Annotated in this window: 43 protein-coding genes and 1 other RNA gene (1 of these 44 running past the window's edge); 27 read left to right on the top strand and 17 right to left on the bottom strand. The window is 74.0% G+C overall.

The window, feature by feature from the left end; all coding sequences use genetic code 11:
* From ACZ4FH_RS20100 to ACZ4FH_RS20090, 3 genes are all read left to right on the top strand, one after another.
* On the top strand, positions 1–17 hold the 3' end of the coding sequence (locus ACZ4FH_RS20100) for an MFS transporter (protein WP_467306280.1). 1,405 nt of this gene lie to the left of the window's left edge; the window shows 17 of its 1,422 coding nt (coding positions 1,406–1,422); its start codon lies off the left edge, out of view; its stop codon occupies positions 15–17.
* Positions 18–147: 130 nt separating this feature from the next.
* Entirely contained in the window at positions 148–3,207 is a 3,060-nt protein-coding gene (locus ACZ4FH_RS20095) for an ATP-binding protein (RefSeq protein ID WP_467306278.1), read from the top strand.
* A gap of 406 nt (positions 3,208–3,613) precedes the next feature.
* Complete coding sequence (locus tag ACZ4FH_RS20090) at positions 3,614–7,459, top strand: carboxypeptidase regulatory-like domain-containing protein (protein ID WP_467306277.1); 3,846 nt, start codon at positions 3,614–3,616, stop codon at positions 7,457–7,459.
* Between the two features lie 69 nt (positions 7,460–7,528).
* Here ACZ4FH_RS20090 and ACZ4FH_RS20085 read toward each other — a convergent pair whose 3' ends face one another.
* Positions 7,529–8,161, bottom strand: a complete 633-nt coding sequence (locus ACZ4FH_RS20085; protein ID WP_467306554.1) for a response regulator — start codon at positions 8,159–8,161, stop codon at positions 7,529–7,531.
* Between the two features lie 204 nt (positions 8,162–8,365).
* Here ACZ4FH_RS20085 and ACZ4FH_RS20080 point away from each other — a divergent pair, with 204 nt between their 5' ends.
* Complete coding sequence (locus tag ACZ4FH_RS20080; RefSeq protein ID WP_467306276.1) at positions 8,366–9,067, top strand: hypothetical protein; 702 nt, start codon at positions 8,366–8,368, stop codon at positions 9,065–9,067.
* On the opposite strand, the gene ACZ4FH_RS20075 is transcribed toward ACZ4FH_RS20080, so the two are convergent.
* From ACZ4FH_RS20075 to ACZ4FH_RS20065, 3 genes are read right to left on the bottom strand one after another with little or no spacing between them, the layout of a single operon-like run.
* Positions 9,060–10,253: a sensor histidine kinase gene (locus tag ACZ4FH_RS20075; protein WP_467306553.1), complete on the bottom strand. Its 1,194-nt coding sequence runs from the start codon at positions 10,251–10,253 to the stop codon at positions 9,060–9,062. The genes ACZ4FH_RS20080 and ACZ4FH_RS20075 overlap by 8 nt on opposite strands.
* Positions 10,254–10,264: 11 nt before the next feature.
* The gene (locus ACZ4FH_RS20070) at positions 10,265–10,987 is read right to left on the bottom strand and encodes an ABC transporter permease (RefSeq protein ID WP_383632596.1); all 723 of its coding nucleotides are present in this window, start codon (positions 10,985–10,987) and stop codon (positions 10,265–10,267) included.
* The gene (locus ACZ4FH_RS20065; RefSeq protein WP_467306273.1) at positions 10,987–11,931 is read right to left on the bottom strand and encodes an ABC transporter ATP-binding protein; all 945 of its coding nucleotides are present in this window, start codon (positions 11,929–11,931) and stop codon (positions 10,987–10,989) included. The genes ACZ4FH_RS20070 and ACZ4FH_RS20065 overlap by 1 nt, the downstream gene beginning before the upstream one ends.
* A gap of 313 nt (positions 11,932–12,244) precedes the next feature.
* Here ACZ4FH_RS20065 and ACZ4FH_RS20060 point away from each other — a divergent pair, with 313 nt between their 5' ends.
* The 3 genes from ACZ4FH_RS20060 to ACZ4FH_RS20050 all read left to right on the top strand — a co-directional run bounded on the left by ACZ4FH_RS20060 (position 12,245) and on the right by ACZ4FH_RS20050 (position 15,308).
* Positions 12,245–13,117, top strand: a complete 873-nt coding sequence (locus ACZ4FH_RS20060; protein WP_467306272.1) for a MaoC/PaaZ C-terminal domain-containing protein — start codon at positions 12,245–12,247, stop codon at positions 13,115–13,117.
* Between the two features lie 138 nt (positions 13,118–13,255).
* Entirely contained in the window at positions 13,256–14,332 is a 1,077-nt protein-coding gene (locus ACZ4FH_RS20055) for a Zn-dependent alcohol dehydrogenase (protein ID WP_467306271.1), read from the top strand.
* A gap of 34 nt (positions 14,333–14,366) precedes the next feature.
* On the top strand, positions 14,367–15,308 hold the full coding sequence (locus ACZ4FH_RS20050; protein WP_467306270.1) for a 3-oxoacyl-ACP reductase: 942 nt from the start codon (positions 14,367–14,369) through the stop codon (positions 15,306–15,308).
* Positions 15,309–15,724: 416 nt separating this feature from the next.
* On the opposite strand, the gene ACZ4FH_RS20045 is transcribed toward ACZ4FH_RS20050, so the two are convergent.
* Positions 15,725–17,098, bottom strand: coding sequence for a hypothetical protein (locus ACZ4FH_RS20045; RefSeq protein ID WP_467306269.1), 1,374 nt, complete (start codon positions 17,096–17,098; stop codon positions 15,725–15,727).
* 197 nt (positions 17,099–17,295) lie between these two features.
* Here ACZ4FH_RS20045 and ACZ4FH_RS20040 point away from each other — a divergent pair, with 197 nt between their 5' ends.
* The 4 genes from ACZ4FH_RS20040 (at position 17,296) to ACZ4FH_RS20025 (ending at position 21,410) form a co-directional block, all read left to right on the top strand.
* On the top strand, positions 17,296–18,333 hold the full coding sequence (locus ACZ4FH_RS20040) for an ABC transporter substrate-binding protein (RefSeq protein WP_383632578.1): 1,038 nt from the start codon (positions 17,296–17,298) through the stop codon (positions 18,331–18,333).
* A 109-nt stretch (positions 18,334–18,442) separates the two neighbouring features.
* Entirely contained in the window at positions 18,443–19,279 is an 837-nt protein-coding gene (locus tag ACZ4FH_RS20035; RefSeq protein WP_383632575.1) for a Nif3-like dinuclear metal center hexameric protein, read from the top strand.
* On the top strand, positions 19,276–20,019 hold the full coding sequence (locus ACZ4FH_RS20030; RefSeq protein ID WP_383633504.1) for a zinc ribbon domain-containing protein: 744 nt from the start codon (positions 19,276–19,278) through the stop codon (positions 20,017–20,019). The genes ACZ4FH_RS20035 and ACZ4FH_RS20030 overlap by 4 nt, the downstream gene beginning before the upstream one ends.
* Positions 20,019–21,410 (top strand): bifunctional RNase H/acid phosphatase, encoded by a 1,392-nt coding sequence (locus ACZ4FH_RS20025; protein ID WP_467306267.1) that lies wholly within the window; start codon positions 20,019–20,021, stop codon positions 21,408–21,410. The genes ACZ4FH_RS20030 and ACZ4FH_RS20025 overlap by 1 nt, the downstream gene beginning before the upstream one ends.
* 363 nt (positions 21,411–21,773) lie before the next feature.
* Here the strand turns inward: ACZ4FH_RS20025 and eda are convergent, their stop codons facing one another.
* Together eda and yaaA are read right to left on the bottom strand one after the other, a co-directional pair.
* Entirely contained in the window at positions 21,774–22,394 is a 621-nt protein-coding gene (gene eda / locus ACZ4FH_RS20020; RefSeq protein ID WP_467306266.1) for a bifunctional 4-hydroxy-2-oxoglutarate aldolase/2-dehydro-3-deoxy-phosphogluconate aldolase, read from the bottom strand.
* Between the two features lie 89 nt (positions 22,395–22,483).
* Positions 22,484–23,284 carry a peroxide stress protein YaaA gene (gene yaaA / locus ACZ4FH_RS20015; RefSeq protein WP_467306265.1) on the bottom strand — a complete coding sequence of 267 codons (801 nt, stop codon included), beginning with the start codon at positions 23,282–23,284 and terminating at the stop codon, positions 22,484–22,486.
* Between the two features lie 172 nt (positions 23,285–23,456).
* On the opposite strand from yaaA, the gene ACZ4FH_RS20010 reads away from it, so the two are divergent.
* Positions 23,457–24,878: an RNB domain-containing ribonuclease gene (locus ACZ4FH_RS20010; RefSeq protein ID WP_467306552.1), complete on the top strand. Its 1,422-nt coding sequence runs from the start codon at positions 23,457–23,459 to the stop codon at positions 24,876–24,878.
* 128 nt (positions 24,879–25,006) lie between these two features.
* On the opposite strand, the gene ACZ4FH_RS20005 is transcribed toward ACZ4FH_RS20010, so the two are convergent.
* Positions 25,007–25,843 carry a hypothetical protein gene (locus ACZ4FH_RS20005; RefSeq protein WP_467306264.1) on the bottom strand — a complete coding sequence of 279 codons (837 nt, stop codon included), beginning with the start codon at positions 25,841–25,843 and terminating at the stop codon, positions 25,007–25,009.
* Positions 25,840–26,598 carry a MerR family transcriptional regulator gene (locus ACZ4FH_RS20000; protein WP_467306262.1) on the bottom strand — a complete coding sequence of 253 codons (759 nt, stop codon included), beginning with the start codon at positions 26,596–26,598 and terminating at the stop codon, positions 25,840–25,842. Before ACZ4FH_RS20000 ends, ACZ4FH_RS20005 begins: the two co-directional genes overlap by 4 nt.
* Before the next feature lie 143 nt (positions 26,599–26,741).
* On the opposite strand from ACZ4FH_RS20000, the gene ACZ4FH_RS19995 reads away from it, so the two are divergent.
* The 3 genes from ACZ4FH_RS19995 to rnpB all read left to right on the top strand — a co-directional run bounded on the left by ACZ4FH_RS19995 (position 26,742) and on the right by rnpB (position 28,370).
* A complete protein-coding gene (locus ACZ4FH_RS19995; RefSeq protein WP_467306260.1) occupies positions 26,742–27,254 on the top strand; it encodes a TetR/AcrR family transcriptional regulator in 513 nt (170 codons plus the stop codon).
* 111 nt (positions 27,255–27,365) lie between these two features.
* Complete coding sequence (locus ACZ4FH_RS19990; RefSeq protein ID WP_467306259.1) at positions 27,366–27,944, top strand: Uma2 family endonuclease; 579 nt, start codon at positions 27,366–27,368, stop codon at positions 27,942–27,944.
* A 24-nt stretch (positions 27,945–27,968) separates the two neighbouring features.
* Positions 27,969–28,370: RNase P RNA component class A (gene rnpB, locus ACZ4FH_RS19985), an RNA gene on the top strand.
* Positions 28,371–28,777: 407 nt separating this feature from the next.
* Here the strand turns inward: rnpB and ACZ4FH_RS19980 are convergent.
* Together ACZ4FH_RS19980 and ACZ4FH_RS19975 are read right to left on the bottom strand one after the other, a co-directional pair.
* Positions 28,778–28,957, bottom strand: coding sequence for a hypothetical protein (locus ACZ4FH_RS19980; protein ID WP_467306257.1), 180 nt, complete (start codon positions 28,955–28,957; stop codon positions 28,778–28,780).
* Positions 28,958–29,425: 468 nt separating this feature from the next.
* Positions 29,426–30,217 (bottom strand): lytic polysaccharide monooxygenase, encoded by a 792-nt coding sequence (locus ACZ4FH_RS19975; protein ID WP_467306255.1) that lies wholly within the window; start codon positions 30,215–30,217, stop codon positions 29,426–29,428.
* Positions 30,218–30,743: 526 nt separating this feature from the next.
* Here ACZ4FH_RS19975 and ACZ4FH_RS19970 point away from each other — a divergent pair.
* From ACZ4FH_RS19970 to ACZ4FH_RS19945, 6 genes are all read left to right on the top strand, one after another.
* Positions 30,744–32,429, top strand: a complete 1,686-nt coding sequence (locus ACZ4FH_RS19970; RefSeq protein ID WP_467306253.1) for a glycosyl hydrolase family 18 protein — start codon at positions 30,744–30,746, stop codon at positions 32,427–32,429.
* Between the two features lie 265 nt (positions 32,430–32,694).
* Entirely contained in the window at positions 32,695–33,300 is a 606-nt protein-coding gene (gene grpE, locus ACZ4FH_RS19965; protein ID WP_467306251.1) for a nucleotide exchange factor GrpE, read from the top strand.
* A 60-nt stretch (positions 33,301–33,360) separates the two neighbouring features.
* Entirely contained in the window at positions 33,361–34,935 is a 1,575-nt protein-coding gene (locus ACZ4FH_RS19960; RefSeq protein WP_467306249.1) for an Hsp70 family protein, read from the top strand.
* Between the two features lie 22 nt (positions 34,936–34,957).
* Positions 34,958–37,621, top strand: coding sequence for a hypothetical protein (locus ACZ4FH_RS19955; protein ID WP_467306248.1), 2,664 nt, complete (start codon positions 34,958–34,960; stop codon positions 37,619–37,621).
* A 209-nt stretch (positions 37,622–37,830) separates the two neighbouring features.
* Positions 37,831–38,682, top strand: a complete 852-nt coding sequence (locus ACZ4FH_RS19950) for a TRAFAC clade GTPase domain-containing protein (protein WP_467306247.1) — start codon at positions 37,831–37,833, stop codon at positions 38,680–38,682.
* Positions 38,683–38,692: 10 nt separating this feature from the next.
* Positions 38,693–41,206, top strand: a complete 2,514-nt coding sequence (locus ACZ4FH_RS19945; RefSeq protein WP_467306245.1) for a COG1470 family protein — start codon at positions 38,693–38,695, stop codon at positions 41,204–41,206.
* A gap of 43 nt (positions 41,207–41,249) precedes the next feature.
* On the opposite strand, the gene ACZ4FH_RS19940 is transcribed toward ACZ4FH_RS19945, so the two are convergent.
* Both ACZ4FH_RS19940 and ACZ4FH_RS19935 read right to left on the bottom strand, forming a co-directional pair.
* Positions 41,250–42,044, bottom strand: a complete 795-nt coding sequence (locus ACZ4FH_RS19940) for a hypothetical protein (RefSeq protein ID WP_467306244.1) — start codon at positions 42,042–42,044, stop codon at positions 41,250–41,252.
* A gap of 5 nt (positions 42,045–42,049) precedes the next feature.
* A complete protein-coding gene (locus ACZ4FH_RS19935) occupies positions 42,050–42,442 on the bottom strand; it encodes a hypothetical protein (RefSeq protein WP_467306243.1) in 393 nt (130 codons plus the stop codon).
* 92 nt (positions 42,443–42,534) lie between these two features.
* On the opposite strand from ACZ4FH_RS19935, the gene ACZ4FH_RS19930 reads away from it, so the two are divergent.
* Complete coding sequence (locus ACZ4FH_RS19930) at positions 42,535–46,980, top strand: CHAT domain-containing protein (protein ID WP_467306241.1); 4,446 nt, start codon at positions 42,535–42,537, stop codon at positions 46,978–46,980.
* A gap of 40 nt (positions 46,981–47,020) precedes the next feature.
* Here the strand turns inward: ACZ4FH_RS19930 and ACZ4FH_RS19925 are convergent, their stop codons facing one another.
* Entirely contained in the window at positions 47,021–47,683 is a 663-nt protein-coding gene (locus ACZ4FH_RS19925; RefSeq protein ID WP_467306239.1) for a ScbR family autoregulator-binding transcription factor, read from the bottom strand.
* A gap of 124 nt (positions 47,684–47,807) precedes the next feature.
* On the opposite strand from ACZ4FH_RS19925, the gene ACZ4FH_RS19920 reads away from it, so the two are divergent.
* Both ACZ4FH_RS19920 and ACZ4FH_RS19915 read left to right on the top strand, forming a co-directional pair.
* The gene (locus tag ACZ4FH_RS19920; protein ID WP_467306237.1) at positions 47,808–48,875 is read left to right on the top strand and encodes a ScbA/BarX family gamma-butyrolactone biosynthesis protein; all 1,068 of its coding nucleotides are present in this window, start codon (positions 47,808–47,810) and stop codon (positions 48,873–48,875) included.
* A complete protein-coding gene (locus ACZ4FH_RS19915; protein ID WP_467306236.1) occupies positions 48,872–49,804 on the top strand; it encodes an NAD-dependent epimerase/dehydratase family protein in 933 nt (310 codons plus the stop codon). The genes ACZ4FH_RS19920 and ACZ4FH_RS19915 overlap by 4 nt, the downstream gene beginning before the upstream one ends.
* A 33-nt stretch (positions 49,805–49,837) precedes the next feature.
* On the opposite strand, the gene ACZ4FH_RS19910 is transcribed toward ACZ4FH_RS19915, so the two are convergent.
* Positions 49,838–50,611 (bottom strand): SDR family oxidoreductase, encoded by a 774-nt coding sequence (locus ACZ4FH_RS19910; RefSeq protein ID WP_467306234.1) that lies wholly within the window; start codon positions 50,609–50,611, stop codon positions 49,838–49,840.
* Between the two features lie 286 nt (positions 50,612–50,897).
* Here ACZ4FH_RS19910 and ACZ4FH_RS19905 point away from each other — a divergent pair, with 286 nt between their 5' ends.
* The gene (locus ACZ4FH_RS19905) at positions 50,898–52,526 is read left to right on the top strand and encodes an alkaline phosphatase D family protein (RefSeq protein ID WP_467306232.1); all 1,629 of its coding nucleotides are present in this window, start codon (positions 50,898–50,900) and stop codon (positions 52,524–52,526) included.
* Positions 52,527–52,578: 52 nt separating this feature from the next.
* Here the strand turns inward: ACZ4FH_RS19905 and ACZ4FH_RS19900 are convergent, their stop codons facing one another.
* The gene (locus ACZ4FH_RS19900; RefSeq protein ID WP_467306230.1) at positions 52,579–53,580 is read right to left on the bottom strand and encodes a Gfo/Idh/MocA family protein; all 1,002 of its coding nucleotides are present in this window, start codon (positions 53,578–53,580) and stop codon (positions 52,579–52,581) included.
* A gap of 79 nt (positions 53,581–53,659) precedes the next feature.
* Here ACZ4FH_RS19900 and ACZ4FH_RS19895 point away from each other — a divergent pair, with 79 nt between their 5' ends.
* Positions 53,660–54,955, top strand: a complete 1,296-nt coding sequence (locus ACZ4FH_RS19895; protein ID WP_467306228.1) for a multidrug effflux MFS transporter — start codon at positions 53,660–53,662, stop codon at positions 54,953–54,955.
* Between the two features lie 68 nt (positions 54,956–55,023).
* Here ACZ4FH_RS19895 and ACZ4FH_RS19890 read toward each other — a convergent pair whose 3' ends face one another.
* The gene (locus tag ACZ4FH_RS19890) at positions 55,024–56,319 is read right to left on the bottom strand and encodes a hypothetical protein (RefSeq protein WP_467306550.1); all 1,296 of its coding nucleotides are present in this window, start codon (positions 56,317–56,319) and stop codon (positions 55,024–55,026) included.
* A 219-nt stretch (positions 56,320–56,538) separates the two neighbouring features.
* Here ACZ4FH_RS19890 and ACZ4FH_RS19885 point away from each other — a divergent pair, with 219 nt between their 5' ends.
* Positions 56,539–57,555 (top strand): small ribosomal subunit Rsm22 family protein, encoded by a 1,017-nt coding sequence (locus tag ACZ4FH_RS19885; protein ID WP_467306226.1) that lies wholly within the window; start codon positions 56,539–56,541, stop codon positions 57,553–57,555.
* Positions 57,556–57,671 lie beyond the last annotated feature (116 nt).

The raw sequence follows: 57,671 nt of genomic DNA, 5'->3' as shown, positions 1-57,671 counted from the left end.
CGGCGGCGAAGTCCTGACGGCACAGCCGTGCCACCTCCCCGGCCTCGCGGAAGGATCACTTCCGAAGATCGGGTGACCCCCTGGTGAAGTGGGCCCCCGGCAGGCGAGGATGGCCGCGCGGGGACGGCGAGGGGAGTGGCACGGCGGATGCACGGCGAGCGGAACACGGCGGCACACCAGGTCGTTCACGCCCCTCAGGGACCCCCTCCGGGCACCGCGGCCCCCCGCCCCGAGGCCGTTCCCGATCACCGGCCGCGGCCCCGGCCGCCCCGCTTCACCGGCCGCGACGCCGAACTCCGCGATCTCGTCGACGCCCTGGCCCCCGGCGGCCCCGCGGCGCTCGTCGTGGTCGAGGGCGAGGCCGGGATCGGCAAGAGCCGACTGGTGCGGGAGGCGCTGCGGCTGTGCGGCGAGCGCCGGGCAGCGGAGACGGGCGACGGCGGCCCTGGCGGCCCTGACGGCCTCGGCGACTCCGACGGCACGCTGACCGCCGTCTGTCCGCCGTTCCGGGACGCGCTCACCTTCGGGCCGGTCATCGACGCGGTCCGGGACGCCCGGCCCGAAGGGCCCGCCGGGCTCGGTCTCTCGCCGCTCGCCGGTGTCCTGCGCCCGCTGCTCCCGGAATGGGCCGACGACCTCCAGCCGGTGCCCGAACCCCTGCCGGACCCGGGCGCCGCACGCCACCGGCTGCTGCGCGCCCTGGCCGAACTCCTGGACCGGCTGGCGATACGCGTACTGGTCGTCGAGGACGTCCACTGGGCCGACGACGCGACGCTCGACTTCCTCCTCTTCCTCACCACCCGCCCCACCCGCACCGTCAGCCTGGTCCTCACCTACCGCCCCGAGGACCTGCCGCCCGGATCCCTGCTGCCCCGGCTGACCTCCCGCCCGGCGGCCGGTGGACGCCACGTACGCCTCGCGCTGCGCCCGCTCGGCGTCGCGGACACCGCCGGACTCGTCTCGTCGATGCTCGACGACGACCATGTCTCCGACGCCTTCTCCACCTTCCTGCACGCCCGCACCGACGGAATCCCTCTCGCCCTGGAGGAGTCCGTCCATCTGCTGCGCGACCGCGCGGACCTGGTGCGCCGGGAGGACGAGTGGGTCCGCCACGCCCTCGCGGACATCGCCGTCCCGCCGACCATCCGCGACGCCGTCGCCGAACGCGTCGCCCGGCTCGACCCGGACGCCCGCACCGTCCTGGAGGCCGCCGCCGTCCTCGGCGAACCCGCCCCCGAGGACGTGCTGTTCGCGGTGGCCGGACTGACCGCGGACCGGGCCCGCCCCGCCGCCGACGCCGCCGTCCGGGGCGGACTGCTCACCGAGGGCGCGTACGGGCGGCTCGCCTTCCGGCACGCCCTGTCCGCCCAGGCCGTCCACGACGGACTCACCGCCCGCGACCGCGCCCGGCTGCACGCCCGCGCCGGCCGCGCCCTGGAGGAGGGCGCCCGCCCCTCGCCGGCCCGCCTCGCCCACCACTTCCGGGGCGCCGGAGACCTCGCCCCCTGGCTCCGCCACGGCGAACGGGCCGCCGACCTGGCCCTCGCCGCCGGCGACCAGCGCACCGCCGTCGCCTTCGTCCACGATCTGCTGACCATCCCCGGCCTGCCCGCCCGCGACATCGTCCGGCTGGTCCGCAAGGTCCCGCTGCACACCTACGGCGGATTCCGCAACCGGGACGAGATGCTGCGCACCCTGCGCGACTGCCTCACCGACGACGGCCTCTCCCCGAGGGAGCGCGCCGACGTCCATATGCAGCTCGGCCGGATCATCCACGCCGCCGGGGAACTGCGCCCCTCCCAGGACCAGTTCGAACAGGCCATCCGCGGCCTCGCCGACGACCCCCTGGAAGCCGCGCGGGCCATGATCCTGCTCGGCGTGCCCACCGACTCCCCACTGCCCGTCGCCGCCCATCTGCGCTGGCTCGACCGCGCCGCGGAGCTGATGGAGCGCGAAGTCCCCCGGGAACGACGGCTGTTCTACCGGGTCAGCTGGTCCAACGCCCTGCTGCAACTCGGCGAGGAGACCGGCTGGCAGCCCGTCGACGGCTTCCTCCGCGACGAGAGCGAGGTGGCGCCCGGCGACATCCTCCACCTCAACCGCGGCCTGCTCAACTCCGGTGCCGGCGCCATGTACTGGGGCCGCCACGCCAAGGCCCGCCGGCTCCTCGACCGCGCCCTCGACCAGGCCGACCGCCACGGCATCCAGGGCCAGCACATGATGATCGCGGCCAACGTCGTCCATCTGGACTGGTTCTGCGGCCACTGGGAGAACTACCCCGAGCGGGTCCGGGCCCTCGCCGAGTCCGAGGACGATCCGCGCTTCCTCGCCGAGAAGCAGCTCCTGCTCGGCCTGCACGACCTCGCGGCGGGCGACCGCCGGACCGCGGAGGAACGGCTCGCCGCCGCGCTCGACGAGGGCCTGCGCGGCGGCGACCTGCTGCTCCAGGCCGAACCCGCCGGGGCCCTCGGCCGCCTCCGTCTCGCCGACGGCGACGCCGGCCGGGCCCTGGCCGCCACCGAGCAGGTCACCGGCACCCTGACCGCCAAGGGCCTGTGGGTGCTCGGCGCCGAACTCCTGCCCGCCCGCGTCGAGGCGCTCCTCGCGGCCGGCCGGACCGAGGAGGCCGGGCGGCTCACCGACGCGTTCGCCCGGGGCACGGCCGGCCGCGCCATCCCCGCCGCGGCCGCCGCCGCGCTCGTCTGCCGGGCCCTCGTCACCGGGGCCGACGGCCCCGCGGACCGGGCCGCCGACGCCTGGGCGGCCGCCGCCGATGCCTGGCGCGCCCTGCCCCGCCCGTACGAGGCCCTGCTCGCCGCCGAACGCGAGGCCGTCCACCGGATCGCGGCCGGTCCGCCCGACGCGGGCCTCGCACGCCTCCACGAGGTGCGGCGCGGGCTGGACGCGCTCGGCGCGCGCGGCGACGCCGACCGGGTCGCGGCGGCCCTGCGCGAGCACGGCGAGGCCGCCCGCGTCGTCTGGCGCGGCGGCCGGCGCGGCTACGGCGACCGCCTCTCGCCCCGCGAGACCGAGGTCGTCCGGCTGCTCCTCGACGGGCTGACCAACCGGGAGATCGCCGCCGCGCTCTCCCGTTCGCCCAAGACCGTCGCCGCCCAGCTCAAGTCGGCGATGCGCAAGCACGGTGTGACGACCCGCACCGCCCTCGCGGTGAGCGTGGCGACGACGGAGCGGGCCCCGGCCGAGTAGCGGCACGCCCGGCGCCGGGCCGCGACGCGCTGCGGGCGGGTGGTTTCCCGCGCCGCGCCCGCAGCGCTCGATCCCTCGGACAGGCGCGCTTCTGGGGTCTCAATTCGTCCCCGCCCCACGTTCTTTGAGGCATCCGCCCAATCGCAACCGGGCCCGCCCCCGCCCGAGACTGCGGGAGTCACCCGCCCGTCCCGCGACCGCGCGACCGTACGAGAGCACCCCCTTCCCATGAGCAGCCAGGCTCCCGAGCCGACCCACGAGCCCCCGGCCGACCCCCCGATCCCCCCGTCCGGCGAACCCGTCCCGGACGGGGCACCGCGTCCCACCGCGCCCCCGCGGCCGGACGCGGACGGCTACGAACCCCTCTGAAGACCGGCCCATCCGGCCCTTCCCCGAAAGGCTCCCCGTGAGTCCGAGACCCGATCACCGCCCGCCCCGCGGACGGCGCATACGCGCGGCCCTCACCTACGCCGCCGCGGCCGCTTTCGCCGTCGGCCTGCTGTCGGCGTCGCCCGCGGCCCTCGCGGCGACGGACGGCCCGTCCACCGGCGCGACGGCGCCCGCCGACCCCACCGTCCGGCCGTACACCCCCACCGACTGCAACAGCCCGGCGCAGAAGACCGGGTACGCCCGCTGCCTCTCGCTGGTGAACACCCGCACGGACCAGAACATCCGGGCCAGGTCCGCGGCCTCCGGCCCGCCGGCCACCTCGCTGGGCCCGAAGGAGATCCAGGCCGCCTACAAGCTGCCCGACGGCGGTGAGGGCCGGACCGTCGCCATCGTCGACGCCTTCGGCAACTCCCGCGCCGAGGAGGACCTGGCGGTCTTCCGCGCCCACCACGGACTGCCCGCCTGCACCACGGCCAACGGCTGCTTCCGCAAGGTCGACCAGCGCGGCGGCACCGACTACCCGGCCGACGACGCGGGCTGGGCCACCGAGACCTCGCTCGACCTGGACGCCGTGTCGGCGGCCTGCCCCAACTGCAGGATCCTGCTGGTGCAGGGCGACGACAACTCCCTCGAAAGCCTCGGCACGGCCGTCGAGACGGCCGTCCGGCTCGGCGCCAAGTTCATATCGAACTCCTACGGCGTCGACGGCGAGGGAGCCGACCAGACGCTCTACGACCACTACTACGACCACCCGGGCGTCGTCATCACCGTCTCCTCGGGCGACACCGGCCATGTGCAGAGCTGGCCGTCCACCAACCCGAACGTGGTCTCCGTCGGCGGCACCCGGCTGAGCGCCGCGCCCGGCACCGAGCGCGGCTGGACCGAGACGGCCTGGGCCAGCGCCGGCTCCGGCTGCTCGCGCTACGAGGCCACCCCCGCCTACCAGGAGGGCGTCGAGACCGGCTGCGACACCCGGTCCACGTCCGACATCTCCGCCGACGCGGACCCGGCCTCCGGACTCGGCGTCTACGACACCGTCGGCAACGACGGCTGGCTCCAGGTCGGCGGCACCAGCCTCTCCGCCCCGCTCGTCGCGGCCATGTACGCGCTGGCCGGCGACCCCGCACCGCAGACCTACCCGGTGACCTACCCGTACGCCTACACCGGCGACAGCGGTCTCAACGACGTCACCCAGGGCGCCAACGACACCTGCGGCGACATCACCTGCACCGCCGGTCCCGGCTACGACGGCCCGACCGGACTCGGCACCCCCAACGGCGTGTCCGCCCTGACCTTCGGCGACGGCGGCACCCTCACCGGCCGGATCACCGGCGGGGCCGACGGCGCCCCGCTGGCCGGAGCCGTGGTCCGCGCCGCCGACGAGACGAGCGGCCGCAGCTTCCGTACGACGACCGGCGCCGACGGCCGCTACACCCTGGCCGCCCGCACCGGCACCTACCGGATCACCGCCTCCCTGTTCGGCTACGCCGACGCCACCGGGACGGCCACCGAGGTCGGCAAGGGCACCAGCACCACCGTCGATCTGAGCCTCACCAAGACCGCCACCACCAAGGTCAGCGGCACCGTCAAGGACGGCGCCGAGCAGGGCTGGCCGCTCGCGAGCCGGATCACCGTCGACGGCTACCCCGGCGGCGCCGTGTACACCGACCCGGAGACCGGCGCCTACTCCGTCGACCTCCCGCGCGGCGCCACGTACCAGCTGCACGCCACCCCGCTCAGCCCCGGCTACCACACCACCGATCTCACCGTCGAGGTCGGCGGCTCCGACGTGACCCGGAACGTCACCTCGGTGCCGGACCGGACGGCCTGCGTCGCCCCCGGCTACGGCAACGCCGCCGCGGCCGACTTCGACGGCTGGACCGGCCCGAAGAACGGCTGGACCGTCAGCGGCGCCGCCCCGGGCTGGCAGTTCGACGCCCCGATGGGCCTCGACAACATGACCGGCGGCAGCGGCAACTTCGCCACCGCCAACAACCTCGCCCACGACCTCGCGGCCGAGGACACCGTCCTCACCTCACCGGTCGTCGACCTGCGCGGTCACGAGGCACAGCTCGACTTCGACTCGATGTTCGCCGGTGCCGAGGGCGCCGCGTCCGGAACCGTCGACCTCTCCACCGACGGCGGCACCACCTGGAACACCGTGTGGACCGCCGTCAACGACCCGCTGGAGATGCACGCGGGCCACGAGACCGTGAAGCTCCCGCAGGCCGAGGGCAGGTCCAAGGTCCGCATCCGCTTCCACTTCACCAGCACCGCCGGCCAACTCGGCGTCTGGCAGACCGACGGCGTCCGGCTCGGCGGATGCAGCGCGCTCACCGGCGCCCTGCTCACCGGCACCGTCACCGACGGCAACACCCGGAAGCCCGTCAACGGCGCCACCATCACCGACCCGGCCGCCCCGTACACCGCCGGACACAGCGCGGCGACCGAGGGCAACACCGCCGACAAGGGCGGCCGTTACTGGCTCTTCGCCCCCGGCACCGGCAAGCACACCCTCACGGTCTCGGCCCCGCGCTACGCCACCGGCACCCACACGGTGAAGGCCGCCCCGGGCCGGATCACCCGGGCCGACCTCCGCCTGGAGGCCGGGCACGTGGTCGCGAAGCCCTCGCTCTCCTTCGACGCCGCCCTCGGCCGCAAGCGGACGAAGACCGTCACCCTCACCAACACCGGCAGGGCGCCGGTCACGGTGGACCTCGGCGAGCAGAGCACCACGGCCAAGCCGGCGAAGTCCGCGGACGGCGCCGCCTGGTCCCGCCTGCCGGACTACCCCGAGCCCATCATGATGAACGCCGTCAGCACCTACGCCGGCAAGGTCTACTCGGTGGGCGGCTTCAACCACGCCATCGGCGCGACGCTGACGACGCACGGCTACGTCTACGAGCCGGCCGCCGGCGCGTGGCGGCGCATCGCCGACCTGCCCGAGCCGGTCGCCGCGGCCTCCTCCGCCTTCGTGAACGGCACGCTGTACGTGGCCGGCGGCCAGAGCGACGACGCCGCCTCCCGTACCACCGTGTACGCCTACCACCCCGCGACGGACACCTGGACCCGCGCGGCCGCCCTTCCGCAGGCCGTCAAGGTGGCGGGCACGGCTGTCCTCGACGGGAAGCTGTACGTCGTCTCCGGATGCGTGGACGACTGCACCAAGCCCACCAGGGCCGTCTACCGGTACACGCCGTCGGCCGACCGCTGGACCAGGGTCGCCGACCACCCGACGGCGCTCACCAGCACGGTGTGCGCGGGCGTGGCCGGTGAGGTGATCTGCGCCGGAGGCCAGGACCGCACCCGCGACCAGAGCCTGACGCCGGCGGCGTACGCCTACCGCCCGTCGACCGACTCCTGGCGTCGCATCGCCGATATGCCGGACGGCATGGCCGGTGCCGCCGGGACCGGGGCGAACGGCCGGATGCAGGTCGTCGGCGGCTACAGCGACGACACGCCCTTCGCCTCCGACGCCGTCTACGAGTACGACCCGGTTACCGGGGCCTGGTCCTCGCTGCCGGACTCCCCGTACCCCGTCTACCAGGGCGGTGTCGGCTGCGGCCTCTACGAGATCGGCGGCGGCCAGTCCGTCCGTTCGTACCTCGTCGGAGGCGTCCGCGCCTCCTACCTGCCGGGCTACGACCAGTGCGGCGACGACGACGTCTCCTGGCTCTCCGCGAAGCGCACGCACCTCACGCTGAGGCCCGGACAGTCGGCCACCGTGCCCGTCACCGCCGACGCCGGCGCGGTCCCCGCCGCCGGCACGTACACCGCCGATCTCACCCTCGGCACGGACTCGCCCTACACCGGGCAGGCCGTGGCGGTCACCCTGAAGGCGGCCGAACGCCGCCACCACTGACCGCTCGTCCCAGGGGCCCGCGCGGACGCGAACCGTCCGCGCGGGCCCTCCCGCGTCCCCGGGCCCGGCTCAGAGCCAGCCCTGCTGCCGGGCCGCCCGGACCGCCTCCATCCGGTTGCGGGTCCCGGTCTTCCCGATCGCCGACGACAGATAGTTCCGGACCGTCGACTCCGACAGGCTCAGCTTCCGCGCGATATCGGCGACCGTCGCCCCGTCCACCGACGCCACCAGCGCGTCCCGCTCCCGGGCCGTCAGCGGACTCGGCCCCGCGCTCAGCGCGGCGGCGGCCAGCGCCGGATCCACCACCGTCTCCCCGGCCAGCACCTTCCGGATCGCCGCCGCCAGATCCTCCACGGGCCCGTCCTTCACCAGGAACCCCGCCGCCCCCGCCTCCATCGCCCGCCGCAGATACCCGGGCCGGCCGAACGTCGTGAGGATCAGCACCCGGCAGTCCGGCACCTCCTCCCGCAGATCCGCCGCCGCGTCCAGCCCGCTGCGCCCCGGCAGTTCGATGTCCAGCAGCGCCACGTCGGGCCGCGACTCCAGCGCCGCCGGCACGATCGCGTCCCCCGCCCCGACCTGGGCCACCACCTCGATGTCCGGTTCGAGTCCGAGCAGCAGCGCGAGCGCCCCGCGCATCATTCCCTGGTCCTCGGCGAGGAGCACCCGTACGGACTTGGACGGCCGGTGGTCCTGCGGCATCTCGTTCACGGGAACAGGGTAGGGCCGAGGGCCCGTTGGGACCCGTCACGCACCTCCGCGCGGATATTCGACACGGTTCGACGGAACCGATCCGCTGCGACAGAACCTGGACATTCACGCGATCGTTCCAGGACAGGGGCGCCCCTACTGTCGAGGTGTCAGCGGGAGAACACACCGCACCCGACACACTCTCCGGAGACCCTCATGCGCTCGCTCGCCCCTGCCCGTTCCGCCCGTTCCGCTCGTTCCTCCCGCCTCCTGCTGACGGCCACCGCGGTCGCCGCCCTCGCCCTCACCGCGACGGCCTGCGGACCGGAGGACACCGCGGGCGCCGACGGAACCACGGCGTCCCCCACCGCCGCCACAGGGGGAGGCGGGAAGCCCTCGGGGGACACCGCGGGAGCCCCCTCGCCCTCCGGTACCCCGGACGCGGGGTCCGGAGGCGACCAGGACGGCTCCGGCTCCGGCTCGGGCGGCGGCGGCGACAAGAGCGGCTACGGCCAGTCCTGCGGCACCAACGACCTGGACCTCACCGTCACGTGGGAGGCCCGGCCGATCAGCCACTACATCGTCACGGCCAAGGCGAAGTCCGGCATCACCTGCTACCTCGACGTCAACACGCCCAGCGTCTCCTTCGGCTCCAAGCCCGAAGGCGTCGCCTCCCCGGTCGGTCAGGGCGGCGAGGACCCGATCAAGCTCGGCGGCTCCGCCGTCGCCTACACGGGCATCTCCCCGAAGACCACCCCCGGCGACGCGGGCATCCAGTTCGACCACGTCGTCGTCGCCGTCCGCGAGGACGACCCGGACCCGGCCGACGTCGAACTCCCCGACACCGCCACCGTCGAGAAGCCGATCGTGACCAACTGGTCCACCCGGAAGGACGAGGTCGTCCCGCGCATCATCTGACCCGGTCCGCCTCCGTATCCGTCTCCGTATCCGCCCCCGCGTCCGCCGGGAGCTCCGCCCTGACCGTGAAGCCGCCCGAGGGGGCGGGGCCGGCCGTCAGGGAGCCGCCGGCCGTGGCGAGGCGTTCGGTGAGGCCCTTGAGGCCGGTGCCGCCGATGCCGGGGGAGGGCGGGGCGGCGGGGGTGGTGCCGTCGTCGGTGACGGTGAGGTGGACGCGGTCGGCGGTGCCGTCGACGACGAAGGAGCAGGTGGTGGCGGAGGAGTGGCGGACGACGTTGGTGACGGCCTCGCGGACCACCCAGCCGAGGAGGGCCTCGGTCTGCGGGGCGAGCGGCGGGCCCGAGCGGCGGACCGACGGGGTGATGCCGGCGGCGGTCAACGCGGAGCGGGCGCGGTCCAGTTCGGTGGCGAGGCTGCCCTCGCGGTAGCCGGTGACGGCCTCCCGGATCTCGGTGAGCGCCTGCCGGCCCACGGACTCGATGTCGGCGACCTGGAGGAGGGCGGCGTCCATGTCGCGGGGGGCCAGACGACGGGCCGCCTCCGACTTCACGACGATGACGGAGAGCGTGTGGCCCAGGAGGTCGTGGAGGTCCCGGGAGAAGCGCAGCCGCTCCTTCTCGACGGCGGTGCGGGCCAGTTCCTCACGGGTGGAGGCCAGTTCCCGCACGGTCTCCGACAGGGTGAGGATCGCCGCCGTCACCGCGCCCGAGATGAACGTGCCGTACGCCAGGGTCCAGGGGGTCGCCGCCCCGTCCTCGCGCCACACCGCGATCAGGCAGACCGACACGGCGAGGGCGAAGAGCACGGCGGCGAGCCAGCGCTTGCGCAGGATCGTCCCGCAGGCCAGGGAGAGCAGTGGGAAGAAGAGCAGCCAGCTTCCGCCGTAGCCGATCGCCAGCCCGAAGGTGATCACGGCCATCGTCCCCAGCAGGACGTACGAGACGGTGCTCTCGCGCTTCTCCCGGGTGAACCCCCGGGCCACCAGGGAGATGTAGAGGCTGTTGAAGGCGAGCAGCCCCAGCCCGCCGATCCACGGGTTGGGGGTCTTGCCCTGGAAGAGGTTGGAGAAGGACCCCAGGCCCATCAGCAGCCAGGGGAGCAGGGCGTACGGCCCGGGGCCGGGGCCGCGCCGCTCCTTCCGCAGCCGGCGCCGTTCCCGGAACCCTTCTGTGCCGTACCCCAGCATGTCCACTCCCGTCACACGGTCCTCGCGGACCGACGGTACGAGATCACGGCGTACCCGCCGAACAGCGCCAGCCAGAAGAGGAGGACGCCGACGGTCGCGAGGCCGGGGGCGTGTCCGTCGGTGATCGCCCAGCCCAGGTCCGCGAAGCGGTTGGCCGGGGTGAGGGTGCCGAAGGAGCGGATCCAGCCGGGCATGACCTCCATGGGGAACCAGAGGCCGCCGATGATCGCGAAGCCCATCAGACAGGCGATGTTGACCACTCCGGTGCCCTGCGGGGTCAGCCGGTAGCCGTTGCCCAGGCCGAGCATGGTGAAGGGCAGCGCGCCGATCCAGAGCAGCAGGACCAGCGCGGCCCACTGCCAGGCGGCCATCCGTACGCCGTTGACCAGCCCGCCGGCCAGCAGCACGGTCAGGATCGTCGGCAGCACGGTCACCGAGCCGCTGATCGCCCGGCCCACCACCGCGTGCGTGGGGGCGAGCGGGGTGACCCTCAACTGCTGGAGCCAGCCGAGGGACTTGTCGGAGGCGACACCCGTGCCGATGGACATCGCGGAGCCCAGGGCACCGTAGGCGGCCATGCCGACCATCGAGGCGGTCTTCCAGCCGTCGACGTCGCCGCCCCCGCCGATATTGGTGAAGATCAGGTACATCATCACGGGCATGCCCGTGCCGAAGATCAGGAACGAGGCGTCCCGGAGGGTGCGCCGGACCTCGAGCATCACGTACTGGTACATCAGACGGCTTCCTTCGTGAGGCGGGAGGCGCCGGCGCCCGGCGCGGTGAGGGAGAGGAAGGCGGCCTCCAGCGAGGCCTGGGCGACCTGGAGGTTGCGGACGGCGTTCAGCCGGGCCAGTTCCATGACGGTGGCGTCGGAGTCCTCGGTGTGCAGGACGGCCCGGTCACCGGTGATCTCGACGGTCACCACGCCGGGCAGCAGCTCCAGGCCCTCGGACGGCCGGCCCGCCAGATCGAAGGAGACCTGGCTGTGGCCGGCCTCCGCCTTGATGGCCTCGCCGCTGCCGTCGGCCACGATCCGGCCGTGGTCGACGACGACGATCCGGTCGGCGTTCTCGTCGGCCTCCTCCAGGTAGTGCGTGGAGAAGAGGACCGTGTTGCCGCGCCGGGCGTAGCCCCGCATCGACTCCCAGAAGGTGTGCCGGGCCTCCACGTCCAGGGCGGCGGTCGGCTCGTCCAGCACGATCAGCTCGGGGTTCCCGGCCAGCGCGACGGCGAACCGGACCCGCTGGAGCTGGCCGCCGGACAGCTTGTCGATCCGCCGGTCCGCGTACGGGGCGACCCCCGCCAGGTCCAGCGCCTCGGCGACCGGCATCGGCCTCGGATACGTGGAGGCGACGAACGTGATCAGCTCCTGGACGGTCACCCGGGGGATCGGCTGCCCCTCCTGGAGCATCGCGCCCACCAGGCCCGCCCGCACCGCCTGTTCGGGGGTGCGGCCCAGCACCCGCACGCTGCCGGAGTCCGGCTCGTTGAGCCCGAGGAGCAGGCTGATCGCGGTGGACTTGCCGGCCCCGTTGCGGCCGAGCAGGGCGACGGTCTCGCCCCGGCCGACGGTGAGCCCGATCCCGTCCACGGCGCGCACGGTCCGCTCCGCCCGGCCGAAGGTCTTCACTGCCCCGGTGAACACCACCGCGGCCTCGTTCCCCGTTGTCTTCGTCATGGCTACGACGCTACGGAGTCCGCGGCGCACGGGGCAGAGGCGCTTGTACGGACTCCGCGATGACAAATGTCACCGGCGGGGCGTGGACGGATCGCCCGGCCCCGCGGAGCGATGCCCGAATACGCCGTTGATCCAAGCGATCTGACGGCATGTCAGGAGTCTTCCCAAGTGCTGGGGGCTGCGTTATACATAGGGCCAGCCGGATAGAACGCGTTCTAGAACGGGCGCGGGCTCCGGTCCCGTACGACCTCGGTGCGGCCGACGGTGCGGACGGCCGCGCCGGGGTCTTTCACCGTCGAGGAGCAGCTTCCCCATGCCCATTGATGCCGAGAAGGCTCTCGCCGCCGAACCCCGGACCAGCCGGATCGACTGGGACCACAAGGACGTCCAGCTCTACCACCTCGGGATCGGCGCGGGCGCCCGCCCCGATGTCGCCGCCCCCGCCGTCGACCCCGGCGAACTGCGCTACACCCTGGAGTCCCGGCTCCAGGTGCTGCCCTCCTTCGCCACCGTCGCCGGTGCGGGCCTCGGCACCTCGGCGGGCCTCTCCTCGCCCGGGATCGACGTCGACCTCGCCGCCGTGCTGCACGGCGGCCAGAGCGTCCGGGTGCACCGCCCGATCCCGGTCAGCGGCTCCGCCGTCCAGACCTCGAAGGTCGCCGCCGTGTACGACAAGGTCAAGGCGGCCGTCCTGGTGCTGCGGACCGAGGCCGCCGACGAGGACGGGCCGCTGTGGACCAGCGACGCCCAGATCTTCGTACGCGGCGAGGGCGGCTTCGGCGGGGAGCGCGGCCCCTCCGAACGGACCGCCTACCCCGCCGTCGCCCCGAACCACGTCGTCGAACGCCCCGTCCGCCCCGACCAGGCACTGCTCTACCGGCTCTCCGGCGACTGGAACCCGCTCCACGCCGACCCCGGGTTCGCCGCGCTCGCCGGCTTCGACCGGCCGATCCTGCACGGCCTGTGCACCTACGGCATGACGCTCAAGGCCGTCACCGACACGGTCCTCGGCGGCGACGCCTCCCGCGTCCGCGCCTGCCGCACCCGCTTCACCGGGGTCGTCTTCCCCGGCGAGACCCTGCGCATCGCCATGTGGACCTCCCAGAAGCAGGTACGCGTCGAGGTGAGCGCCGTGGAACGGGACGGCGCGGCGGTCCTCGGCGACACCTTCGTCGAACACGACTGACCCGGGACGCCGGACCCCGCATCCCGGTCACAGACCCCGGATCCCGGACGACAGACGCCGGACCCGCACCCCCCGACCCGCACCGGAACGAGAACGCATCCGTCACCGCACCACCCGGCCCATGAGGGGAGCCGCACCATGCGCGCAGCCGTACTGCACGAGATCGGCCAGGAGAAACTCGAAGTACTCGACGACGTCGAGGCGGTGGGCTTCGGCCCCGGCAAGGTGAAGCTCCGCATCCGGGCCACCGGCCTCTGCCACTCCGACGTCTCCGCGATGAGCGGCGTGCTGCCGCAGCCCGCCCCCTTCATCCCCGGCCACGAGGGCGCCGGCGAGGTCGTCGACGTCGGCGACGGGGTGAGCGGACTGAGCGCCGGGGACCGGGTGCTGGTCTGCTGGCTGCCGGCCTGCGGCGCCTGCCCCTCCTGCAAGCGCGGCCAGACCCAGCTCTGCCTCGCGGGCTTCATGAACGCGGGCACGCCCAACTTCAAGCGCCCCGGCGGCGACGTCTTCGGCTTCGCCGGCACCGGCACCTTCACCGAGGAGGTCGTCGTCGGCGCCGGCTGCGCGGTGCCCATCCCCGACGACGTCCCGTTCGAGATCGCCGCCCTGATCGGCTGCGGGGTCACCACCGGCCTCGGCGCGGCCATCAACACCGCGCGGGTGGAGGCCGGTTCCTCGGTCGCCGTGATCGGCTGCGGCGGCGTCGGCATCTCCACGATCCAGGGCGCCCGGGTCCAGGGCGCCGCCCAGATCGTCGCCGTCGACCCGGTGGCCTCCCGGCGCGAGGCGGCCCTGCGCTTCGGCGCCACCGAGGCCGTCTCGCCCGAGGAGTTCACCGACGCCAAACAGCGGATCACCGCCGGCGAGGGCTTCGACTACGTCTTCGAGGTCGTCGGCAAGTCCGCCACCGCCCGCACCGCCTACGAGCACACCCGGCGCGGCGGAACCCTGTGCATCGTCGGCGCCGGCGCCATGGACGACAACTTCCAGGTCAACATGTTCGAGCTGTTCTTCGACGAGAAGCGCATCCTGCCCTCCATGTACGGCGGCGGGGACGTCCTGCGCTCCTACGAACGGGCCATCGCGCTCTGGCGGGCCGGCCGCATCGACCTGGAGTCCATGATCACCCACCGGGTCCGGCTCGACGGCATCAACGACGCCCTCGACCAGATGCGGACCGGAGAGTCGCTGCGCACCTGCATCGAACTCTGACCCCCGCCCCCACCCGAGAGGAACCCGAGATCCGATGTCACTTCCCCTGGACGGACTGTCCGCGATCGTCACCGGCGCCGGGCGCGGTCTCGGCCGGGCCGAGGCGCTGGAACTGGCCCGGCTCGGCGCGGCCGTCGTCGTCAACGACTACGGACAGCCGGGCCGCGACGGTTCGGGCGAGGCGTCCGCCGCTCCGGCGGAGGAGGTCGCCGAGGAGATCCGCGCGGCGGGCGGCCGCGCCGTCGCGCACCTCGGCGACGTCGCCGACCACGACCAGGCCCGCGCCCTGGTCGACCTGGCCGTCACCACCTACGGCAAGCTCGACGTCCTGGTCAACAACGCGGGCATCCTGCGCGACCGGATGATCTTCTCGATGACCGAGGACGAATGGGACTCGGTCGTACGGGTGCACCTCAAGGGCCACTTCAACACCACGCACTTCGCCGCCGCGCACTGGCGGACCCGCTCCAAGGAGGCCGGCGGCCCGGTCTACGGACGGATCGTCAACACCTCGTCCGAGGCCTTCCTGGCCGGTTCGGCGGGCCAGCCCAACTACGCCGCGGCCAAGGGCGGCATCGTCGGCCTGACCACCTCCACCGCGCTGGCCCTGGCCAAGTACGGCGTCACCGCCAACGCGATCTGCCCGCGCGCCCGCACCCGGATGACCGAGGACGTCTTCGCGGGCTTCGAGGTGCCGCAGGACGGCCGGCTCGACGCGCTCGCCCCCGAGCACGTCTCACCGCTCGTCGGCTATCTGGCCTCACCGGCCGCCGCCCGGGTCAACGGGCAGCTGCTCGTGGTGCACGGCGGCATGGTCGCGGTCGTCGAACGGCCCAGGGTGGCCGCGCAGTTCGACGCGTCGAAGGAGACCTTCTCCTTCGACGAGCTGGACGAACTGCTCTCCCCGTACTACGCGCAGCAGCCGCCCAACCGGACGTTCGCGGCGGCCGAGGTGCTGGGGCTCAAGCGGGGCTGACGCGGGACGGGGAGCACCCCGGGACAGGGGAGGGCCCCCGCATCCGGTGCCGGATGCGGGGGCCCTCCGTCTCCCCTCGTTACGTCTCGCGGGCGGTCAGGCCGCCCTGTCACCACCCTCGGAGGGGCGGCGGTGGCGTCCGAGCGGCTGCACCGCCGCATCGTCCACGGCCACACCCCCTCGGTGCTTTCCGGAGCCGCCGGCCCCGGCCCGCGGTGCGTCCGCCCCCGGCGGACGCGTCTGGGTCGTGTCGGTTCGCGCCTCAGACATCTGGGAAGTCACCCCGTTGCGATTGCTTGCCTGCGTGTGTCACGGGGGCCGGCACGCCCCCGCGCACCCGGTCACCGTCGGCGACCGCGAGTGCGGTTGCGCAAGATCCCCGGCCTCACCTTAGACCGATTTCCTAGAGCGGCACTTCAGTGCGACGCCATGCGTCCCACGAGCGGCGCCTGCCCCAGCGGAACGGGTCGGCACACCGTGAGACCCGTCCCGGCGGCGGAGGGTTGCGTACCGTTTCCGGCGCACTTGGACGGGCCGTCCGGAGCCTCGTCGCAGGGGGCGTCGAGCAGCGCCACCGCGCAGTCCGTCTCCCCGTCCGCGTACGGCAGGGCGAGGACGCCGTCGGCCGACCAGACCCCGCTGCCGGCCAGCCAGCCGAAGGGCACGGGGCGTTGATGGAGCCGGCGGCCCGAGGGGCGCCAGACGCCCAGCCAGGTGCCCGCCGCCCCGTCGATCCGCAGGGCCACCGCACAGCTCTCCGGCATCAGCGCCTGCCCCGGCTGCACGGCGAACGGCGTCACGGCGGCGTCCGGCAGCCGCAGGCACTCCGGGAAGCGCACGGGCAGACAACTCCCCAGCACGCCCCAGCCGATCCGGTCGTGCCCCGGCGCGTCGGAGCGGATCAGCAGCAGCCCGCTGTCCGGATCGGCCAGCAGCAGCCGGTCGTTGCTCTCCGGCGCGATCTGCAGCAGCGGGGTCATCTCGGCGTCCCGGCCCAGATCCACCGCGACCGCCTTGACCGGGCCGCCGCCCGCCGGCTCCCGGTCCAGGGCCAGCATCCGGCCCGCCCGGTCCAGCCAGACCCCGCCCGTGCAGTGCCCCGGCAGATCCGCCAGGTGCTCGGGGCCCCCGGCCGCGCCGGCGATCCGCCAGAGCGCCGTGGAGTACGTCCCCGGGGCCAGGGCGTACGCGCTGACGCCGTCGGGCGAGGGCGGGAGCAGCGTCAGCTCCTCGCATTCCACGATGCCCAGGGGGAGTTCACCGGTGCCCGGCCCGGTCGGATAGAGCAGCGAGAACGCCCGGTGCCCGGCGACCCGGCGGTGGATCAGCACCCGCCCGTCGGCGAGCGGCAGCACCTGCGAGTCCGCCTCCTCCGGCTGGTCCAGCGGCAGCGGCACGGCGTACGGCTCGGGCCCGTCCAGCGTCCACCGCTCGGCGAACCAGGCGGGCTCACCGCCGGAGTCCGGTCCTTGGCCCGCCGGGCGGGCCGTGGTGAGCCGGGCGCCATAGGCCCCGTCGGCGCTGAGCGCGAAGACGGGCAGGACCGTTTCGGCGGGGGCGGGCGGCGGGGGCGCGGGATCCCTGTGGGAGTCCGCGCCGGTGCCCGTGTCGGTGTGCGTGTCCGTGTCCGTGTACGGGGGGTTTGCCCCGGCGTCCCGGGCGGCGCCCGCGGCGTCCCCGGCCGGCTCCGCGGTCTCCCCGGCCGTCCCCGGCGCACCGGGCGCCGGACCCTCCGCGGTGGCCGATCCGACCGCCTCGGCGGCCTCGTCCTCGATGGCACAGGCAGTCATCGACTCATCACCTCCGGCAACCGAAGCTAGTTTTCGCACTTCCAGCCGAACAACACGAGCCACACCACTTCACACATAAGGGTGGCGATGCCCGGATTCGCCTGAAGAGGTGGGGGTGGTTGTGCTTGCCCCAGGAGGAGCGCCTAAGGTTAGGCATTCCTAAGCATTGCCTGTGTGACCCTCGACTGGAGCAAGTGATGTCCCTTCGACGCCGCGGCACCGCCGCAGTCGGTCTGGCCGTAGTGGCCGCCCTGTCCCTCTCCGCCTGCGGGAGCGACGACGGCGGCTCCGGCGGTTCGGCCAAGTCCGACGCCGACAAGAAGGCCTCGGTCGCCACCGGCGGCAAGGACTTCGGCGACGCGGCGGCGAAGACCGCGGCGTACGGCACGGACGCCCCGGCCGGCACGTTCCCGCGCACCATCACGCACGCGATGGGCAAGACCGAGCTGAAGGCCGCCCCGAAGCGGGTCGTCGTGCTGGACGTCGGCGAGTTCGACAACGTCGTCTCGCTGGGCGTGAAGCCGGTCGGCTACGCCCCCTCCGAGGGCGACGCGGCGATCCCCTCGTACCTGAAGAAGGACGCGGGCGAGCCCAAGAACGTCGGCACGATCAACAACCTCAACCTGGAGGCGATCGCCGGACTGAAGCCCGACCTGATCCTCGGCAGCCAGCTGCGCGCCGCGGACAAGTACGACGAGCTGTCCAAGATCGCGCCGACCGTGTTCTCCATCCGTCCGGGCTTCACCTGGAAGGAGAACTACCTCCTCAACGCCGCCGCGCTCGACAAGACCGCCAAGGCCAAGTCCGAGCTGGGCGCCTACGAGACCAACGCCAAGAAGCTCGGCGAGGACATCGGCCCGAAGAAGCCGACCATCTCCATGGTCCGCTACCTGCCGGACAAGATCCGCCTCTACGCCAAGGCCTCCTTCATCGGCACCATCCTCGACGACGCCGGACTGCCGCGGCCCAAGAACCAGCAGATCAACGAGCTGGCCGCGGAGATCAGCCCGGAGAAGATCGACGAGGCGGACGCCGACTGGATCTTCACCGGCGTCTACGGCCCCGTGAAGGCCACCAAGCGGGACACCACCCAGGCCAACCCGCTGTGGAAGAACCTCACCGCCGTCAAGGAGGGCCGCGCCAAGAACGTCTCCGACGAGACCTGGTACCTCGGCCTCGGCGTCACCGCCGCCAACCTGGTCCTCGACGACCTGCGCGCCGACCTGGTGAAGTGACGGCCGCGCGCACCCGCCGAAGTAACGATTCATGACCGGCCGCCGCCCCGCCCCCGCGGGTCCGGCGGCCCGGGACCGCGGGGCACGGAGGACAGGTAGCCTTTCCTCCGTGCCCCGTCTGTCTGAAGTCATCGCCGAGCTCGACGCCCTGTGGCCGCCCGAGCGGGCCGAAGGATGGGACGCGGTCGGCACGGTCTGCGGCGATCCGGACGCCGAGGTGCGCCGGGTGCTCTTCGCCGTCGACCCCGTGCACGAGATCGCCGACGAGGCGATGCGGCTCGGCGCCCAGCTGATCGTCACCCACCACCCGCTCTATCTGCGCGGGACGACGACGGTCGCGGCCGGCACCTTCAAGGGCCGCGTCGTGCACACCCTGATCAAGCACGACATCGCGCTGCACGTGGCGCACACCAACGCCGACACCGCGGACCCCGGCGTCTCCGACGCCCTGGCCGGCGCCCTCGACCTGCGCGTCGAGGGCCCCCTCGTACCGGACCCCACCGACCCCGCGGGCCGCCGCGGCCTCGGCCGGATCTGCGCGCTCGACCACCCCGAGACGCTGGCCGCCTTCGCGGCCCGCGCCGCCGCCCGGCTGCCCGCCACCGCCCAGGGCATCCGCCTCGCCGGCGACCCGGAGGCCGTGGTGCGCAGGGTCGCGGTGAGCGGCGGATCCGGCGACAGCCTCTTCGACGCGGTCCGCGCGGCGGGCGTGGACGCCTTCCTCACCGCGGACCTGCGCCACCACCCGGCCTCCGAGGCCATCCAGCACTCGCCGCTCGGCCTGGTCGACGCCGCGCACTGGGCCACCGAATGGCCGTGGTGCGAGCAGGCCGCGGCGCAGCTCGACGCGATCTCCGACCGCCACGGATGGGACCTGCGGGTCCATGTCTCGAAGCAGGTCACCGACCCCTGGACCACCCACCACTCTTCTGGAGCCCCCAACTGAACGCCGCGCCCGCCGACCAGATCCGACTCCTCGACGTCCAGGCCCTCGACCAGCGCCTCGCCCAGCTCGCGCACCGCCGCACCTCCCTGCCCGAGCACGCCGAGATCGAGTCGCTGACCGCCGACCTCGCCCAGCTCCGCGATCTGCTGGTCGCGGCCACGACCGAGGAGAGCGACACCGCCCGCGAGCAGACCAAGGCGGAGCAGGACGTCGACCAGGTGCGCCAGCGCGCCGCCCGCGACCAGCAGCGGCTGGACTCCGGCGCGGTGACCTCGCCCAAGGACCTGGAGAACCTCCAGCGCGAGATCGTCTCGCTCGCCAAGCGCCAGGGCGACCTGGAGGACGTCGTCCTCGAAGTCATGGAGCGCCGCGAGTCCGTGCAGGAGCGCGTCACCGAGCTGACCGACCGCGTCGCCGCCGTGCAGGCCAAGGCCGACGACGCGACCGGCCGCCGGGACACCGCCACCCGCGAGCTGGACGAGGAGGCCGCCACGGTCGCCAAGGAGCGCGAGGTCGTCGCCGCCTCCGTCCCCGCCGACCTGCTCAAGCTGTACGACAAGCTCCGCGCCCAGCAGGGCGGGGTGGGCGCCGCCCGCCTCTACCAGCGCCGCTGCGAGGGCTGCCGGCTGGAGCTCAACATCACCGAGGTCAACGAGGTGAAGGCCGCCGCCCCCGACGCCGTGCTGCGCTGCGAGAACTGCCGCCGCATTCTGGTCCGCACCGCCGACTCGGGCCTGTAGTGGGCGGGCCGCGCCACTTCGTCGTCGAGGCCGACGGGGGTTCCCGGGGCAACCCGGGCCCCGCCGGCTACGGCGCGGTCGTCATCGACGCGCGCACGGGGGAGACCCTGGCCGAGGCCGCCGAGTACATCGGCGTGGCGACGAACAACGTCGCGGAGTACAAGGGCCTCATCGCCGGGCTCCGCGCCGCCGCGGCCCTGGTGCCCGAGGGCGCCCCGCAGGTCCGGGTCCGGATGGACTCCAAGCTCGTGGTCGAGCAGATGTCGGGCCGCTGGAAGATCAAGCACCCGGACATGAAGCCGCTCGCCGCCGAGGCGGCCCGGATCCTTCCGGCGTCCGCCGTCACCTACGAGTGGATCCCGCGCGAGAAGAACAAGCACGCGGACCGGCTCGCCAACGAGGCCATGGACGCGGGCCGCCGGGGCGAGCAGTGGGAGCCGTCCGCCTCGACCGCCGCCCTCGACACCCCGCGGGACTCGGTCGCCGCCGCCCTGCCACCGGTCTCGGGCCCGCCCGGCGACGCGGCGGCCGGAGCGGCCCGCGCCAGGGCGGCGCTGAACCGGACGGCGGCCGCACCGGCTGCCACGAGCCCTTCGGCCCCCTCGGGCCGCGCCGCCTCCGCGTCGGCTTCGGTCCCGTCGGCCCACTCCGGGGCCTCCGCCCTCTCCGCCTCTTCCGGGTCCTCCGGGTCCTCTGACTCCTCCGCCCCCTCCGGCTCCTCGACCACCGCCACCCCGCAGGTCGGCTGGGGTTCGGCCCCCGACCTCGGTGCGCCCGCCACCTTCGTGCTGCTGCGCCACGGGGAGACGGCGCTCACGCCGCAGAAGCGGTTCTCCGGCAGCGGCGGGACGGATCCGGAGCTGTCCGCGGCCGGCCGCGAGCAGGCCCGGCGGGCCGCCGAGGCGTTCGCCGCGCGGGGCACGGTGCAGGAGATCGTCTGCTCGCCGCTGCGGCGCTGCCGGGAGACCGCGGGCGCGGTCGCGGCCCGGCTGGGGCTGGAGGTCCGGATCGAGGACGGGCTGCGCGAGACGGACTTCGGGGCCTGGGAGGGCCTGACGTTCGCCGAGGTCAGGGAGCGGTACGGGGAGGACCTGGACGCCTGGCTCGGCTCGGCGAAGGCCGCGCCGACCGGGGGAGGCGAGAGCTTCGCGGAGGTCGCCCGCCGGGTCGCCGCCACCCGCGACCGCCTGGTGGCCCGGTACGCGGGCCGTACGGTCCTGGTGGTCACCCATGTCACGCCGATCAAGACCCTGGTCCGGCTGGCCCTGGGCGCACCGCCGGAGTCGCTGTTCCGGATGGAGCTCTCGGCGGCCTCGGTGTCGGCCGTGGCGTACTACGCGGACGGCAACGCCTCCGTACGGCTGCTGAACGACACCTCGCACCTGCGGTAGCGGCTCCGGTCCGCTGCCCCGTTCGCTGCTCCGGCCCGGTGGACCGGGCCCGGACAGCAGCCGGCCCCATCGGCGGGGGGAAGGCCGATGGGGCCGGGGCGGTTCCGCCGGGCCGGGGGATTGTCCGGCGGAACCCGGGTGTCCCGGGAGTCCGGGTCACGTCCTCGTTTGTCTCGTGCCCCGGTTGCCGGGAAGCATGCATGCGGCGCTCGCGGAAGGGCTCGCGCCCGTCGCTTTTCGGCCGCCCGTCGCGGGCGTCGGTTTTCGGCCGCGCGGGGGCGCCGACCCGGGCGCGCGAGCGGACCCGGGCCCGCTCCGGCGCCGCCGGGACGACGGCCCTCCGGCGCCCGGCGTGCGCCCCGCTCAGCCGCGCAGCGCCGCCGCCTCGGCGGCCAGCTTCTCCACCCGGGACCAGTCCCGGGCCGCCACGGCGTCGCCGGGCACCATCCAGCTGCCGCCCACGCAGCCGACGTTCGGCAGGGCGAGATAGCGGGGGGCCGAGGCGAGGGAGATCCCGCCGGTCGGGCAGAACCGGGCCTGGGGGAGCGGTGACGCCAGGGCCTTCAGATAGGCCGTGCCGCCCGCCGCCTCGGCCGGGAAGAACTTCATCTCGGTGACCCCGCGCTCCAGCAGCGCGACCACCTCGGACGTCGTGGAGACGCCCGGCAGGAACGGCAGCCCCGACGCCTTCATCGCGTCCAGCAGGGCGTCCGTCCACCCCGGGCTCACCAGGAAGCGGGCGCCCGCGTCCACCGTCTCCGCGACATGCCGCGGCGCGATCACCGTGCCGGCACCGACCACCGCGTCCGGCACGCCCTCGGAGATCGCCCGGATCGCGTCCAGGGCGGCGGGGGTGCGCAGCGTCACCTCGATCGCCGGGAGACCGCCCGCCACCAGGGCGCGCGCGAGCGGCACCGCGTCGGCGGCGTCCTCCAGGACGACCACGGGCACGACGGGGGCAAGGTCCAGCACGGAGGAGGTCATGCCCTCATCCTGCCGGTGGGAGACATGATGCGCAACGAGCGTTGCGCATGCTGCAACGAGGAGAGGGTGGCTCCGCCCGCCGGACCCGGTCAGTGGATCTCGGTCACCACGACATCGAGCTCCCAGGGCCGCCCGGGGCGGGCGGGGGCCTCCGCCTCCACCACGTACCCGAGGTCCCGCAGGACCTCCACCAGCTCCGCGGGGCCCTTCGGACGGGCTCCGGCCACCAGCAGATCCCGGACGATCCGGCCCTTGGTCGCCTTGTTGAAATGGCTGACCACCGACCGTTTCTCCACGCCGTCGACGACCTGGGAGTGGAGCACCCGCACGCTCGCCGTGCGCTCGGCCACCGCACCCTTCGGCTTCCACGCCGCCGTGTACGCGGACGAGCGCAGATCCAGCACCAGCCCGTCCCCGGCGGCCTCCGGCATCACCTCGGCCATCGGCGTACGCCAGAACGCCCCCAGGGCACCGGTCCCCGGCAGCTTCACCCCCATCGAGCAGCGGTACGAGGGGATCCGGTCGCCCACCCGCACCGCGCCCCACAGCCCGGAGAACACCAGCAGCGACGCCCGCGCCCGGCGCCGGGCGGCCGCGTCCAGGGAGGCCAGGTCCAGCGCGTCGTACAGCACACCGGTGTAGATCTCCCCGGCCGGACGCGTCCCCGCCGTCCGCAGCTCCACGTTCTTCGCGATCTCGCCGCGCAGCCCTTCGCTGAGCCCCAGCACCCCGCGCGCCTTCTCCTCGTCCGCCGCGCACAGCTCCACCAGCGCGTCGAGCACGGCGGTGCGCGCCGCGGTCAGACCGGGCAGCGAGAGCGACTCGATCTTCAGCGGTGCCCCGCGCCCCGAGGCGGCCTTTCCTTCGGAGGGCGGCAACAGCACGAGCACGGTGGTTCTCCTTCGTACGGACGGAACGGGACGCGAAACCCCTCGCGCCAGCGTACGGGGACGGACCCCCGGCACCCGAAGCCGTCCACCCCCGGGTCCGCCGCCCCGCACCCGGGATGCCGCCCGCCCGGCCCGGTCATACGCTCGGTCCATGCCCCGCCGCCATCTGCACATGACCGGCGCAGCCGACACCCCGCTGGGCACGGCCCTGCGCGCGCTGCGGACCGAACTCGCGCTCCCCGAAGGCTTCCCCGCCGAGGTGCTGGCGGAGGCCGCGGAGGCGGCGCGGGCCCCGGCGGTCTCCGGGCACGAGGACGCCACGGACCTGCCGTTCCTCACCATCGACCCCCCGGCCTCCACCGATCTCGACCAGGCGATGCACCTGGCCCGCCGGGCGCACGGCTACCGCGTGCACTACGCCATCGCGGACGTCGCCGCCTTCGTCCGCCCCGGCGGCGCGCTCGACGCCGAGGCCCACCGCCGGGTGAACACCCTCTACTTCCCCGACGGCAGGGTGCCGCTCCACCCCGAGGAGCTCTCCGAGGGCGCGGCGAGCCTGCTGCCGGGCGGGCCGCGCCCCGCCGTGCTCTGGGAGATCGACCTGGACGGCGACGGTGCCGCCGTCGCCACCCGGGTGCGCCGGGCGCTCGTCCGCAGCCGCGCCAAACTCGACTACGCCGGGGTGCAGCGGGCGATCGACAGCGGGACCGCCGAGGAACCGCTGGCGCTGCTGCGGGAGATCGGCATCCTGCGCGAGGAACAGGAGGTCGCCCGGGGCGGCATCTCGCTCGACGTGCCCGAGCAGGAGATCGTCGCGCGCGACGGACGGTACGGACTGGAATACCGCGCCCCGCTTCCCGCCGACGCCTGGAACGCCCAGATCTCCCTGCTCACCGGCATGGCGGCGGCCCGGCTGATGCGGGATTCCGGTACGGGCATCCTGCGCACCCTGCCCGTGGCCCCGGACGGGGCGGTCGCCCGGCTGCGCCGCTCGGCCGAGGCCCTGCACGTCGACTGGCCGCACCATGTGCCGTACGCGGAGGTCGTCCGTTCCCTCGACCCGAAGCGGAGCCGCCACGCGGCGTTCCTCCAGGAGTGCACCACCCTGCTGCGCGGCGCCGGCTACACGGTCTTCGACCACGGCGAGCTGCCGGACCCCGCCGTGCACGCCGCCGTCGCCGACCTCTACACCCACTGCACGGCCCCGCTGCGCCGGCTCGTCGACCGGTACGCGGCCGAACTCTGCCTCGCCGCGGACGCCGGCACCGAACCGCCGGAATGGGTCCTGTCCGCGCTGCCCGGCCTGCCCAAGGAGATGGCGGAGGGCACCGGGCGCGCCAACACGGTGGAGCGGGCGTGCGTGGACCTCGTCGAGGCGGCGCTGCTCAAGGACCGGGTCGGCACGGTCTTCGACGCGTACGTCGTCGACGTCAAGGAGAACGACCCGTCCGTCGGGACCGTCCACATCGACGAACCGGCGGTCGTCGCCCGGATCGAGGGCGGCTCCACCCCGCTCCCTCTGGGGCAGCGGCTGCGGGTCCGGCTCACACAGGCGGACCCGGGAACGTCGAAGGTGCTGTTCACCCCGGCTTGAGCGCCGGTGGCGCCGCGCGGTCGGGCCGGTCGGGCCGTTCGGGCCGTTCGGGCTGTTCCGGCCCGGAGGGGGAGGCGTCCCCGCGCCCCCGCGTGAGCGCGGTCGGCCGAAAACGCTACCGGCTGGCCCTAGGTGCCTGCGCGCGCCCGCGTGAGCGCGGCGACGACCGCGCGCGGATCGTCCGCGTGGAACCGGACCGCGCCCGCCGTCCCCCGCCCGCCGAGCGGGCGCACGAAGCCGAGCGGTCCGGTCAGCTCCACCGTCACCGTGGTCTGCCCGCCGACCGCGACGTCCAGCACGCCGTCCGCCCCCAGCGCCACCGACCGCCCCTCGGGAAAGCGCCGGTCGACACGCGCCGAGGCCACCGAGGCGGCCGGGATCCGCAGATCGAACAGCGCCCCGTACCGCAGCCGGAGCCCGCCGTCCGCCTCCACCACATGCGGCCGGGTCACACAGGCCGCGTGCAGCGCGAGCACCAGCAGCACGCCGTACACGTCCACGACCAGCAGGATCCGGTGCACGACCGGCCACGGGACCAGCAGCGCCAGCATCACCGTCTCCACCACGGAGACGAAGACCAAGCCGTACATCATCGCGGTCTGCGGCCCGGTGTACGGGACGGCCAGCGCCGTCTCCGGCACGGCGTGGCGACGGCGCAGCACCCACAGCCCCAGGCTGTGCAGCGCCCGCAGCTCATGCACGACCAGCCGGCGCACCACCACCGGCACGACGCTCCCCACCGCCCCGGCCACCGCCTCCCGCCAGCCCGCTCCCGCCCGTCGCCCCGCCCGCACCAGCCGCGCCAGAACCACCGCCTCCAGCACGAGGACGCCGAGCAGCAGCCCCTCCACCCCCACCACCACGGCCACCGGAACCCGCACCCCGGCCACCAGACAGACCACGACGACCAGCTCGGCAGGCAGCACCGCCCCGGCCACGATCCGCGCTCCCCGTATCCCGGTCATCCCCCAGCCCCCTTCCGTTCCCGCGCCTCTGTACTACGAGCCACCAGCGCCGTCATGACCCGGCGCACCACCTCGGCCTGTGCCGGCGGATAGTCCGCCAGGAGGGCCTCCCCGACGCCGGTCCGTTCCGGTCCGCCGTCCGGGAGGGCGGCCAGCAGCTCCTCCGGCACCAGCGCGGTGATCCGCGCGGCCAGCGGCCCGATGCGCGGATCGTCCACGGGCGCCGATTCGAGCGCGTCCAGCTCCCCGTACAGCGTGAGCAGGGCCGGATCGTCGGCCAGGGTGCGCAGTACGGAGAAGACCTCGCCGTCCGCTCCGGCCGTGTCGAGCAGCTCCAGGTGCTCACGGTCCCGGGCGGCTGCCGGGGAAGCGGTGACGGGCCCGGCGGCGAGCAGCCCGGCGAGCGCGGGGGAGACGGGCCCCGCCCCGGCGGCCACCCCGGCCCGCAGCTCGGCGAGCCGCGCCCGGCGCTCCCCGATCTCCCGTTCCTGCCGGGCGAGATCGTCGTCCAGCTCCGCCAGCACCTCCCCGAGCGGCCGCCCGGCGTCCCCGGCCAGGACCTCCCGCACCTCGTCGAGACGGAGCCCCAGCTCGCTGAGCCGACGGATCCGGGCCAGGAACACGGCGTCCCGCACGGTGTACGAGCGATAGCCGTTGGCCCGGCGCGCGGGCTCGGCCAGCAGCCCGATCCGGTGGTAGTGGCGCACGGCCCGGGGGGTGAGCCCGACCAGCGCGGCGATCTCTCCGATGCGCATGGGGCCAGTAGAAACCCTGACGCCGCGACAAGGTCAAGCGCCGACCCGCCCCCCGCTCCCCGAGCCGCCGCCCTCCGTCTCGTACGATCGCGCCTTCGGCCCCCCGGCCCGTACCCCGCTCCCGACCCCCGGAGGAGACCGCCGTGCCCGACCGCCCCCGCCGGATCCTCGCCGCCGCGCGCGAACTCCTGGAACGGGAGGGGCCGGCCGCGCTCACCATGCGCCGGATCGCCGGGGCCACGGGCGTCACCGCGCCCTCGCTCTACAAGTACTTCCCGGACAAGTCCGCCGTGGTCGACGCCCTGGCCGACGCGATGCTCCGGGAGATCGCGGAGGTGCTCGAAGCGGCGGAGCGGGCGTCCCCGGGCTCGTTCCCCGCCCTGGCCACCGCGTACCGCACCCACGCCCTGGCCCACCCCCACCTCTACCGCCTCATCACCGCCCGCCCCCTCCCACGCGACCTCGAGGTGCGCGCCGCCGCCCCCCTCCTGCGCGCCCTCTCCGGCGACGAGGCCCGCGCCAGGGCGGCCTGGGCCTTCGCCCACGGCATGGTCACCATGGAACTCAACGGCCGCTTCCCCACGGACGCCACCGTCACGGCGGCCTGGCACGCGGGCATCGACGCCTTCGCCGGGACGGGGCCGGTCGGCCTCTGACGGCGTTCGTGCCCCTTGCCGCGATCGGGGGAACGACTCCTCGATCCACGGACGGCGGGCCCACCGATGCCCCATCCTGGCGAGCGACCGACACCGAGGAAGGGGCACGCGATGTCTGCCGTGCCGCATGAACCGCTCTCGCGGGCGGACGTCCTGCTTGAGGGCTTCCTGGCGCTGGACACGCCGGAGGGCTTCCGGGCCGAGCTGATCGAGGGGGAGATTGTCGTGACGCCGCCGCCGGACGGGGACCACGAGGACTCCCTGGGCGTGATCCTGGAGCAGGTGATCCTGCACGGCAGAACCGACATGGACTTCTCCGCGAACAAGGGACTGAGACTGCGCGGCGCGGAAGGCTGTCCCGACGACCACGCCATCCCCGACGGCACCTTCGCCCCCACCGCCCTGCGCCTCTACCGGGGAGCGGAGCCGTGGATGCCGTGCGAGGGCGTCGCGCTGGTCGTCGAGATCACGTCCTCGAAGCCGGAGCCCGACCGCACGGCCAAACGGCACTGCTACGCCCGCGGCCCCGTCCCGCTCTATCTGCTGGTCGACCGCGAGCAGTCCTCGGTGACCCTGTTCAGCGACCCGGGCGGCGACGACTACCGCCAGCACTGCACCATCCCCTTCGGCAAGGAGATCCACCTCCCCGCCCCGTTCGCCCTGGACCTGCGGACGGACGAGTTCATCTGACCGGTACGATGGGCCCACGGCAGACGAGCCGGGCGGACGGCCGCGTGAGGATCTTCGGACCCTCCCGAGGAACGTCCGGGCTCCACAGGGCAGGGTGATGGCTAACGGCCACCCGGGGTGACCCGCGGGACAGTGCCACAGAGAACAGACCGCCCGGGACCTCGGTCCCGGGTAAGGGTGAAACGGTGGTGTAAGAGACCACCAGCGCCTGGGGCGACTCAGGCGGCTAGGTAAACCCCACCCGGAGCAAGGTCAAGAGGGGCCGTCGTACGACGGCCCTGCGCGAACGTTCGAGGGCGGCCCGCCCGAGTTCGCGGGTAGACCGCACGAGGCCGGCAGCAATGCCGGCCCTAGATGGATGGCCGTCTCCCCGGCCGCCGCGAGGCGCCCGGGTGACAGAACCCGGCGTACAGCCCGACTCGTCTGCCGCTCTCGCGGTTTTGCCTGCCTGATCCCGAGTGGGTCTGGGTCACGGTCCTTACTGCGAAAGAGGGGGGTGCGTGCCTGCTGCAATACGAGGGGGCGATAACGCGAAGAAGGCCCCCGCAGATTTCCGTGGGGGCGTCGTCTCTCGGCCTACGCGGTTCCCCTCCGTGCAGGATCACTGACACGGAGGGCAGTGCATCGGGCTGCTCGGCGTCTGCCGAGGCGGTCCGGAAGATGGTTTCGTCAGAGATTCTTTTGGGCGGGTGCGCCAGCTCTGATCAGCATGTTCGCGGACGTGCGCAATGGTCGCAGGCAAGATCGCACCTGCTGTGAACTTGTCGAACTCTCGGGACTGGTGCGCAGTGGTTCAATCAGTCCTGAGTCGTGCTCAGAGTGCAGAGTTGAAATTAACTGGAGGAGTTCAGGTCGTCGTCTTCGACTGCGGCCCGATCTTCTTCAGCTTGGTTCGGATTCTGCTTCAACTGATCTCCTTGAGGGGATTCGTTCCGATGGGACCGCTTCAGGCGGTCCAGCTCGTCCCGAACCTCCGCGAAGGACCGGATCAGTCCGATGATCTTCTCCTTCATGGACTCGACCTTGTCGAGTACTAGATCGACGTTGGAGAGGACCAGGAGGACCATCGAAATGATGGCGGTCGTTTTCATTTATTTCCCGAAGGGTGCAGTTCCGATTGAGGCGCGGAGCTACACCAGCGTCAGCTGGTGCAGTCCCGCTTGGGGAGCTACACCAGCAACCAGCTTCCTTGCTGTGTGCTGGCCCCCCAACGCTACGAACGGGCACGCTCCGTGGCAAGTGTTGAGGTAGTGATCCTTTCGGGCCTCGCGGAAGTCCCTGACTCGGCCATACGCTGGGTATCCGGCCGCGTAGTGAGCGGAAGAACTTCCGTAGTGGCTTCCGTTCTTCCTGCGCTTTCCGGGGAGTGCGGGGGGAGAATATGAGCCCGGACAGCCGGATCCCGGCGGGCCCCCGTGCAGGGGCGCCCGCCGGGATCCGTTCCCGGTGATCAGCGATCAGCGATCACTGTTCGGCGATGATCAGGCCGCGCAGACCCCCAGGTCCTCCCACGCGCCCCAGTCGCCCGTGGTGCCGGGCTTGTCGCCCTTCACCCACCACTTGGCGCGCCAGGTGTGCCCCTCGGAGGTGACGGTGTCGCCGCCGGTGTAGGTGGCCTCCGTGCTCCAGAGGGGCGCGGCGCAGTCGCCCGGGTCGGTGGTGCCGCCGCCGGTGCCGCCGTCGCCGCCACCCGTACCGCCGTCGCCGCCGCCGGTGCCGCCCGTGCCGCCGTCACCGCCGCCCGTACCGCCGTCCGTGCCGCCGATGTTGACGTCGACGCAGGAGTAGAAGGCGTTGACGGTGTCGGCGACGTTCCAGACGGCGAGGACCTTCTGCTTGCCGGTGAAGCTGCCGAAGTCGACCTCGTGGCTGACGTCGGCGGGGGGCTGGGCGCCGTTGCCCTGGTACTCGGCGATCTTCTGGTCGCCGATGAAGTACTGCCAGTTCGCCGTGGCGTGACGGGCCGTGTGGTGCCAGGTGAAGGTGAACTTCTTGCCGACGGGGGTGACCTGCCAGCCCTTGTTGTCGTCGTCCAGCTCGGCGAACGCCGCGTTGCCGCCGCTGCAGCTCTTGAGGCCCTTGACGCCCTCGACGCTCTGCGGTTCGTACGTGATCTGGCCGCAGTCGACGACGCCCGTCGCGCACTGGGCCTGCCGGCTGGCCGGGGCGGTGACCCAGCCGTGGGCGTTCGCGGTGCCGGCCTGGACGCCGAGGGCGAGTACCGGCGCGACCAGGGCGCCGATCGAAACGGCCAGTCGCCTCTTTGTGTTCATGCCACATCACTTCCTTCGCTCGTGCGGAGGCCGCCCGGGACTGCCGCGGTGTGTGTGCGGCGGTGGTTCCAGGGGGTCGGGCGGACTCGTCGGTGGTACGTGGGGTGCGGAGCCGTCCGGTCGGCGCGGGGCCTGGGCGGTACGGGTCGCTGCGTCCGGGCAGGCGTGGTCCACGGCCGGGACGGGTCGTGGAAGGGGCCGGGCCCCGGGGCGATTCAGGTCTAGACCTTAATGACGAACCGGCCCCAGTCAAGGAGTGCGAACGGGTAAGTCCAGGCGTCCACTTTTCAAGATTGAGTGGTTCGTTTTCGAATCACCGGCGGGCCGTTTTTAAGTGATCCTTAAGTCCCTGGTCAACGATGCCGCGCGCCGCGGCGCCCCGTCCCGGGCGGCTCCGAGGAGCGTACGGGGCGTCAAATTGGTCTAGTCCTAATCTTCTTGGGATCGTTGACGCGCAGGTCACGGGCCGGTTATCACTGCTCCAGCTCATTCGCAGCGCTACCCCACTCCCCGCTGGAGGCTGTACGTGCACCCCCGTAAGACATTGATCGCCGCGCTTCTCAGCACGGCCCTCGCCTCGGGCGCGCTCGCCGCGACCGTCGGCATCGGCTCGGCCCAGGCGGCCGGTGCGGAGGCCGCTCCCGCCGCGGGCAAGGTGCGCATCGCGTACTACGACCAGTGGAGCGTCTACGGCAACGCCTTCTACCCGAAGCACCTCGACACCCGGGGCATCGCCGGCCAGCTGGACATCATCAACTACTCGTTCGGCAACATCCACCCCACCGACCTCACCTGCTTCGAGGCGAACAAGGCCGCGGGGGACGACAACAACCCCAACGCCGGTGACGGCGCGGGCGATTCGTACGCCGACTACCAGAAGTCCTTCAGCGCCGCCGACAGCGTGGACGGCGTGGGCGACAAGTGGGACCAGCCGATCGTCGGTGTCTTCAACCAGTTCAAGGAACTGAAGGCGAAGTACCCGCACCTGAAGATCAACATCTCGCTGGGCGGCTGGACGTACTCCAAGTACTTCAGCGACGCGGCCAAGACGGACGCGAGCCGCAAGAAGCTCGTCTCCTCCTGCATCGACCAGTACATCAAGGGCAACCTGCCGGTCGAGGGCGGCTACGGCGGCCCGGGTTCGGCGGCCGGCGTCTTCGACGGCATCGACCTCGACTGGGAGTACCCCGGCTCCGACGGCGGCCACCTGGGCAACCACTACGCCCCCGAGGACAAGCAGAACTTCACCCTGCTGCTCGCCGAGTTCCGCAAGCAGCTCGACGCGTACGGCGCGGCCAACGGCGGCAAGAAGTACCTGCTGACCGCCGCGTTCGGGGCCGGCCAGGACAAGATCAAGAACATCGAGACCGACAAGATCGGTCAGTACCTCGACTACGCCAACCTGATGACGTACGACATGCACGGCGCCTGGGACGGCGACGGGCCGACGTACCACCAGTCCCCGCTCTACTCCGGCGGCAACGACCCCTCCGACCCGGTCGCGCCCGGCACCGAGAAGTACTCGGTCGACAACGCGGTCGACTCCTGGATCGACGGCAAGCCGGCCTACGGCATCGCGGGCGGCTTCCCCGCCGCCAAGCTGAACCTGGGCTACGAGTTCTACTACCGCGGCTGGAAGGGCGTCCCGGAGGGCACCACCCACGGCCTCGCCCAGACCGCCACCGGCGGCTCCGCCGCCCGCCCGCTCAGCCAGCAGGCCGGCATCGCCAACTACAAGGAGCTCGGCGGCATCGTCGACAACCCGGCGACGACCTACTGGGACGACGAGGCGAAGGCCTCCTACTTCTACAAGGACGGCGAGTTCTTCACCGGCCTGGACCAGAAGTCCATCCAGGCCCGCGTCGACTACGCCAAGCAGCGCGGCCTGGCCGGGGCGATGATGTACTCGCTCATCGGCCTGGACGACAACGCCACCCTGCTGAAGCAGATCAACACCGCGCTCGGCGGCACCACCACCCCGCCCACCACGCCTCCCACGACCGAGCCCACCACGCCCCCCACCACCGACCCCACCGACCCGCCGGCCACCGGCTGCGGTTCCGTCCCGGCGTACGTGGCCGGATCCGTGTACAACGCGGGCGGCGAGGTCTCCTACGGCGGCCACCGGTACAAGGCCCAGTGGTGGACGCAGAACGAGGCCCCGGGAAGCACCGGCGAGTGGGGCGTCTGGAAGGACCTGGGGGCCTGCTGACCTCCCGCGTCCCCTGAACCGCACCGTCACGGCGTGCCCCACCACGCCGCCCCGGCCCCCGCCCGGTGGACACCCGTCCGCCGGGCGGGGGCCGGTGGGCGTCGAGGACCCCGGGGCGGTCCGTCACCGGACGGCGACGCACCGTCTGTTGTCGGCCATATATCGGCGGATGACCCCCTGAGGAAGGAGAGTTGCGGAAACCCGGCTGTCCGGAGCCGTCGCACGGGCTACGGTCGAGTACACCTTTCGGCGGGAGGGAGCATCGATGTCCGAGACGCCGGCCGAGGCGGAACCGGTCGTGACGGAACCGGCCGAGACGGAACCGGTCGTGACGGAACCGGTGGACGCGGAGCCGGTCGATACGGAACCCGTCGAGGCGGAGCCGGACGGCAGCGGTGACGAACTCCGCGCGCTGGCCCAGGAGTTCGTGGCCGCCCTGACCCGTGAGCAGGAGCTCGCCGTGGCGCGGGAAGCGGTGATCACGCGTCTGCACGGGGAGCTGGAGCAGTTGCGGCGGGGCGGGGTCGAGCACGCGCTCGATGTCGTGCGCAGGCCGTTGATCCGGCTCCACGACCGTATCCGGCAGCAGGCCGACCGGGTCGACGAGCCCCTGAGCGTCGAGGAGTTGCGGGTGCTCCTGCGGGCCCTGGCGGACGAGACGGCCGATGCGCTGGCGGCCTCCGGCGTCGAGCGGTACGAGGCGCGGGTGGGCGATGCCTACGACGCGTCGCGGCACCGCCCGCTCGGGCGGGTCCCCGCCGCGTCGGCCGAGGAGGACCGCCTCGTCGGCCGCGTCGTCACCGCCGGGTTCGAGCAGGGGGAGCGCGTCGTGCGGAAGTCCGAGGTCTTCGTCACCCACTGGGAGCCCTGACCGCCACCCCCTGGCCCCCGCCGCAGTCCTCCAGCACCTCTCGACAGCTAGGAGCCGTACATGGCCGTCTACGGAATCGATCTCGGCACCACCTACTCCTGCGTGGCCTGCGTCGACGATGTCGGCCGGCCCACGGTGCTGCGCAATCTGGAGGGGTCGGACACCACGCCGTCGGTGGTGTACTTCGAGAACGAGGACCAGACGGTCGTCGGCCAGAGCGCCAAGGACGCGGCGGTGCTCGATCCGGAGCACGTCGTCCAGCTGATCAAGCGGGACATGGGGGAGTCCGTGGAGCGCACCTTCCACGGGCGCTCCTTCACCGCGGAGGAGATCTCCGCGCGCATCGTACGGAAACTCGCCGACGACGCCCGGGTCAGCGGCGGGGCCGAGGTGCGGGACGTGGTGATCACCGTGCCGGCCTACTTCGGCCTCGCGGAGCGGGACGCCACGCGGAAGGCCGGTGAGATCGCCGGACTCCGGGTGCTGGACATCGTCGCCGAACCCATCGCCGCGGCGCTCGACTACGGGGCCCTCGACGTCGCCGCCGGGGGCGACCGCAACGTCCTCGTCTACGACCTGGGCGGCGGCACCTTCGACACCACGGTCCTGACGCTGCGCGGGACGGACCTGAGCGTGCTGTGCACCGACGGTGCCAAGGAACTCGGCGGAGCGGACTTCGACGACCGCATCGTGATGCACCTGGTGGAGACCTTCCGGGACAAGTTCCCCGACGCCGAGGACCCGCTGGCGGACCAGCACTCGGAGACCCAGCTGCGGCGGGACGCCGAGGACGCGAAGAAGGCGCTCTCCTTCCGCGCCCAGTACACGGTCCGCGTCATGCACCAGGGCCTGGTCGCCGAGGTCGATCTGACCCGGGAGCTGCTGGAGGAGCTGACCTCCGACCTGCTCGACCGGACGGTCGACATCACCCGGCGCACCATCGCCGTCGCGCAGGAACGCGGAGTCGACCGCTTCGACGAGGTGCTGCTGGTCGGCGGGGCGTCCAAGATGCCCGCGGTCGCGCAGCGGCTCACCGACGCCTTCGGCTTCGAACCGAGGCTCCACAACCCCGATCTGACGGTGGCCCGAGGGGCCGCCCTCTACGCACTGGACCGGGCGCTGTACGCCATCGACTCCGGCGAGATGCGCGCCGCGGACGCCCCCGACGTCCCCGACACCGGCCGGATCACACGGCAGCCGTACCAGGTCTCGACCGTCGCCTCGCGCAGCTACGGGATCCGGGTGCTGGACGTCGAGACCGACCGGGACTACGTGTCCCACCTCGTGCACGCGAACGACAGCCTGCCCGCCGCCGTGAGCGAGGACTTCTACACGATCAGGGACGACCAGCGCAAGGTGCACATCCAGGTGATGGAACAGGCGGGCGCCGTCGAGTCGGAGGAGCTCGACCACAACACCGTCGTCGCCGAAGGCAATCTGGACATCCCGCCGGGCAAGCCCGCCCGGTGGCCGTTCGCCTGTGAGTTCTCCCTCAACGCGTCGGGGCTGCTCGACGTGGTCGCCACCGAACGCGAGACGGGAAAACGCCTTCACCTGTCCGTGCAGATCGGGGGCATGACCCGGGCCGATGTGGACGAGGCCCGCGTGGCCCTGGGACGGGAGAGGATCGCCTGACGGCGTCCGGGCGTGTGCGGCCATGGCCTTCGACGAATCGCGATACCGGCGCGAGGTGCTCGACGCGGGACTGCCCGTCAAGGAGGACCTGCGGTTCCGCTACCAGCTCCCGCAGGTGCTCCTGGCCCCCGCGGTCGCCGAGACCGTGCGGGCGGTCCGCGCGTGCTGGCGGCGCCAGCGCGGCCGGCTCGCGTACCGGGCGGTGATCGAGGAGCTGGAATCCGGCCATCTGGTGCACCAGCCACTGTTCGAAGCGGTGGGCGACGGTGATCTGGCCCCCCTGCGCAAGGCCCTGGAGGAGCAGGGCAGACGGGCCGCGGCGGCGGAGGAGGAGCTGACCGCCACCCTGAGCGAGGCCGCCGAAGGGCTCGGGCTGATCACCGAGGAGACGCGGCGGCAGGCCGGTCTCGTCCACGGCGCCGACGCGGCACGCGTGGACACCGCCCTGACCGCCCTGTCCGTCGTCGTCGCGGACCCCGATCCCCTGCCCGTGGAACTGCCGCATCCCGCCTACGCGCGCTGCCACCGGCACCTGGCCGTGCTGCGGCTGCGCCATCTCGCCGACTTCCTGGCCGCGAAGGGTCCCGGCGACCGCCGCACCGACCCGGTCCGCCCCTTCACCGGGCCCGCCCCCACGGCGAACGAGGTGGCGGTGGCCGCCCGGCGCTGGGGCCGCCTCCCGCACAGCGCCGCGCACACTGCGGCGCAGGCCGTCGCCGCCGCCGCGCGCACGGTCGTCGAGGACGCGGGACCCGAGGGCCTGAAGGCGGTGATGCTCCACGAACTGGCGGAACGCGTGCGGGCACGGCACGCGGCGCGGTCCGGGGCGCGCACGCTCCTCGCGTACGCCACCGGCGAGCTGTCCGTGGCACAGGCGGACGCCCGCCGTCTCGTCTTCGCCGTCGTGCACGAACGGGCCGCCGACCCCGTCACCGCACGGCTGCGGTCGCTCGTGGCGGACGGGCTGCTCTCCGAGGCCGCCGCGGTCCTGGACCGGCTGCCTCCCGGGGCGCTGCCGCCGGACGCGGCGGAACTGGCCGGCCGGGTCCGTACCGTCCTGGCCGAGGCGGAGCAGCTGACCATTCACGCCTCGATCCGCTCCGTCGAGGCCCCCGACCTCGCCTGGGGCCTGCTGGACCAGGCCGAGGACATGGTCCGGGATCTGCCCCGGATCCACGAGATGCGGCGCCGGCTGCCCGTGATGAAGGTCCCCCGGGTGCTGGTGACCACGGGTCCCGAAGGGGCGCTGGTCTCCTGGGAGGCCACCGAGTCGACGGCCGGCGAACCGGGATACGTGGTCGTGCGCCAGGTGGGACGGCCACCGCGCTCCGCCGCGGACGGGACCTGTCTGCCGGTGCCCCCGGACGGGGCACGCCAGCTGCTGGACGCCGACATCCCGGTGAACGTGCCCGTCCACTACGGCGTCGCGGTCCGGCGCGCGGTCGAGCCGGACGGACCGCTGTCCGAGTTCGCCGTCTCCGGCCCCGTGCGGTACCGGCCGGAGGTCCGCGCGGTCGTGGTGGACGCCGCGGACGGTGTGGTGAACGCCCACTGGGAGGTGCCGTCCGAAGCGGTGTCCGTGCGCGTGGCCCGCCGCTCCGGCCCCGGTGGGGAACGCCCGGTGACCGCCCGGCGCGACGGGTTCACCGACCAGGGGCTGACCGACGACGTCACCTACCGCTATCTGGTCCAGGTGCTCTACGGCGAGGCCGACGGCACGGTCGCGGCCTCGAAGGGCACCTGGCTCGCGGCCACCCCCTACGGCCCGCCCGAACCGGTCACCGGCCTGGCCATCGGCGCCGTGCCCGAGGAACGCGCGCTGTTCGAGGCCCGGTTCGACCCGCCACGGGGCGAGGTGCGGCTCTACGCCTTCGACGGGCCCCCGCCCTGGCCCGTGGGGCGGCGGCTGCCCCCGGCGGAGCTCGACGCCGGGGGCGTCCGGATCACGGCCCGGCCGGTGAGCGGCGGTCTGGTGTTCCGGCCGCCGTGGCACAGCAGCGTCGTGCTGGCGGCCACGGTCGCCGGGGACCGGGCGGTGGCCGGTGCCCGGGAACTGGTCGTCGCGGTCCCGGAACTGCGCGACGTCGCGGTGGCCCGGGGCCCCGGAGAGGCCGTGGTCACCTTCGGCTGGCCGCCCGACGGGCCGAACGAGGTGGAGCTGATGTGGCACACCGCCGACGGCGCACCGCAGCGGCGGACCGTCACCCGGCTCGGCTACCTGCACCGCGCCGGGGCCCGGCTCCCCGTCCCCGGCGGCGCCGCCGTCGAGATCGAGGTGCGCCCCGTCGGCAGGGCGCACGGCCTGCGCGCGGCGGGCGAACCGGCGCGGCTGGTGCTCCCGGCGCGTTTCGACATCGGCTACACCCTGACCCGCCGGGGGCTGCCCGGCCGGTCCTCGGTACGGGCGGTCTTCACCTCCCCGGTCCCCGTGCGCGTGCCCGGACTGCTGCTGGTCGCCTCCTACGGGCCGTCATGGCCCCTGGCCGCGGGGGACGGCGACACACTGGCCGGGCTCGGCGCGGTCGAGGTCGGGCCCGGCAGCCCGGCCGTCCTCACGGCCCGGCTGCCCCGGGGCCGGGTCCCCTGGCTGCGCTGTTTCGCCGTCGGCGAGGAATCCGTCCTCGTCGATCCCCCGACGCGGCAGCTGCGCATGGCGGCCGGACGGGCGGGGCGATGGCGTTCCTGACGCGCGGCCCGGGTGCCTGGACGTGTCCGTCGTGTCTGCGGAGGCTCTCCCGCACCGATATCGCCTTCCGGTGCGTCCGGGGCTGCGGCGGCCGGCCGCGCGTGCCGGCCGGGGCACCGCTTCCGCCCGCCGTCCGCTGCCGCACCTGCGCGCGCACGACCGGACGTCCGCACTGCGGCCGGTGCGGTGAGCGGCTGCCGGAGGGGTACGTGGCGGACCGCAGCCGCGTCGTCGTCCTCGCCGGCGCGGCGGGCAGCGGACGCAGTACCTTCGTCGCCGTCGCCCTGCACGCCCTGCGGCACCGGCTCGGCGAGGAACAGGGCCTGACCCTGCTGCCCCGCGACGACCGCACCGCCACCGAGGCGCGCCTGCGGTACGAGCGGCCGTTCTACGAGGACGAGCGCCCGCCTCCCGTGGCGCCCGGTGCCGGGGTGCCACTGGTCCACCGGCTGAGCCGGAGCACGGGACGGCGCCGGCACGCCGTCTCGCTCGTACTGCTCGACACGTCCGGACCGCGGTTCGCGGACCCGGAACCGGACGAGAGCGAGCTGCGGAAACTGGACGTGGCGGACGCGGTCCTGCTCCTGCTGGACCCCCGGGACCTGACCGGTGCGGTCTCGCCCGCGGCCGGACGGACGCCGACCGGGGACTCCCTGCGAGTGGCGGAGCGGGTACTCGACCGGCTGCGCACCGGAAGGGGCCGGACCGGCGTTCCGGTCGCCGTCGCCGTGCCGAAACTGGACCTCGTCACCCCGTGGCTGCCACCGCATTCGCCCCTGCACCGGGAGCGCCGTCCCGGCGCCGGGTTCGACGCCGACGACCGGGCGGCCGTGCACACGGAGCTGCGGGCCCTGCTGGCGCTGTGGCAGGGCGAGGAGATCGACGGGTGGCTGCGCGAGCGCTGCGCGGACCACCAGCTCTTCGCCTTCTCCGCGCTGGGCGCCGCACCGCGCGGCGCCCCGGTGCCGCCCGGCGGACCCCGGCCGCACCGGGCGGAGGACCCGCTGCTGTGGCTGCTGCACCGCTTCGGGCTGCTCGACGGCGCCGGACCGGGACGCTGAGGGGGCGGCGTTGCCCAGGCGCGAGGGCGGGACGACGACGGGCACGCGGCGCGGGTTCCTGCGCGCGTGCGCCGAGACCACCGCGAAGATCCTGGCCTTCCCGTTCATGGCCGTGGTGCTCCTCGGCACCTGCGGGGTGTTCTTCCTCCTCATGGGCGTCGGATTCGCCCTCTTCTACGTCTTCGGCGTGCTCCCGAGGCTCGTCGTCCGCCACGCGAAGACCGTGTGGCGGCTGACCGGCGGCCCGGCCCCGGCGGCCGGGGGCACCGAACCGGTCAGGACCCCGTACCTCTCCCGGTCCGGACCCCGGGTGCTCCGCGCCCTGTTCCGCGACCACGGGGAGGCATGCGCCGTGGAGGCGAAGCGCGCGCTCACCCGGGACTACGAGATCTTCGTGACGGCCGGTCAGCCCCGGGACCGTTCCTCGGTGCTGATGGACGCCTTCGTCGGCCTCTCCGGATGCCTGTACCGGAGCCTGTGGCTTCTGGCCGTCGCCCTGGTGACGAGTGTGCTGGTCCTGTCGGCGTCGCTGTTCCACCTCCTGGTCTGGGCCGTGCTGGCGGGAGCCCTCCGGCTGTGCCGCGCATGCGTCCGGGCCGCCGACCGGGCCGCCCGCCGGCCCGGCGCCCTGTGCCCGCACCCGTCGTGCGGGCGGTACGTGACCCGGCCCGTACGGCTCTGCCCCGGCTGCGGTCTGCTCCACCGGAACCTCGGGCCCGACCGGAACGGCGCCCTCCACCACACCTGCCGCTGCGGGACCCGGCTGCCCGCGGCCGTCCTCTCCGGCATCCGCCGCCTGGACGCCCAGTGCCCGCACTGCTCCCGCCCGCTGCCACGGGGCGACACCCGGCCCCACGCGGTCCTCGTCGCCGGGGCGCCCGGCTCCGGCCGCAGTGCCGTGGTGCGCACCGGACTCGTCCAGGTGTCCCGGCTGGTGCGCTCGCTGGGCGGCACCGCCGGCGGCGGGGTGGCGGGGACCACCGCGACCGGGCTGTACCGCCTGCGCGGCCGCCGCCGCTCCCTCACCCTGCTCGACCCGCCGAAGGGCGCGTTCGCCGGGCAGTCGAAGCTCGACACCATGGACGGGCCGCGCCATGCCGACGGCCTGCTGCTGGTCCTCGACGGGCTCGCGCTCAGCACCGTACGACGGGCCTCGACCACCGAGGAGCGCGAGCGGATCTCCTCGGTGCCGCAGGCCGGCCAGGACCCCGTGGAAGCCGCCGAGCGCGTGCTGCGCACCGTCATCACGCTCCCCGCGCGGCACCGTCCCCGGCGGATCGCCGTCGTCCTGACGAAGAGCGCCGCGCTCCGCACCGTCTCGGCCGGTGCGGAACTCGGGGACGGCGACGACGCCGTACGCGCGTGGCTGGTGACCGCGGGCGCCGGAAACCTGGTGCGCCTGCTGGCGGAGACCGGCGCCCCGGTGCGCTTTCTGGCCGACGGGGCGGGGGCGCGCGGGAACACGGACCTCGGGGCCCTGCTGCTCTGGACGGCGGGCATCCGGGCCGCCCCCCGGCGGCGCCCGGCCCTCTCCCTCCCCGGGCTGCCGCGTCCGGTCCGCCGCCGCCCCTCCCGGCGGCGGACCGGGCCCGCCCGCGGCGCTCTGGTGCTCTCGCACGCCGCCGGATTCGCGGCTCTTCCGCTGCTGTCCGTCCTGTTGATGACCTCGTCCCTCCCGGCCACCTCGCTCTTCGGCCTCCCCGCGGCCTACGACCGATGGGCCGGACCGCTGGCATCCCACCACGCCGAACAGGACGTGACGGCCTATCACAAGGGCGTCAAGTGGCCGGTGTTCAAGGCGAGTTACACGGCGGGCGGGGCGAGCCCGGACGGCGCCCGGTCGGGCATCGTCGGCCTCTGGTCGACATCGGGAAGCCCTCACCGGGGCAAGGGCGGCAAGGGGGACTGGCTGGAGGTGGACTTCGGCCTGCCGGTGCCGATCTCCCGGATCGAGTTGATGATCGGTACCGTCGCCGCCGAACGGCCCCCCACGCTCGCTCTGGAGATCCTGACGCGGAACGGCACCGGACGCTGGACGGAACGGGCCGTCACGCACCGCGTCGAACTGGACCCCGCCGTATCCGTCGCCGGGGACGACATCACCGTGGGGGCCACCGCGTCGGCGCTCAGGATCAACATCCCCGCCGAGGCCGAACCCGGCGGGGTGTTCCTCGGCACGCTGCGCGTGTGGTCGCCCTCCAACGGACTGCTCCGGCTGCGGCCCGACGGTCCGGACCTGCAGATCACCAGCACGGTGAACCGGGCGGTGGCCGTCGACGTCCGGCCCCCGGCCCTGCCGCCCGGCTGGCGTGCCGAGCCCGCCGGGACCGCACCGGGCAGGATCGCCGCCGGTGCCACCGTCCCGGCCGGTTTCCGGCTGCACGCCACGGACGGGGCCCGTGCCGGTCCGGTGGGCTACGAGGTGCGCGTCATGGAGGACGGGCACACCGCCACCGCCGTCTGCGTGGCCTGGCTGACCCCGACCCCGTCCAGACCGAGGACGCGACCGCTCGCCTGCGGCTGACCGGACGCACCACCCGGAACGAACGGGGCGTACGCAGACCCGCTCAGGAACGGGGGGTGCTCAGCACGGCCTCCGCCGTGCTCGCGAACAGGTCGGCCGCGCGCCGCAGCCACCGCCAGGCGCCCAGCCAGGCCACGGCCCCCACGAGGCCGGCGGGCCACCACCACACCCCCAGGGCCAGACAGGCGACGCTCCAGACCGTCGCCTCGCACGCCTCGTCGTAGCCCTCGCGCGCCTCGGCCACGGCGGCGCGGTCGCCGTCCGGCAGCTCCAGCAGGAGCGCGACCCACGACGCCTCCACGGTCAGGCCGCGCGCCGCGCGGACCCGGTCCGCCGCCGCCCGCAACCGGTCGCCCGTCCAGGTCGGCGTCTTCGGGGCGGACCGGGGGGCGGCCGCCGCGCGCGCCTCCAGCCGGGCCGCGCGCAGGACCTCCCCGCGGCCCCGGCTGCGCAGGGCGTCGTCCCGCAGCGCGTCCGGCGCACGCCAGCGCCGGACCCGGGACGCCCGCATCCGCTCGCCCGCCGGTGCCAGCCACCACGGCCACGCACCGGCGGCCAGCAGACTCACCGCCCGCGCCGCCACCGGCACGACGAACGCCCCGCAGACCACCGCGAGCGCGTAGAGCAGCAGCGTCGTCGTCGTGGTGTGCGGGGTGGCGCCGCCCCCGGTGCCCAGCTGCCGCTCCAGCCGGCGGGCGGCACGACCGGCGTCGTACCAGTGGGAGTGGCCCAGGCCGCCCGCGAGAAAGGCGACCGCGACGAAGAGCGCCGACGGCAGCAGGCGCCGCAGGAACCAGCGGTCCGGCAGCCGGCTCTGGAGGGCGAGCAGCAGCCCCATGCCGGTCAGTCCCCCACGAAGCGCATCGCCCGTCCCGCCAGCGCGCAGCGCGGGGCGTCCGGCTCCGGCGCGCCGCCCTCGGTGCGCCGTACGCGCGAACAGGCACCGGTGGGACAGACCCAGCCCGCCGTACGGGGGGAGGGGCCGGGCCACTCCGTGCCGCCCATGGGCGTCGTCAGGCCGAGCCCGCCCGGCAGGCCCTCCTCCTCCAGGGACTCGTGCAGGCTCAGGACCGCGGCGTACCACTCCTCCGTGAACGGTTCGCCCGAGGTGACCGCCCCGATCCGGCCGGACCAGCCGGGGCCGCCGAACTCCTCCTCCAGCAGGGGCAACTGGGCGCACAGGTACTCAACGGCCCCCTCGTAGGCCTCGCGTCGCAGCCGTTCCGCCTTGCGCACCCGTCACGCTCCCGTCCCCGGACGTGCCCCGCGCCGGTGAACCAGACCTGGGCCACCGGCTCTTGACGCTGTGTCACCGTATGATACGCGTCATGTCTGACGACGCGTTGATCCGTCGTGTGGCCGGCCGGCTGGACCGGGCCGAGAGGACCCGGGACCTCCAGGAGCTGCTGAGCGAGGAGACCGGGGCGGACGCCCTCAGGCTGCTCGTGGCGGTGGCACCGGCACCGGACCGGGAGGTCCGGTTCGGCCCCCTGCTGCTGATCTGCTGGACGTACTGGTTCCGGGCCGGAGCCGGGGAACGGAACCCGGAGGCCGAGGCGGAGGCCACGATCGCCCTCGTTCTGCGCAACACGCTGCGCCCCCGGCTCCCCGACCCCCGGATGCTGCCCGAGCTGCCACCGGAGGCCGGGGAACCGGAGACCGACCCGCACACCTGCCTCGCGGACTTCGCCTGCCTCATGAGCACCGCCTGCACCACCGTCGCCGGGTACGCGGAGGAGCGCGACGACCCGGCCCGAGCGGCCGCCCGCTACGACCAGGGGCTCGCCTGGCTGCTCGACGCGTTCACCGTGATGCCCGCCGCCCACGAGGGCTACGGCGACCTCTCCACGGCACTCGTCGCGCTGCGCATGCAGCGTTTCGAGGCGCTGGCCGACCCCGACTCGCTGACGGCGGCGGCCCGGACCGCGGCCAAGGCGTGCGTCCTGGTGCCGCCCTCGCACCCCCGCCAGGGCGCCCTGCTGCCCCGGCTGTTCGACGTGGTCGTCCGTGCCGCCCTGCTGCTGGGCGAACCCGCCCCCGACCGGGTCGAGCACCTGCTCACCGGCTACGGCATCACCCCGCTGCCCGACACGGCCGACGCGCTCGCGAGGCTGCGGGAGCTGTGGAGCGCCGCCCACCAGGACCCCGCCGAGGCCCACGCCGCCACCGGACTGCTGCTCGCCGCGGAGGCCCTGGGCAGCGGGACCGCCCACGTCCTGGCCTGCGCGGCCGTGCGCGTAAGGGCCGCGCTCGCCGCGCTGCCGCAGGACGCCCCGGACCGAGGCGTCCTCGCCGCCACCCTGCACGACATCCTCGACCGGCTGGGCGAGGACACCGGCGACGCCCCGCGCCCCGAGGCCGGACCGAAGGAACGGATCGAGGCGGCCGTCGTACGGTACGTCCTGCTCCAGCGCGACCAGGACCGGCAGCGGGCGGGTGAGACCGCCGCACTGCTCGACCGCATGCTGGACCTGGCGGAGCAACTGGCCCGCGACCACGGCCTGCCCGGTCTCCCCGCCGATGTGCGGGCCGCCCTCGCCTTCGCCGACTGCCTCGTCGACCAGGCCCCGGACGACCCCTCGGACCGGCCGTTCGAACGGCTCCGCCGCTACCGCAAGGCCTTCGACGCGCTCGCACCGGAGGACCCGCTGCGCCCGGTGCTCGGCGTCGTCCTCGCCGGGTCGGCGCTGGTCAGGGCCGAGGATCCGCCCGACGACCCCCCGGGCGCGGCCGCCCGGTGGAAGGCGACGGCCGCCGAGGTCACCGAAGCGACGGCGGCCTGCGCACCGGAGGGGTTCGAACCCCTCGTCTGGCTCCGGGCCGGGCATGCCCGCGAGGCCGTCCTCGGCGCCCTGTGCGCGCTCACCGACCCCCCGTGGTCCGCCGAATCGGAGCGTGTCCTGGGCGGCATGGGCTGCGAGGTACTGCGCGAACCGGCCGGACTGCTCACGGCGGCCGCCGACACGATCAGGGAGGAGATGGGGGGCGACCTCGCGGGCCTGCGGTCCATGCTCGCGCTGCTGGACGAGGACGACACCGAACCCCCCACCCTGGCGGCCCGGGTCGGGGACCTCCGGACCGTGCTGGACCGGCTCGGCCGGGACGAGGACCTGCGGGGCGCGGCGGTCGAGTGGCTGGGCGCCCTGCTGGGCACGGAGGACCTGAGCACCGCCGACGCCGGGACCCTCACGGAGGCGACCGCGATCCTGCGCCGGGCGTACGAGGAGACCGACCCCTCCGACGCGGTGGCGGCCCGGCTCGCCGAACTGCTCGTGGTGCTGGGCGCGACGACCGGCGAGCCGGACCTGGTGATGGAATCGGTCGCCGTCCACGAGGAGCGGGAGGGGTCCCCGCCGGGCGGGGAACCGCAGAGCGCGGCGGAGGCCTTCCGGGCGCTCTACTTCGGGGTCATGGCCGACATCCTCGCCTACACCCACACGCACGACCCCGACCTGCTGGAGCACGCCAGGGAACTGCTGCCCCGGCTGATCGAGGCCGGGCGGCGGGCCGACGCCGAGGAGCCCGGGACGGACGGGAACCGCAGCCGCGCCGAGAACCTGAAGAACCTGATCGCTCTCGTCGGCCCCGGCGGCGGCCCGGTCACCGGCACCACGGAGGCGGAGGTCGAGGCATGCCGCAGGACGTTCCGGGCCGCGCCGCCGGGGCCGCACCGGACATCCGCGGGCATGACCCTGACCCGGGCCCTGCTGCTGCGCTCCATGGCGGTGGGGCCCGGCGATCCGGACGGCGCCGGCCGGCTGATCGACGAGGCCGAGACCGCGCTCGACTCGTTCGCGGACGACTGCGACCCGGCGGTCGTCACCATGGTGCGGATGATGGCCGCCCTCCTGCGCGCCGGACCGGGCGAGCCGCCCGTGGCCGACCCGGACGTCCCCGCCCGGCGGCCCGGCGGGGAGGACGCGGGTCCGCCGGCCGGTCCGATGGGCGGGCTGACGCCCTCCCTGTGGAGTTCGCTCGCGCCCGCGGACCGGCTGGAGCGGCACCTCGCCGTGCTGCGCAGCCCCGGCCTCTCGGTCTGGTTGCGCGCCCACGCCGGGATCGCGGCGGCGGTGAACTGCACCGACACCGGCAGACAGGACATCGACCGGGCGCTGTCGCTGGGGGCGGAGACCGTGGAACTGCTGGAGCGGGTGACCGACCGGGGAGGCCCGCAGCACGCCGCCGAGCACGGACTCCTGGGCTTCGACGGCGATATGCGCCTGCTCACGGGAATGATCGCGATCCACCTGCTGCACCGCCGCAACGCGACCCACGCCATGGAGGTGGCCGAGGAGCTGCGGACGGTCACGGAACGCCTCGAACGCCTCGAACCCGGCGACGAGGCCGCGCTCGCCGCGCTCACGGCCGCGCTTCCGGACCCGGGGCTGATCCACACCGTGCGGGGCCCCCGGGTCGACGCGGCCCTGGCCCTGCACGAACGCGGCCGCGGCCTGCTCCTGGCCAGGCGCCTGGAATCCCGTACCGACCTCGGCGCACTGGCCCGGGAACACCCCGCCCTGGCCTCCCGGTTCGCCCGGATCACCGGGGAGCTGGAGCGGGGACCGGGCGACGGAACCGGCCGTGCCCGGCTGGCGGCGCGGCGCGCCTCCGGGGAACTGGACCGGCTCATCGAGCACATCCGGACGCGACCGGGCTTCGAGGACTTCGCCGCCCCGCTCCCGCCGGAGCGCCTGCGGGCCCTCGCGGCCGAGGGGCCGGTCGTCGTGCTCAACCACGCGGGCACCCTCTCGTGCATCGCCTTCGTCGTCACCACCGAGGGGGCGACCGCGCTGCTCCTGGATGTGCGGGCCCAGGAAGTCACGGCAGCGGCGCAGGAGTTCGCCCAGGCCATCGCGACGATCCACGCGCGCGGCGGCAGCCGGCCGCCGCCGTCCCGGCTGATCGAGGCCCGGGACACGATCCACCGGCTGCTCGGCTGGACCTGGCACACCGTGGTGGAACCCGTACTCGACCAGCTGCGGAGCGACGGCGCGCTGCCCCCGGGCGCCGCACCGCCGAGGATCTGGTGGGTGCCGACCGGACCGTTCGGGGCGCTGCCGCTGCACGCGGCGCAGTGCGTGTCCGAGGACTGCGAGCGGGGCCGGCCGGGCAGCGCGCTCGACCGGGTCGTCTCCTCCTACGTACCCGGGTTCCAGACCCTGGCCCACGCCCGGTCCCGGGCGGCCCGGCAGCCCGGCACCGGGGCGGAGCGCGCGCTGATCGTCTCCGAGACGGACGAGATCCTGCCGGGCGCCGTGGCCGCGGCCCGGCTCACCGCGGACGCCTTCGCCCACCCGACCCTGCTCGTCGGGGAGGCGGCCACCCGTCCGGCGGTTCTCGCGGCCCTGGAACGGTCCCAGTGGGTGCAGTTCGGCTGCCACGCCCACGGTTCGCCCGAGGAGCCCTCGGGCGGATGGATCCAGCTGCCGTCCGGGGAGGCGCTGTCCGTGGCCGACATCTGCCGGATCCGGCCCGAGTCGACCCGGCTCGCCGTACTCACGGCCTGCGGTACCGCGCGGACGTCCACCCGGCTCACGGACGAGGCCGTGCACGTCTCCGGCGCGTTTCTGCTGGCCGGCTGTCCGCAGGCGGTGGGCACGCTGTGGGAGGTGGAGAGCACGCGGATCGGCGCGTTCCTCACCGCCTTCCACGCCCGCTCCCCGGCCGGCGGGCCGACGGCCGCGTACGCGGTCCACGAGGCGGTCAGGGAGCTGCGGGACCGTGCGCCGGACCGGCCGCACGAATGGGCCGCGTACCTGCACGCGGGAGCCTGACCGGACCCGGGCGTGTCCCGCCGGCCGGTCCCGGGTGCGCTCAGCCGGAGGCCGCGGCCTGGCTCGGCACCGTCTCCCGGCCCAGGACCAGCCGCTCGCCGCGGTCCTCCGCCATGTCCAGCGTGGCCAGGACGGCCGGGGTCGAGATGCTGGGCAGGATGTAGTGCAGCAGGACCGAGATGCGCCGGCCCAGGTCCTCGCGGTTGGTCAGCACCTGGGACATCACCTGGATGCCCGAGAAGGAACCCGCCAGCATCTCCGCGGCCTCACCCGGATTGACGTGCGGCAGCAGCTCGCCCTGGGCCTTGGCGGCCGTCAGCAGCTGCTCGATCCGGTCTATCCAGCCACGGAACGGAGTGCCCCTGACCAGGCCCTCCACGGCCTGGTCCATGGCCAGGCCGACGCTCGCCCGGACCAGCGGCTCATGGCGCAGCCGGTAGGCCAGGAGCATGCCCTGGTCCACCAGCTCCTGGAGCTTGGTGAGCTGCGGGGGCAGCGGATCGCTGTCCAGCTGGATGTCCATCACGCCGAGCGCGAGCTCTTCCTTCGAGGCGAAGTGGAAGTACATCGCGCCCTTGGTCACCCCGGCCCGGGCCAGGATCTCGCTGATGGTGGCGCTGCTGTAACCCCGCTCGTCGAACACGTCTGCGGCCGCCACCAGGATCGAGTGCCGGGTCTGGATCGCGCGCGCCTGCTGTGCCATCAGCTTCTCTCTAATAGTGGCGTGGTGGGGGCCACAGGGGGTTGGCTGGAGGGGAATACCGGGCTGTCAGTATCTTACTCGGGGCGGCTCGGCCCGTCGGCGCGGATCCTCCTGGGGGAACTTCATGGTTCGGCTCACCTCACGCAGCGCTTCGACCGCGGTGGACGACGCCCGGTCCGCCGAGCGCGCCACCGGCACCGGCCGCCCGTCCGGACCACCCGCCGAAGGCGCGGAAGCGGAAGCCGCCGCCGGGGTCGGGGAACCGGGCCACAGAGGCTGGGCGCCCGAGCGGCTGGGTGAGCTGGTTCACCGGACCGATCTGCGGGACGCCTTCCCCACCGGACTGACCCCGCTCACCGAGACCCAGTTCTCCGTCGCCGCGCGCTGGCCCCGCGCCCACCGCTTCTTCGCCCCCGTCGGCCGCCACCAGGACCCGCTCCTCATAGCGGAGACCATGCGGCAGACGACGATGCTGATCGCCCACGCCCAGTTCGGTGTGCCGGTCGGCGACGCCTTCGTGATGTGGGAGCTGCGCTACACCTCCGCGTCCGAACGCCTCGAACGCAACGACGAACCGTGGGACATCACGGTGGACGTCTCCTGCTCCCGGATCCGCCGGCGCGGCCGGAGCCTCGGCTCCATGCACCTCGAACTGCTGCTGCACCGGCGCGGCACCGTCCTCGCCACCGGCGGCGGCCGGATCAGCTGCTCCTCGGCGCGGGCGTACCAGAAGATGCGCGGACACCGCAGCACGGTCCTCGACACCCCGATACCCCTCCTGCCCGCCGTCGCGCCGCGCACGGTCGGCAGGACCCGCGAACAGGACGTCGTCCTCTCGCCCGACGCGGCCCCCGGGGCCTGGCAGCTGCGGCTGGACACCCGCCACCCGACCCTCTTCGGGCGCCCCAACGATCACGTACCGGGCATCCTGCTCCTGGAAGCGGCCCGGCAGGCCGCCCACGCATCGGGCGGCGCTCCCTTCCTGCCGACGACGATGCAGGCCGATTTCCACCAGTACGTGGAGCTGGACCGCCCCTGCCGGATCGAGGCCGAGGAGCTGCCGGCGGAGGACGCCCTGCCCGCCGGGGTGCGGGTGCGGGCCGTCCAGGACGGCATCCCCGCCTTCACCTGCGACCTGTTCTCGGCCGGCCTGCCGGCCGGCCCCCACGACGTCCGGAGCGACCGCGCATGAGCCCCCGCCTTCTCATCACCGGAGCGACCGGATTCATCGGCGGCCGGGTGGCCGCCGCCGCCCGCGCCACGCCCGGGGTCCGGCTCCGCCTGATGACCCACCGCACCGCCCTCGGCCCCTCCCTCACCGGGCCCGACGTGGAGACGGTGCGCGGCGACCTCGCCGACCCCGCGTCCCTGCGCGGCAGCTGCGACGGCGTGGACGCGGTCATCCACTGCGCCTCCCGGATCGACGCCGACGAGGACACCCTGCGCGCCGTCAACGACCACGGCACCCGCGCCCTCGTCGACGAGGCGGTCCGGGCCGGGGCCGGCCGGATCGTCCAGCTCTCCACCGCCTCCGTCTACGGCCGGGGCCCCTTCACCGCGCTGCTGCCGGAGGCCGCCCCGCTCGCCCCGGTCTCCGCGGCCAGCCGCACCCGGGCCGCCGCCGAGCGCCACGTCCTGGAGGCCCAGGGAGCGGTGCTGCGCCCGCACCTGGTGTACGGGACGGGGGACCGGTGGGTCGTCCCGGGACTGGTGGGGCTGCTGCGCTACCTGTCCGCCGCACCCGCCGGCTGTCCGGCCCGCCATTCGATGATCGAGGTGGAGAGCCTGGGCCGGGCCCTGCTCGGCGCCGCCCTCGCCCCGGCCGCGCCGTCCGGCGTCTTCCACGTCAACCACCCCGAACCGGTCGGCTGCTCGGAGCTGCTGTCCACCGTGCTCGGCGCCCTCCGGCCGCCCGGTGTCGACGGCGAGATCGGCACGGACGCGGTGTGGGCCCGGCTGGAGGCGGCCCCGAGGGCCCGGCACCACTTCGAGATGCTGGCCGTGGACCACTGGTTCGACGACGACCGCGCCGAGAAGGAACTGGACTGGACCCCCGGCCCCGCCTTCGCGGAGTCCTTCGCCGCGCACGCCTCCTGGTACCGGGAGTTCCTCGCCCGCTGACCCCGGGGCGCCCCGGACCGGCCGGGCGGGCCGTCAGCCCCGTCCCACGTACGGCATCGCCGTCGCCATCACCGTGGCGAACTGCACGTTGGCCTCCAGGGGCAGCTCCGCCATGTGGACCACGGTCCGGGCCACGTCCGCCGCCGCCATGACCGGCTCCACGGCCGTCTCGCCGTTGGCCTGGAGGGTGCCGGTGCTCATGCGCTCGGTCATGTCGGTGGCCGCGTTGCCGATGTCGATCTGACCGCAGGCGATGCGGTACGGACGCCCGTCCAGGGACAGCGACTTGGTCAGGCCGGTGATCGCGTGCTTGGTCGCGGTGTACGCCACGGAGTGCGGACGCGGGGTGTGGGCGGAGATCGAACCGTTGTTGATGATCCGGCCGCCCTGCGGGTCCTGCGCGCGCATCAGCCGGTAGGCCCCCTGGGCGCAGAGGAACGCCCCGGTCAGATTGGTGTCGACGACCGTGCGCCAGTCCTCGTACGCCAGATCCTCCACCGGTACGCCGCCGGGCCCGAAGGTCCCCGCGTTGTTGAAGAGCAGACCGAGATGGCCGAAGGTCTCGCGCACCGCGGAGAACAGGGCGTCGACGTCCTCCGGGCGGGACACGTCCGCCGGGACGGTGATCATCCGGGCGTCCGGGGCGGCGAGCGCGGCGGTCTCGGCGAGCGGGCCCGGACGGCGGCCCGCGAGCGCCACCGACCAGCCCGCACCGCTCAGGGCCAGCGCCACCGCGCGGCCGATCCCGGAACCGGCGCCCGTGACCACGGCGGTCCGTGTGGTGCTGTGCGACAGACTGTTGCTCATGGGGCGGCAGCGTACGCCCGCCGCCCGCCGGACGGGCCAAAGGGGGCGCGGAGGCGGGGGGTTCGCCCCCCGGGAGTGATTTTCCGGCCCGGACCGGCGATTCCCCCGGACCCCGCACCCACCGGTGATGATCATGGTTTCGGCCGCGTATGCGGTGTTTGCCCTGGGGGATCCATTCCTGCCGCACTCCTCACCGCGCCGACGCCCGCGCGTCGCGAGCGCGACAGCCGCGCGATGCGCCGGACCGGTGGACTTCCCCCCACACCACCAGTCAGGGGAGGGACAGATGACGCACGCATCGCCCCAGCAGGAGCTGCGCGAGGCCGCCCGGCACACCGACCGGCGCCGCTTCCTCACGGTCACCGGAGCCGCCGCCGCACTCGCCTTCTCGGTCGGGCTGCCGGCCGCCGGAACCGCGAGCGCCGCCGCACTCGACGGCAGGAAGATCACCGAGAACCCCTTCACGCTCGGCGTCGCCTCCGGAGACCCGCTGCCCGAATCCGTCCTCCTCTGGACCCGCCTCGCGCCCCGCCCCTTCGAACCGGACAGCGGACTGCCCCCCGCCCGGGTCGAGGTCCGCTGGGAACTCGCCCGCGACGAACGCTTCCAGCGCATCGTCCGGCGCGGCACCGCCCTCGCGCACCCGGAGTTCCACCACAGCGTCCACGTCGAGGTGAAGGGCCTCGCCCCGGACCGGGTCCTCTACTACCGCTTCCGCACCGGACAGTGGACCAGCCCCGTCGGCCGGACCCGCACCGCCCCCGCCCCCGGCGCCCGCACCGGCGAGCTGCGGCTGGCCGCCGTCTCCTGCCAGGCGTACCACGACGGCTACTTCACCGCGTACAAGCACCTCGCGGACGAGGACGTCGACGTCGTCTTCCACCTCGGCGACTACCTCTACGAGTACGCGGTCAACGCCGTGGGCGGCGCCCGCAACTACACCGACCGCACCCTGCCCGCGCTCTTCAACCGGGAGACGACCACGCTGGAGGACTACCGGCTGCGGTACGCCCTCTACAAATCCGACCCCGACCTGCGCGCCGCGCACGCCGCGCACCCCTTCGTCGTCACCTGGGACGACCACGAGACGGAGAACAACTACGCGGGCGGCACCCCCGAGAACAGCGTGCCGCCCGAGGAGTTCCTGATCCGCCGGGCCGCCGCCTACCGCGCGTACTGGGAGAACCAGCCGCTGCGCACCCCGCAGCTGCCGCAGGGCCCGGACATGCGGCTCTACCGGCGCCTCCAGTTCGGCCGGCTCGCCCAGTTCGACATCCTCGACACCCGCCAGTACCGCAGCGACCAGGCCTACGGCGACGGCTGGCAGACCCCCGGCCCCGAGTCCGAGGACCCCTCGCGCACCCTCACCGGCGCCGCCCAGGAACGCTGGCTCATCGACGGCTGGCGCCACTCGCGCGCCGTGTGGAACGTCGTCCCGCAGCAGGTCACCTTCGCCCGGCGGCGCGACGTCCCGACCGACGCGTACAAGCTCTCCATGGACTCCTGGGACGGCTACCCCGCCTCCCGCGACCGCGTGCTGCGCGGCGCCGAGTCCGCCGGGGTGGACAACCTGATGGTCCTCACCGGCGATGTGCACGTCGGCTACGCCTTCGACCTGAAGGCCGACTTCGACGACCCCGCCTCGCGCACCGTCGGCACCGAGATCGTCGCCACCTCGATCACCAGCGGCAAGAACGGCTCGGAGAAGCCCGCGAACTGGACCAACCTCACGACCGCCAACCCGCACATGAAGTACTACAACGGCCGCCGCGGCTACGCGCTGGTCACCCTGCGGGAGGGGCTGGCCCGCGCCGACTACCGCACCGTGTCCGCCGTCACCACGCCGGGCGCCCCCGTCACGACGGCCGCCTCGTTCGTCACGGAGGCGGGCCGTCCGGGCCTCACCCCCGCCTGACCCGGGCCCCCGGGGCCCTTCGCGCGGCACCCCGCGCGAAGGGCCCGCGGTCTCAGGCCGGGCCGTCCACCGGGTAGCGGACGCCGATGCGCTCACGCACCGCGTCGAGCGTCCGCATCACCGCGAGCGACCCCTCCAGCGGCACCAGCGGGGACTCCTTCTCGCCCGCCAGGACGGCCCGCATCACCTCGGCCGCCTCGAACTGCATCCCGGTCAGCCCCTGCGGCCCGGGACCCGAGACGATCTCCTCCGGCTCGTGACCGGCCCGGTGCAGCACGAAGCGGCCCGGGTGGAAGAAGTTCTCGGGGACGTCGATCCGCCCGGCCGTGCCGATCACCGTCGCCGCCGTCGGATGGTGACCCACGATCGAGCAGGACAGCAGCGCGTTCGCGCCCGAGTCCCAGCCCAGCAGCATCCCGGTGTTCAGATCGACGCCCTCCGGCGACAGCAGCGCGTCGGCCCGCACCCGGTCCGGCTCGCCCAGCAGCAGCTGCGCGAACGACACCGGATAGACCCCCAGGTCCAGCAGGGCGCCGCCGCCCAGCGCGGGGTTCCGCAGCCGGTGCCCGGCGTCCAGCTCACCCGCGAAGCCGAAATCGGCCTGGACGGTCCGGATCTCACCGATCGCCCCGTCGCGGACCAGCTCCGTCATCCGCCGGATCACCGGGTTCAGATACGTCCACATGGCCTCCATCAGGAACAGACCGCGCTCCCGGGCCAGATCCACCAGCTCCCGCGCCTCGCGCGCGTTCAGGGTGAACGCCTTCTCGCACAGCACGTGCTTCCCGGCCTCCAGCGCCAGCCCGGCCGCCGCCCGGTGCGCGGAGTGCGGCGTGGCCACGTACACCACGTCCACGTCCGCGTCGGCCATCAGCTCCGCCCAGCTCCCGTACGCCCTCGGTATCCCGAACCGCTCGGCGAACGCCTTCGCCGAGGCGTCCGTGCGGGAGGCCACGGCGACCACCTCCGCACCGGGCATCGCCAGCAGATCCGCGGTGAAGGTCGCCGCGATCCCACCCGTCGCCAGCACGCCCCAACGGACTGTCCTGCTCATGCACGCTCTCCCAAGGGTGTCGACCATTCCGGCTGAGCTGAGAGCATAGAGGGCGAATTCAACGACTATGGAGATGAGAATGCCGGACAGCGGCGTCAGCCGGGCCCAGCGAATACCCACCCACGATTCCCGGGCCGAGGCGGGCCCGGCCGGTGCCCCGGTGGCGGCCCGGCGCGCCGGCCTCCTCGTCACCCTGGTCCTCGGCGGACTCACCGCGCTTCCGCCGCTCTCCATGGACATGTACCTCCCGGCGCTGCCCGCCGTCACCGACGCGCTGCACGCCCCCGCCGCGACCGTCCAGCTCACGCTCACCGCCTGCCTCACCGGCATGGCGCTCGGCCAGCTCGTCGTCGGGCCGATGAGCGACCGCTGGGGGCGCCGCCGCCCGCTGATGCTCGGGATGGTGGTCTACGTCCTGGCCACCGCGATCTGCGTCTTCGCCCCGACCGCCGAGCTGCTCATCGGCTTCCGGCTGATCCAGGGACTCGCCGGTGCCGCCGGTATCGTCATCGCCCGCGCCGTGGTCCGCGATCTCTACGACGGCGACGAGATGGCCCGTTTCTTCTCCACGCTGATGCTGATCTCCGGCGTCGCCCCGGTCGTCGCCCCCGTGATCGGCGGCCAGGTCCTGCGCTTCACCGACTGGCGCGGCATCTTCGCCGTCCTCACCGTGGTCGGGCTGCTGCTCACCCTGGTCGTCCACAAATGGCTGCACGAGACCCTGCCGCCCGCCGAGCGCCACACCGGAGGCGTCGGGGACGCGCTGCGCACCATGCGCGGACTCCTCGGCGACCGGGTCTTCAGCGGCTACATGATCGCGGGCAGCCTCGCCTTCGCCGCCCTGTTCTCCTACGTGAGCGCCTCGCCGTTCGTCGTCCAGGAGATCTACGGGGCCTCGCCGCAGACCTTCAGCCTGCTGTTCGGCGTCAACTCCATCGGGCTGATCGCGGTGGGCCAGTTCAACGGCAAGGTCCTCGTCGGCCGGGTCAGCCTCGACAAGGCCCTCGGCATCGGCCTCGGCGTGATCGTGCTGGCCGCGACCGCCCTGCTGCTGATGACCACCGGCGTCTTCGGCGACGTCGGACTGGTGCCGGTGGCGACGGGGCTCTTCGTGCTGATGTCGGCGATGGGGCTCGCGATGCCCAACACCAACGCCCAGGCGCTGATGCGCACCAAGCACGCCGCCGGGTCCGCCTCCGCGCTGCTGGGCACCTCCTCGTTCCTGATCGGCGCCGTCGCCTCCCCGCTCGTCGGGGTCGCGGGGGAGGACACCGCCGTGCCGATGGCCGTGGTGCAGCTGGTCTGCGCGCTGGCGGCGATGGGCTGCTTCCTCGGCATGTGCCGCCCCTGGCAGCGCCTGGCCGCGCGTCCCTGACGCCGTACGCGAGAAGCCCGGCCGGACGGCACCGATGCCGCCCGGCCGGGCTTCTTCGCGTACCGGCCTCAGTCCTCGCGCGGGTAGCCGATCAGATGCTGGCGGTCCTTGTCGTCCGTCCAGCGGAACAGCCCGGTGCCCTCGGCGCCCTCCGCGCCGGGCACCCGCACGTTCGGCGACAGCAGGTCCGTCGTCCCCGAGGTGATGTCGGCCTCCACCGGGAAGCCGCCCCCGGCCAGCACGTCCGAGGCGTTGCGCACGTTCGTGGCCCCGTACGCCGTGCCGCCGTCGGTCACGGACGCCAGCACCAGGGTCCTGGAGCCCTCCGTGTCCTCGAAGCAGTAGCCCTTCCCGGCCTCCATGTCGAAGGCCAGGTTCCCGGCGACCAGATAGCCGCCCGAGGAGGAGACGACCGCCTGCGGGAACTGCCCCGGGGCGATCGCCGGCTTGTGGCACTGCACCGAGACCAGCGCCTTGCCGGTCTCCAGGTCGTGCACCGTCCACAGCTCGTGCGTCGCGGCGTTCTTCGTCCCCTTGGCCAGCTGCCACCGGGCCAGGATCAGACCGGGCGCCACCGAGGTCGGGACGCCGCTCTGCCGGTCGGTGCCCTTGGGCGCCACGTTCCGGCTGAACCAGCCGCCCTGCACCCAGAACTCCCGCGCCCCGCTGACCAGCAGCCCCTTCGACGTGACCCCGCGCACCTCGGTGAGCTGCTTGCAGGACGCACAGCCCTTCGGATACTTCAGCGCCTTGGCCGGCACCCGGCTGATCCGGCCCGTCGCCGGGTCCACCACCACGTTCGTCGTGCCGCCGTCGCCGATCAGGATGCCGGGACCGGTCACGGACACGGCCGGCTGCGTGGACCACGGCACCTCGACGCGCTCCCGGCTGCCGTCCTCCACCGCGTACACGTCGAGGGAGACGATCCGGTCGGCGGGCGCCGGGGCGTCCTCGCCGACCTTCCCGTACGACCAGGTCACGAAGTACTCGTGGTCGTCGGCGGTGACGGTGAGCAGCTTCGGGAAGTGCGCCGCGGCCGGGGGCCGCCACTTCTCGCCGCTCCAGCCCGCCTTGCCGGTCTCCGAGTCGATGGTCCGCAGCTGGTACTCGCCCTCGGCGGTCCGCACCAGATAGGCCAGCCGCCCCGTCGTCCGCGACAGCGCGTAGTCCGGGGAGGTGCCGACCAGCTCCCAGCCCCGCTGCGTCGTGTACGCGGACGGGACGGTCAGCTGGGTGGCCGGCGCGGCACTCCGCTTCACCGGCTTCTTCGGCGTGGGGTCGTCCTTCTTCTTGGCGTCCCCGCCCCCGCAGGTGGCGAGCAGGAGCACCAGGACCAGCACCAGCACGCCGCCGAGCAGGGCCATGCGCACGACCCGCTGCCTGGTGGTCTGCACGCCCACCGGAGCCAGTCGCCCGATCCTCAGCCTCATGGTCCCCCCGAAGAGCAATACCGACCTCGCGGCGGTCAGCGTAGCAACTGGTCGGTACCGATCCGCAGTTCGGTTCCGTACCCATTCCGTCCCGGTTCTGCACCGGAACCGGCCCCGGTCCGGACCTTCGCCGCGGACGCCTACAATTCCTCGGTGAACGCCACCCTCCCCACCGCCGACGACCTGCGCGCCGCCCTCGCGGCCCTGCTGGACGGTCTGCCGCCCAAACGGGCCGCCCAGGCCGTCGACCGGCTGATCGCCCACTACCGGGGAACCGTTCCCACCGACACCCCGGTCCTGCGCGACCGCTCCGACGTCGCCGCCTACGCCGCGTACCGGATGCCCGCCACCTTCGAGGCCGTACGGTCCGCGCTCGACGCCCTGCGCGCGGCGGCGCCGGACTGGGCCCCGGCCACCCACACCGATGTCGGCGGCGGCACCGGAGCGGCGGTCTGGGCGGTCGCCGGGGCCTGGGAGGGCGCCCGCAGCACCGTCCTGGACTGGGCCGAGCCCGCCCTCGCCCTCGGCCGCGAACTGGCCGCCGCCTCCGGGGCCCCGGCCCTGCGCGAGGCGCAGTGGGTGCGCGCCCGGATCGGCACGGACCCCGTCCCCGGCCCCGCCGACCTGGTGACCGTCTCCTACGTGCTCAACGAGCTGACCCCCGGGGCCCGCGCCGCCCTCGTCGACGACGTGGCCCGCACCGCCGGGGCCGTCGTGGTCGTCGAACCCGGCACCCCCGACGGCTACGCCCGCGTCATCGAGGCCCGCGACCGGCTGGTGGCCGCCGGCCTCACCGTCGCCGCGCCCTGCCCGCACAGCGGCGCCTGCCCCATCGAGCCGGGCACCGACTGGTGCCACTTCTCCGCCCGGGTCAGCCGCTCCTCGCTGCACCGCCGGATCAAGGGCGGCTCACTGCCGTACGAGGACGAGAAATTCGCGTACGTGGCCGCCACCCGCTTCCCCGTGACGCCCGCGGCGGCCCGGGTCACGCGCCGCCCGCAGATCCGCAAGGGCCAGGTGCTGCTGGAGCTGTGCACCCGCGAGGAGGGGCTGCGCCGGGAGACGGTCACCAAGCGGCACGGCGAGCTGTACCGCGCCGCCCGGGACGCCGGCTGGGGCGACGCCTGGCCGCCCCCGCACGACCCGGACCGGAGGCCCGAGGGCCCCTGATCCGGCCCGAACCGGACAGGCCCTAGGGCGTGTCCGGAAAGTAGCGCCGTCCGCCCGTAGGGCGGGCTCGGCGGCGTCTGGTGCGTGCGATCGCAAGGCGGAGGGTCGCCCCGATA

Source organism: Streptomyces sp. NPDC024555 (assembly GCF_055559335.1).
Note: the sequence above shows the minus strand (reverse complement) of the source record. Positions and strands in the feature narration are given on the sequence as shown.

Bases quoted from the DNA above. Each gene is read 5' to 3' on its own strand.
- ACZ4FH_RS20095 (WP_467306278.1), top strand. From the start codon at position 148: ATGCACGGCGAGCGGAACACGGCGGCACACCAGGTCGTTCACGCCCCT.
- ACZ4FH_RS20085 (WP_467306554.1), bottom strand. From the start codon at position 8,161: ATGCCGCAGGACCACCGGCCGTCCAAGTCCGTACGGGTGCTCCTCGCC.
- ACZ4FH_RS20080 (WP_467306276.1), top strand. From the start codon at position 8,366: ATGCGCTCGCTCGCCCCTGCCCGTTCCGCCCGTTCCGCTCGTTCCTCC.
- ACZ4FH_RS20075 (WP_467306553.1), bottom strand. From the start codon at position 10,253: ATGCTGGGGTACGGCACAGAAGGGTTCCGGGAACGGCGCCGGCTGCGG.
- ACZ4FH_RS20070 (WP_383632596.1), bottom strand. From the start codon at position 10,987: ATGTACCAGTACGTGATGCTCGAGGTCCGGCGCACCCTCCGGGACGCC.
- ACZ4FH_RS20065 (WP_467306273.1), bottom strand. From the start codon at position 11,931: ATGACGAAGACAACGGGGAACGAGGCCGCGGTGGTGTTCACCGGGGCA.
- ACZ4FH_RS20060 (WP_467306272.1), top strand. From the start codon at position 12,245: ATGCCCATTGATGCCGAGAAGGCTCTCGCCGCCGAACCCCGGACCAGC.
- ACZ4FH_RS20055 (WP_467306271.1), top strand. From the start codon at position 13,256: ATGCGCGCAGCCGTACTGCACGAGATCGGCCAGGAGAAACTCGAAGTA.
- ACZ4FH_RS20050 (WP_467306270.1), top strand. From the start codon at position 14,367: ATGTCACTTCCCCTGGACGGACTGTCCGCGATCGTCACCGGCGCCGGG.
- ACZ4FH_RS20045 (WP_467306269.1), bottom strand. From the start codon at position 17,098: ATGACTGCCTGTGCCATCGAGGACGAGGCCGCCGAGGCGGTCGGATCG.
- ACZ4FH_RS20040 (WP_383632578.1), top strand. From the start codon at position 17,296: ATGTCCCTTCGACGCCGCGGCACCGCCGCAGTCGGTCTGGCCGTAGTG.
- eda (WP_467306266.1), bottom strand. From the start codon at position 22,394: ATGACCTCCTCCGTGCTGGACCTTGCCCCCGTCGTGCCCGTGGTCGTC.
- ACZ4FH_RS20010 (WP_467306552.1), top strand. From the start codon at position 23,457: ATGACCGGCGCAGCCGACACCCCGCTGGGCACGGCCCTGCGCGCGCTG.
- ACZ4FH_RS20005 (WP_467306264.1), bottom strand. From the start codon at position 25,843: ATGACCGGGATACGGGGAGCGCGGATCGTGGCCGGGGCGGTGCTGCCT.
- ACZ4FH_RS20000 (WP_467306262.1), bottom strand. From the start codon at position 26,598: ATGCGCATCGGAGAGATCGCCGCGCTGGTCGGGCTCACCCCCCGGGCC.
- ACZ4FH_RS19990 (WP_467306259.1), top strand. From the start codon at position 27,366: ATGTCTGCCGTGCCGCATGAACCGCTCTCGCGGGCGGACGTCCTGCTT.
- ACZ4FH_RS19980 (WP_467306257.1), bottom strand. From the start codon at position 28,957: ATGAAGGAGAAGATCATCGGACTGATCCGGTCCTTCGCGGAGGTTCGG.
- ACZ4FH_RS19975 (WP_467306255.1), bottom strand. From the start codon at position 30,217: ATGAACACAAAGAGGCGACTGGCCGTTTCGATCGGCGCCCTGGTCGCG.
- grpE (WP_467306251.1), top strand. From the start codon at position 32,695: ATGTCCGAGACGCCGGCCGAGGCGGAACCGGTCGTGACGGAACCGGCC.
- ACZ4FH_RS19960 (WP_467306249.1), top strand. From the start codon at position 33,361: ATGGCCGTCTACGGAATCGATCTCGGCACCACCTACTCCTGCGTGGCC.
- ACZ4FH_RS19955 (WP_467306248.1), top strand. From the start codon at position 34,958: ATGGCCTTCGACGAATCGCGATACCGGCGCGAGGTGCTCGACGCGGGA.
- ACZ4FH_RS19940 (WP_467306244.1), bottom strand. From the start codon at position 42,044: ATGGGGCTGCTGCTCGCCCTCCAGAGCCGGCTGCCGGACCGCTGGTTC.
- ACZ4FH_RS19930 (WP_467306241.1), top strand. From the start codon at position 42,535: ATGTCTGACGACGCGTTGATCCGTCGTGTGGCCGGCCGGCTGGACCGG.
- ACZ4FH_RS19925 (WP_467306239.1), bottom strand. From the start codon at position 47,683: ATGGCACAGCAGGCGCGCGCGATCCAGACCCGGCACTCGATCCTGGTG.
- ACZ4FH_RS19920 (WP_467306237.1), top strand. From the start codon at position 47,808: ATGGTTCGGCTCACCTCACGCAGCGCTTCGACCGCGGTGGACGACGCC.
- ACZ4FH_RS19915 (WP_467306236.1), top strand. From the start codon at position 48,872: ATGAGCCCCCGCCTTCTCATCACCGGAGCGACCGGATTCATCGGCGGC.
- ACZ4FH_RS19910 (WP_467306234.1), bottom strand. From the start codon at position 50,611: ATGAGCAACAGTCTGTCGCACAGCACCACACGGACCGCCGTGGTCACG.
- ACZ4FH_RS19905 (WP_467306232.1), top strand. From the start codon at position 50,898: ATGACGCACGCATCGCCCCAGCAGGAGCTGCGCGAGGCCGCCCGGCAC.
- ACZ4FH_RS19900 (WP_467306230.1), bottom strand. From the start codon at position 53,580: ATGAGCAGGACAGTCCGTTGGGGCGTGCTGGCGACGGGTGGGATCGCG.
- ACZ4FH_RS19895 (WP_467306228.1), top strand. From the start codon at position 53,660: ATGCCGGACAGCGGCGTCAGCCGGGCCCAGCGAATACCCACCCACGAT.
- ACZ4FH_RS19890 (WP_467306550.1), bottom strand. From the start codon at position 56,319: ATGGCCCTGCTCGGCGGCGTGCTGGTGCTGGTCCTGGTGCTCCTGCTC.